The following is a 57,671-nucleotide window of genomic DNA, read 5'->3' as shown; positions in this document are numbered from 1 at the left end:
CTGTAAAAAATTGGGTTTGATTATGAAGCTTTTGTTTGGTTTTTTAGGTAAGCTTATGAATATTTCTCTAAAAAATAAAGAGAGAGAGCCGCGTTAGCAACTCCCCCTACCATCTGGGTGCATCTATTAATATAATGTCTCAATCTCTATTATCAAGTCAAGGTTTTACTTTAAAGATTCTGTAAAAAAATGAGGTTTGATTATGAAGCTTTGATTTGGTTTTTTAGGGGATTTTATGAATATTGCTCTAAAAAATAAAGAGAGAGAGCCGCTTGAGCAACTCCCCCTACCATCTGGGTGCATCTATTAATATAATGTCTCAATCTCTATTATCAAGTCAAGGTTTTACTTTAAAGATTCTGTAAAAAATGGGGTTTGATTATGAAGCTTTTGTTTAGGTTTTTAATTGATGATTTGAATTGATATTTATACAAAAAAGAAATAGAGAGAGTCACTTGAGCAACTCCCCCTACCATCTGGGTGCATCTATTAATATAATGTCTCAACATCTGTTATATAGTCAAGGTTTTACTTTAAAGATTCTGTAAAAAAATATGCCTTTTCTTGTAAAGGCTCTGTAAAGTAGAATAAATACAATTGAATCAGTTTCTCATCACTATCACGCTCTCAATGATGACGATCTGATAATTTTTTCTGTCACAAGTTTTTCACACAACTGTACAAAAGAAAAGAGAGAGTCGCTTTGGCAACTCTCCCTACCATCAGGGTGCATCTACTATCATAATATAGCCTTTTTGGGGTGTGGGGTCAAGCCCCTCATTTAAAGCTTTGGTAAAGAGTGACGGGTTATTTATAAAGCTTTAGTAAAGGTCGGTGAAGTCAGAGAGCAAAATTGAAATACTCAGAGGAAAGGAATCAACGCCTGAAACCCTTCAGTTAAGGGAAATTCCTCACCTATTCCTCGGTTTTGAAGTCGGGTTCATCTCCAAAAAAAGACCTGTTATTTTAGGTAAATCTACTTCTCTATCCAACTTTAGAAGCGTCTGAGTTGAAATTCTTGTTGATTTTTGTTGTGGGTGTTGTGGTTTCATTTTCCCAACTGTGAGAATGTCCTATCAACAGTGAAGATCAGTCTCAAGACTACCTTAATATCTGTGAACTGGAGTAAAATCCATTAGTCTGAACAAGAGAGGCAATAAAAGCGCTCAAGATGTGTGACCTTAAACTTGTGATCCTGTTCATTATACACAGTAATATATGCTATGTCTAGGTTGAGAACTCTAGAAAACACTAACAAAAAATAGCCCTCCTGATGTTAGAGAAGGGCTAAAAACTCAAAATTAGAGGTTAAATCTTGTTAGGCGTTTAACTTTTTCTCTAACAACTGATTGGTTAATTTAGGGTCGGCACGTCCTTGAGTCTTCTTCATAATTTGACCTACAAAAAAGCCTTTCAACTTGGTTTTCCCCGCTTTATATTTTTCAACTTCACTGGGATGATCTGCTAACACTTCATCAATGATGCTTTCCAACTCTCCGGTGTCAGAAATTTGAATCAAGCCTTTTTTCTCAACTAACTTTTTCGGTGAATCGCCTTTGACTAACAACTCAGGGAGAATATCTTTAGCAATTTTACCGCTAATGGTTCCGGCATCAATCAAACCAATTAATTCCGCTAAACCATCAGGCTTGAGGGCAATTTCACTAATCGCAAGTTTTTCATTTTTGAGATAGGCGGTAATATCACCCATCACCCAATTAACAGCTTGTTTGGTATCAGCACCCGCTTGAACTGCGGTTTCAAAATATTCAGAAATAGAACAATCATCCGTTAATACACGAGTGTCGTAGGGGGATAATCCTAACTCCGTTTCATAGCGATGACGTTTTTGGGCAGGAAGTTCAGGAAGTTCTGTTTTCCAGGCTTCTAATTGATCGGGTGAAACTTCAATCGGAGGCAGATCCGGTTCAGGAAAATAACGATAGTCACTTGAACCTTCTTTGCTTCGCATACTAATAGTGCGTTGCGATCCTTCTTCCCATAAGCGGGTTTCTTGACTAATTTTTTCTCCCGTTTCAAGTGCTTCGATTTGACGTTCGATTTCATAATCTATCGCCCGTTGAATAGCACTAAAAGAGTTCATATTTTTAATTTCGACTTTCGTGCCAAATTCTTTTTGTCCAACGGGACGAACAGAAATATTAACATCACACCGCAGCGAACCTTCTTGCATATTGCCATCACTAACCCCCAGATAACGCACAATACGACGCAATTCTTGGGCGTATTCAGCAGCTTCTATTCCCGAACGAATATCGGGTTCGGAGACAATTTCAATCAGGGCAATTCCGGCGCGATTGTAATCCACCATTGAGTGGGTTGAACCGGAAATACCACTACTTCCGGCGTGAACCAGTTTCCCGGCATCTTCTTCCATGTGTAGGCGAGTGATGCCTATTTTTTTGCGAGTAGCGTTTCCATCCTCATCGACGATCTCGATTTCTAACCAACCGTTTTCAGCAATTGGGAGATCAAATTGAGAAATTTGATAATTTTTAGGTAGATCAGGATAGAAATATTGCTTACGATCAAATTTACTATAGGGAGCAATTTTGCAGTTGAGGGCTAATCCGGCTTTAACGGCGTACTCTAAGACTTTTTGGTTGAGGACAGGCAGAACTCCAGGTAAGCCCAGACAGATCGGATCGATGTTGGTGTTGGGATCGGCACCAAAGGCAGTCGAGGAACTCGAAAAGATTTTGGTTTCGGTACTGAGTTGACAATGGGTTTCTAGCCCAATAATGACTTCGTATTCGGTTTTTACCGATGCGGCACTGGTCATAGACGGCATTACGTTGAGCGACGACTGGTTTTATTGTATCGCTCTATTGACTGTGGGTGTTGAGGGAAACCGATGTTGAGGTGGCGGAAATTCCGGTTGTTAAGATATTTAAGTGGTTATAACATTTGATAGCAGTTTGGTGAACGGTACAAGTTAAACTAAGGGTGAGCTGATGAGTGCGCTGATCTTGGTGCCGACTCTCTTGAAAACCCTTGTCCAACTATAGTTATAGGAAAACTGATGGCTGATATATCTAAAGAAGAAATGCGGGAACGGTTGGGAAATATTGACCAAATCCGTGATATCCTATTCGGAGGACAATCCCGAGAATATAATAATCGCTTTGAACAATTGGAGTCAAATTTATCTTTAGTTCAGCAAAATCTTCAGGATCGGATGGAGCAAATGCGGACGGCTTTGTTAAGTGAACTTCAGACTTCTGTAGATGTAGTTGAGAAAAAAATTAAAACTTTAACACTTAGCACTCAAGAAGAAACGGCTGATCTTAGACACCAACTTGAGGGAACCAATCGAAAATTTGCTCATAATATTGATGCGATTCGAGAGAATTTAGATGGTCAGACGAATACCATGAAGTCAGAAATTTCTCAATCTAGAGATAAGCTACATGAGGAAATTCAAACTCTGAGAAATCAAGTTTTTGAGGAGTTAGAACGTCGTTTTTCTCATCTGAGTGAAGGTAAAGTGGCTCGGGGTGAGATGGCTGAAATTTTGTTTGAAGTGGGCATGAGATTGAAAAAAACGGAGTTTGTGCCTGCGTTAAAGGGAGCGACTGAAAAAGAGGTGAATGGCGATTATTTACTTCCTGAAGGACAGCATCAATAATTAGGGAAAAGTGATGGCAGTCTCCAAAAAAAAATCTGATTCTTTTGCATTTGATTCAGGGGCATCTCAGGTTGAAAAATCGAACGTTTCAGAAGTAAAAGCCTTAGAGCCTTTACTAGAACTATTGCTCGATTTACAGATGTCTCAGGGGCAAACTTCAACTTCTACTCAATCAGAGAATTTATCTCAGTCAAGTTCATCTGAAAAACAGAAGAAAGCTACATCCAATCAATCTTTAGAATCTTCACAAAAGACTGAAAATAATGAATCAAAAGTTTTGGATTTTTTGTTTGAGGCTGTCAATTCATCGGCTGCTGAACCGTCCGAAAAAGATCTAGATAAATCAGCTCAAAATCAGAAATCAGAACATTTTTACGACTCCAAAGAAAAGGACTGTGTTTTACCCAATACTCACAAATCAACAGAGAATTATCAGCCCCAAAAACAAACCCATAAACAAGATAAAAGTTCATCGGATTCTGTGGATCTTGATTTAACTTCTCTACAAACTTTATTAGAAGTTCCGACAGATGCTGTTGATGTCAGTTATTCGGTGACGCCGATTGAATCTCGTCAAGCGGAGACAGAACTAGACTTAACAATAGAAGAATCTTCTCCTGCTGAATCTCCATCTAATCCCGAAGAAGTAGAGCAGGTAATAGAAGCTTTAGAAAGTTTGATGGTTGGCTCTACAGGGTCTAATTCTGATGATTCATTAGAACAGTTACAAGATTTAATTTTTGGATCTACACGTTCAGATTTTGAACAGTTAAAACAACAGATTTTTGAATCGGATTTGCCGGAAGTGCGTCAGTTACTAGAGACAATTTCTTCTCAGTTAAAATCTCTTGAAAATCAGATTTATGAGCCAGAACAACTGATTCAGTTAATTCGTCCCTGGATTGCTGATATTTTAAATCATAAAGTTAATGATTCTAAAGAAGATATTATTCAAGCTTTAAAGCCGATTATTGATCAGGTTATTCTAGCGAGAACGAAGGATAATCGTGAACAAATGAGTGCAGCAATTGCCGATTTAATCCCCGAAGCCATTAAACATCAAATTCGCAATTCTCCTCAAGAAATAGCATTGGCAATTGGGCCGGAAATTGGATCAGCAATTCGAGAACAAATTCGTTTAGATCAAGATGAAATTGTAGATGCTTTAGCTCCAACAATGGGTAAAGTGATCAAAGAACAGGTGATTTTAGAGCGAGATTCAATGATTGATGCGCTTTATCCTGTGATTGGAAGTACGATTACTCGCTATTTAGGGGAAGCAATTCAAGAGATTAATGATAAAGTTTCTAATGCTTTTAGTATCGAGGGAATTAACCGGAAAATTCGCGCAAAACTACAGGGAATTTCTGAGGCTGAACTGATTTGGCAAGAGGTGATGAAATGTACTGTACAAGCGGTATTTTTGATTCACAAAGGTTCGGGTTTAATTATTTCAGAAGTTCAGCAGTCGGGTGAGGCGAGATTAGAATCAGAAATGTTGGCAGGAATGCTGACAGCGATTCGGAGTTTTGTGAATGATTGTATTGTACAAGCCGAGCAAGTTCAAGAACTTAATGAGATTGAATACGGGGATTCTCGGATTGTCATTGAAGTGGCGGGATATTGTTATTTGGCGGTGATAGTTAAAGGTGAAATTAAAAAGAAATTTCTGAAAAAAATTCGGAAAATGCTGATTGCAATTACTCAGAAGTATGGACGGGAAATAGAGACGTTTGAGGGTGATCCTGAAACGATTCCCTCGGAAATACAAGCTGAGTTAGAAAAGCTGATAGCAGTGGAAACGAAGCAACACAATGAGACATCTCCAAAAACATTATTGTTTCTAACGGGGATAATTTTGGGTTCGGTTTTGATTCCTCTGGCAACTGTTCAATATCGTAGTGGTGTGATTCATCGAGTTAAAACTGAAGTCACGACAGCGTTGGATTCTGAACCCGAATTAGCAATTTATCGGTTAACAGTGGATGCTCAGGGTAATACGGTAATGTTAAATGGAAAATTACCTAATCAACGCTTACGAGAAAAAGCAGAAACAATTGTGCAGCAAATTGTACCAAATTGGACGGTTGATAATGATATTATAGCAGTTAAGGTTCCGCCTGATCCGGTGTTAGTGGAGGCTGAAGTTAAACGGATGACTGAGACTCTCAATCAAATGAATGGAATTTCGATTTCAACTCAGTATGAACCGGATCAAGTCACTATTGAGGGGAAAGTTATTCACCAAAGTGATTGGGAAAATGTGACTCAAGCTTTTGAAAATATTGAGGGTGTAAACTCAGTTGTATCGACTCTTCAAGTTGAACCTGTACCGATTGCGACTCGAGTTTATTTTAACTTAAATTCAGATGAATTTAGATCGGAAGATATGATTATCAAAATTTATCCTGTGTCTCAATATTTGAAGCAATATCCCAATCTAAAGGTTCGCATTGTTGGATATAGTCATCCCGGAGAAAAAACGAAGAAAAATTCTAAGAATTCTAAGTTGGCTTTGAAGCGATCACAAGCCGTACAAATAGCTTTAGAAAGTTATGGGATTGATCGCAGACGAATGACAGCAATCGGAAAAAATGAACGTCCACCTGGAGTTGAAGAAAATCAGCCAGATTGGTTGAGTCGAGCGGTTATTTTTGAGATAATATTACCAGAAGATCAGGGGAAGTAGTCATGGCTTTAATTTCTAAAAAAATCTGTTTAATCGGTGACTTTGGTGTGGGGAAAACAAGTTTAATTCGACGGTTTGTTGATCGTCAGTTTAGCGATCAGTATCTTTCGACGGTTGGGGTGAAAATTTCTCGTAAACAAGTGGATTTAGTTGCTTCTGAGACTCAATCTCAGCAGTCAATTCAACTCTTAATTTGGGATTTGGAGGGTCATACAAAATTCAAAGGAATTACACCGAGTTATTTACAGGGGGCGAGTGGGGCTGTGATAGTGGGGGATGTTACCCGTCAAGAGACGTTGAGTCATGTTTCTGAACATATTGATTTGTTTTTATCTATTAATCCAAAAGCCAGGGTTATAGTCGCATTCAATAAAATTGATTTACTTGATCCTGAAAACCTAGAGGGATTAGTTCATCGATCTTCCAATAACAAAACAAATCAAGTTTTATCAACTTATCAAACTTCGGCTAAAACGGGGGCTTATGTTGACGAAATGTTTCATTTATTGTCACATCAGTTTATTTCTAAGATATGATCGTCAAAGAATTATATCTTGGAATTTATTGTTTTGATCTTTTTTAAAATAAGAGAGCTTTTTGATTAAGATTTTAATTAATTGATTGTTTTTCATGAAATTCTTTGTCTTCTTGATATTCTTCGTTAAAAGCATTGACCAATAAAATAATTATTAAGAGTCCGTTATGAATGAATTACTCAAAACATTTTTTTCTCCTCGACAAATTGACTATGAATATATCTCCCTAGATAGTGAGAGTATTATTGTAGAATTTTCTCTAAATGTGAATCTATTTTCAGACTGTCCTGAAAATGTTAAACATGGAAATGAGATTAGTTTGAGTTTTCCTGAATTAGTTGGACTTGAATCTATTTATGAGCAACTATTAGAAGATCAGATCAGTCATTTTGAGTTAAAAGGAATTGCGAGAAACATAGAAACAGAGTCTCCTGTGTATTTTGATATTTATTTTTTTAAAAATGAAGAAAATTTTACATACTTAGATGGAGAAATTATTATTTTATTTGATGATAAAACTGAATGGATGGTTAGAGAACAAAAATATAGCCAAATTTATAAAGAGTATGAACTCTCTGTTTCTCGACTTGAACAAGCAAATAATTATACAAATCAAATCATTCACGCCATGAATGATATATTATTAATTACCAATTCATCTGGGATTATCACTAAAATTAATCAAGCCACACAAAATATACTCGAGTATCAGGAAGATGAATTAATTGATGAATCTATTGCTTATATTTTTTCAGATCAACACTCTGAAAATACGATGGATTTGTCAGATTTTTTTTTAGAAAAAATGCACCATAATAGTTTTGAACTTTATTGTAAAACTAAAACGGGAAAAGAAATTATTATCTCTTTTTCTTGCTCTATATTTAGCCGCAGTCCCTTTGAACGTCAAGAATTACTTTGGATTGGTCGAGATATCACTAAACAAAAACAACTTGAACTACAATTTCATCATCAGTTAGAACAGAATCATCTTTTGACTGGAATGACTCAACGCATTCGCCAATCACTAAGTTTAGAAAAAATTCTCAAAACAACTGTTACTGAAGTGAGACAACTCTTGAAAGTTGATGGAGTATTATTTTATCAAATTACGTTTGACAATGAAGGAAATATTGTCGCCAGTTCTTTCAACTTAAATTTAGCAAAAAAATTTAATAACTTACCTAAACAAGCTTTAGTTCCTCCTTATTTTTTATCGGTCTTAGAAGAAGGAATTATTATTAGTATTGATGATCTCAATCAATCTTTTCTCTCAGCTAACCTACGAGACTGGTGGCTAGAACTCGGAATACATTCCGAATTGATTATACCCATTGTCACCAAAAGTTCATCAACTTCTTCTTTATCATCTTCTGAAAATAAATTATGGGGTATGTTGATTGCTTGTCAACTTACCCAGAGTCGGCGTTGGGAAAAATGGGAAGTTCACTTGCTTGAACAGTTAACAACACCGATAGCAGTTGCGATTCAACAAGCGGAACTTTATGAACAACTAAAAATAGCCAATCAAGAACTGGAAAAAATGGCAATGACTGATGGCTTAACGCTTGTCGCTAATCGTCGTTTCTTTGACAAAATTCTCTCCCAAGAATGGAATAGACTGCGGCGAGAAATAGGGACTTTATCGTTGATTATTTGTGATATTGATTATTTTAAACGCTATAACGATACTTATGGTCATTTAGCCGGAGATAGTTGTTTAAAAAAGGTGGCTCAGGTTTTGCAAGAAGAAGTTAAACGATCTGGGGATTTAGTCGCTCGTTATGGGGGAGAAGAATTTGCAATTCTCCTACCAAAAACCGATCTCGAAGGCGCTATTTTAGTCTCAGAAGTGATTTGCTCTAAAGTTCGAGCGCTACAAATTACCCATGAAAAATCTCTCGTTGCACCCTATGTCACGATTAGTGTTGGGGTCGCTAGTACCATTCCTGAACCGCCTCTCATTCCCAAAACCTTAATTCTCCGAGCCGATCAAGCTCTCTACGAAGCCAAAAAAAACGGACGTAATCGGGTATTTGTAGCCGCCAACTAGAGCCTAATCCTGTAAACGAGGTTAAACTAGAACTGAAAGCTCAAATAAGGTTCATCAACAGGAGGTTTCAAGCCAAGGCACTCGATCCAAGTCAAGGGTTAATTCACAGGTCAATTAGACCAAGATTAGTAATTTTCTACCTCACAATATTGAGGTTTAGATCATCACTAAAAATATTTTCAGCCTAGATCAACACTTTGAACCTTGTCGGTTTATTTAATCTCTAACCTCATCTAATCTAATATTATCTTATCACATCTGGGGTATGAATCAACAGACATCATGGGAAACTCAATGCTATCAGCTTCAAGAACATGAGTATGTACTGGGTAAAATTTCTTATGCAATTTATCGAAAGAAAAATCTTCAAGATATTCTCGATATTATTACAACAAATGTGCAAAAAATCATTCGAGCTGATCGCATTTTAATTTATCATAAACCCGTTGCAAATCTTGATATACTTCTCTCTGAATCTTTATCAGAGGGTGAAAGTTTGAGTCTGAAAAATATTTTATATAGTTCCTGGAACTTTGACAAAATCTTACATCAACTTGAGCAAGGAACAGTTTGTAATCCTTCTGAAATTGATGAATCAATTCAAGCTCAACAGTTTCAACTTGGAATTAAATCTGAACTCATTGTGCCAATTTTAGTTCACAATCATCACTTTGAAGAAACTTCTAAATCTCAACTTTGGGGAATGCTTGTTATTCATCAACGTGATCAGCGACATTGGCAGCCTTTTGAAGTGAATTTTCTGAATCAAATGGGAATGCAAGTGGCAATTGCTATTCAACAAGTTCAATTATCGACCCAATTAAAAGTGGTTAAAGAACAGCTAAAACAACAAAAAATCAAAGATGATTTAACTCAAATTTCTAATCGTCGATATTTTGATAAAATCATAGAAATAGAGTGGAAACGATTAGAACGAGAGTCTTGTTCTCTCTCTCTGATTCTTTGTCAAGTTGATGGGTTTGAACATTATCATCAAATTTATGGTAGTGCAGCCCGAGATTCTTGCTTACAATTGGTCGCGGCGGTTTTGCTGGAAACGGCTAAACGACCTGCGGATTTAGTCGCTCGCTATGATCAAGAAATCTTTGCAATTCTTCTACCCAATACTCATCTCGAAGGTGCTGTGAAAGTAGCAGAAGCGATTCGGACTCGGGTGAAATTATTACAAATTCCGCATCAAGATTCTCCGATGAGTTATTATGTGACAATGAGTTTGGGTGCTACAAGTGTTATACCCACTCCGATTCAAGAAGTCAAAACTTTAATTCAGCATTCAGAAAAATCTCTTGAACAAGCTAAAAAAGATGGCGATCGCGTTTTAGTTCGATCTGATTTTTAAGTAATTTACTTTAATTTAGCTTGGGTTCAGTTAGCTGTTGATGAGCGTTAGTTCTCAGTAAATTTTCTTGATGATGAATTGAGGAGATTGCAACTTTCCAAGTGAAGGTAAAAGAGTGAAAAGAGTCTGAGGAAATTCGATCTTTATCTAGATCAATAATGACTTCTTTGAAAATCGTAAATAATTGACGACGAAGGTGTTTTAACTCAGTAATACTTTCAGCCGAGTTGATTTGATCAATGACGCTAATCAGTTCTAAATTATATAAATCTGCCCGATTTTTTTGTCGTCCTTGAAACCAGAGTCGAAATTGCCAGAGGCTAGAAATTCCTAATACAGCCACCGAAAGTACAAATCCCATCGGTTCTGAATATTTTTCTAAAAAGGTCGGTTCATCTTGGTAATAATAATCTTTGGCTCCAGGATGAAAAGAAAAACCTAAATCCTGTAGAGATTCTGGTTTATGAATCATCGCAGCTTGGGGATTTTTAGTCATTAATTCATTACGAGATTCAAATAAAATTTTAGTAATTTCATAAATAACAGTGTTGTCTATATTTTTATGAGTAATTAAAACTGATCGGAGAGCCACAATCGGTAAATCTTCTGCTGGAATTGGAATCGAACCATTATAAGTCCCAACGGGAATTATACTAGCTTCTAAAGCTGGTTGAAAGAGTTGTAATGCAGCCGCTTGTTCGATAGGAACTAAACGATTTTCACCAGAATTAAGCAATTCATTAATCCCTGTATTTCCTAAAGCAATTACTCTAAATAAAGCATCAACTTTTTTCTGATTGAGTAAAGTATAAGCCTGTTCAGGCGGAACAGCAATGACTTCAAAATCATCGGCTTTCAAACCATAATGCTGACTCAATAACCAAAACAAATTATAAGAACCGCTTCCCTCTGGCATTAAAGCAATGCGTTTTCCTTTTAAATCACTAACTTTGTTTATTTTTGATTGATCTGTCGCGATCAAATGAAACATTTCCGGAAATAAAAAAGCAACCGCTTTAGCATTAGCTGGAATCGAGAGATCACTTTGAATTAGAGCTAAATCTGTCTGGTTATTTTTCAATAATTCTATATTCTGCTTTGCACCTTCCGTTTCTAAAATATTAATTTTTATTTTAGGATTTTGTTTATAGATAACTTCAGATAAAGCTTTTGAAAAAGCATAGTATTCACCATTTTTTCCTCCGGTAGCTATCGTTAAATCATAAACTTGACTTTGAGTATTCAGAGATAAAACTGTGAATATACTCACCATTATAATGCTGATGATGACTAAAGAAAAAGCAAGTTTTTTCAGCATAACAAAATCACAGAAGCTAGAAAGAACAACTTAAGTTTTAACGATAACAGAAAAATTAAAAAAATATCGACCAAAAAATCGAACTTCCTGATATTTTATAGATATTCTCTATTGTAAAACAGTTTTCAAACTCACAGCAGAGTTGTTTAAGTTTTCTGTTTGAGTCCGAGTTTGCCTAATTCTGCTTGCATTGTGCTTTGCTGCTGTATTAATATCCGTCATAGCGGTTAATATTTGCTCAATTGCAATGGCTTGTTGTTGAGTCACTTGAGAAATACTTTGATTATTCATAACAATCTCATTCACTGCTTGAGCAACCCCTGAAAAAGCTTCGGTTGTTGCTTGAGCGACTAATACTCCATTTCGAGCCGTTTTTGTTCCTTCTTTTGTTGCCTTTACAGTCGATTGTATTGATTGTTGGATATCATCAACTAACAAATTTATATTCTCAACAGATTGACTACTTTTATCCGCTAATATCCTAATTTCGCTGGCGACTAAACCAAAACCTTTTCCTTGTTCTCCGGCACGTACTGCCTCAACTGCGGCATTTAAAGCGAGCATATTGGTTTGATAGCTAATATCACGAATAATTTGAACAATCGTTGAAATTTGATAAGTATGTTGCTGAAGTTTGGCAATTTTTTGAGCAATTTCTATCACTTTTTCCTCCAACGTGGAGATTCCTAAATGAGTTTCTTTAACCGTTTCTACTCCGTCTTGAACCAACGCCAAAGCTTGTTGGGCAGCAACGCAAGCAGCCACAGCTTGTTCAGTAACTCGTCGGGATGTTGTATTCAACTCATCGAGGGCTACTGTCGTTTGATTAACTGCTGTCACTTGTTGATTGGTCATGTTCTCTTGATCACTAATATTCGAGACAACTTCTGTTGAAAAAAACGAAATATTTCTCACCAGTTCTTTAATCATATTAATCAATCGTTGTACAATCCAAAGCTGCACCGTTAACAGAATCACTAATCCCAGAAAAACAATTAATCCAGCCACCTGTTTAAAGCGAGTAACCGAAGCAAAAACAGTCTCATCCGGAGTTTTAGAAATAATAATAACTTCATTTTTTCTATTAGGAAAAAGGCGATAGTAACCAATCAAAGAATCAGTCTCTGTTAAAATATCATTTTGCTGCTCGGAGAGAATTTTATCAACAATTTCCGTCGGATAATCATTGAATACCGTTTCATTTTTATTCAACTCAAATCCCCAAGTTTTATCTGGGTTAGGATGCTGCAAATAATATCCGTCAGCATTAATCATAAAAACCTGACTACTCTCAAACGATTTGGCATCCTGAAGCATTGAAATAAAAGCATTAGCATTGACATTAATAATAATGATGCCTTGTTTATTATCAGCTTGATCATAAATCGGTGTCGCATACCGAATCACAGGTTTATAAGGAACTTCTATTTGACCTCGTTCTCGATTCAAATTCACCTCAGAAACATAAACTTCTCCTTTTTTCAGCTTTATTGTTTCCATAAAATAGTCCCGATCTGCTTTGTTTTGGAGTTGAGAGTCTGTAATAATATCAATCTTGTTTTGCTCAGAATCAACTCTAACGATTTCATTGCCTTGTTCGTCAAGATAGCGAATTTGTAGATAATTGGGTTTGATTTTTGCTAGATTAAAGAATAGAGTCTGAAGATTTTGCTGACCTTGATCAAAGGATAAATTATTCTGCTGATTAGCATTCTGATTATTTTCAGCCTGAACTAACTCAACTAAAGTCGGACTATTACTCAAAAACAAAACATCTCCACTCACATCTTCAAGAAAGTTTTCAATTTCTTTTCCGGTATAACTAATCGCAGAATAAACTCGGTTCAACGCAGAATCTGTTAAAGCCTCGGTCGAAGAAATCACACCATATCCAGCCAGAATCGAAACCGGAATAACTGTACTGATAATGAGCAAGGCTAAAAACTTATTCTGAAGTTTTTCAAAAAAGCCTGTTAGATCAAACATAGGATTTGTGATTAAAGGATTGTGAATGAAATCATTTCAATCGTGAATTGGAGCAAATGTTCTATTTTCCTGGAGCTGACTAGCAATTTAGATAACTTAGTGATATCGTAAACTACGATCATAAATTAATTCCTGTGCTGATGAGCGAACATATCCCCAATCTCGTTGTCATGCACGGCGACCAAACTGGAGAGGAGTTACTCGCAGAAGCCTTGCGTGTTCTCAACCCTTCGGTCATTCGCCAGCCTTTAAACTTCATCGATTTTGATTTAAGCTTAGAAAATCGCCGAGCTACAAATAATCGAGTGGTACATGAAGCCGCCCAAACGACTTGTGAAAGTAGACTCGCCCTCAAAGCCGCAACTATCACCCCCGAAATTCCTGGCGATGTTGGCAGTCCTAATGCGATTTTACGCGAAGCATTGGAAGCAAAAGTAATTTTACGCATCGGGCGACGAATTCCCAGTATTCGGCCAATTGGGGGAGTATATGCACCCATTGCGATTGTGCGAATGGCCGTTGATGATGCTTACGGGGCCAAAGAATGGCGGGAGTTAGGCGAAAATGGAGATGAAATTGCCTTCCGTACGTCCAAAGTATCCCGTCTCACCTGTCGGGCGGTGGCTGAATTTACCTTTCAATATGCCCAACGAACCCGGGCGCGAGTCTTTGGGGGGCCGAAATTTACGGTTAGTCCAGTCTATGAGGGGATGTTTAAGGAAGAATTGGATGCGGCTTCTCAGCGTTATGGGGATGTTGCTTATCAACCGTTGTTAATTGATGCTACTTTTGCTTTACTGTTGCAAACAACAGGTGAGGCGTTGGTGATTCCGGCGTTGAACCGAGATGGTGACTTGCTCTCAGATATGGTTTTGCAAATGTACGGAAGTATTGCAGGTTCTGAGAGTTTAGTTTTAGGGTTCGATGACACAGCAACTCAGGTAAAAACCGTGATGGCTGAAGCCCCCCACGGAACGGCTCCAGCTTTACAAGGGAAAAATATTGCTAATCCGATGGCGATGATTTTAGCAGGGGCGGCGTTGTTAGTTTATGTGGGAACATCGGAAGCAGAACGGGCTTCTCGCGCGATTTATGAAAGTGTGTTTGAAACCCTACAAGCAGGCAAAGCCACTCCCGATTTAGGGGGGCAGTTGATGATGAATGAGTTTACAAACGAAGTGATTCGCCGAGTGGAAAATAAATTAGAAGTTTGGTCAACTTTAAATTCTTAAAATTGAGTTTTTAACCCCAACGCATGGGTTTAGTTTCTGGCGATTTTTGCTCTGGTTGAGTGTTAGAAATTTGTTTGAGGATTTCTAATTCTCGATTACATTCTTCTTGTAAAATTTTTAGATAACGTTTTTGTTTTTCTTTTAGTTTGACCGGATTAAGTTGATAAGATGGAGCCATACTCAAAAGTTCAACTGCCATTTGAATCGTTGAAAGTGGAGCGCGTAAATCCTCAGAAAGTTGGGTAAGTTGTTTTTCTTTGGAATGACTGACTTGCTCTAAAGCTATAACTTGATCGTTGAGCTGTTGTACATAAGCCTGTTCTTGCTTATATTTAGATAAATAGTATTGCTGCTTTTTGAGTCGGGTTTTAACCGCTTCTAGCAGTTCAGTTGTCGTAAAAGGTTTAGTAATATAATCATCGGCACCGAGTTCCATTCCCATACGTTGATCATGCCGTTCGGTTTTTGCCGTCAGAAAAATAAAGGGAATATTGGCAGTACCGCTCTCTTGTTGTAACTCATTTAAAACAGCATAGCCATCAAAACCAGGCATCATAATATCACAGATGATTAAGTCCGGCTGCACCTCTTTTGCCAGTTCTAAGCCTTGATATCCATCTTCTGCGCCTATCCCTTGATATTGCTCGATCATGAGTAGTTCCAGGATACTCATTCTAATCGGTTCATCATCTTCAATAACCAGTATTTTTTTCATCGTCATAACCCCTTTAATTTTCTGCTGTGTAGTTTCGGCTTGGCTGAACTCCGAACTTCATCCATAAATACTCCCAAAGTTGATGAATTGAATCATTTGATCGATTCCGAAATTATACTTAGATTTTAACTCCTATTCGCCAATCTGTCCTCTTTATTTACGATTTATATCCGAGAAAATACAGAGTATTGTGAAAAACTTAGATCAATATAACTTCTGTGTAAACAGAAAAATTTTAATTTTTCCCGATCCGGAGTTAATAAAGTTGACATTGAAGCTTATCCCCAGTGATCGCAATCTTTAAAAATCTGACTATGAATAATTATTACCGCAGAATACGTTTTCTTTGGCCGTTTTTATCAATTCTCACCCTGACAAGTTGTGCTTCTGCGCCTTCAAGCATTTCGGGTGAACTTGCGAGTTCCCCCCAGTTACAAGAAGTCGCTCCTCCTAAAGCCGTAGCTCCCCCTGCTGCTCCTCCCCCTCAGCCTTCCTCTCAGCCTTCCCCTGACTCTATTCCCCAAAAACAACCCCAACTGATCAAACGGGCTGAACTGACTCTCGTTGTCCAATCCTTAGATGAAACTTTGTCATCGGTAACAGTTCTCGTTCAACGACAACAGGGCGATATCCTGCGATTTGCAGATTATCAACCCCAAAGTGGTTCGAGTCGTCATACTGCTAATCTAGAATTACGGGTTCCTCAAGCTAAACTCGAATCAACCCTTGATGCTTTAACTCAACTCGGAACGGTTGAAAATCGCTTAATTACGGCTGAGGATGTTTCGGATCAATTAGTTGATACTCAAGCACGACTCCGAAATCTTCGCAAGTCCGAAGAAATGATTTTAAAAATTATGGAACGTTCGGGTTCTGTCGGAGAAGTGTTGCAAGTCGCCAACGAACTCAGCAATATTCGAGAATCAATAGAACGACTCGACGCTCAACTTCGCAATCTTCAAAATCAAGTTGCTTATTCTACAATTACTTTAAATCTAGAAGTCGCTGTTTCTGCTTCTTCGCCCTCTCAATCTAACTTCGGATTACAAGTTGGAGAAACTTGGGGACAAGCCACTCACGCTGTCACAGAGTTGACTTTTGGTTTGTTTGGTGTAGTGGTTTGGTTACTCGCCTTTAGTCCCTATTTTCTCCTCGTTGGGGGTGCAGTTTATGGTTATCGACGTTGGCGAAAAAATATAAATAAAGATGTGAGCTAATTACTCATTTTTAACCAGAATATTTATTATGATGTTGCTTGTCATTCCGAGCAAAGCGAAGAATCTTTAGAGACTGCTATCGAAAACTGATATAACGCGGTATAACCCGTATTAATGTTCCGTTCCTGCTTCTTTCCAATAATCTGGTGTTTCATAGGGTGTCGGCACTTCCTATTCCACAGGCTCAAACCGAATAGCGTGATTGCGTAATGCTTTAAATTGAGGCTTGCATTTAAGTCACGGTCGATGACGATACCACAAGCCTCGCAGCTAAAAACTCTTTCTTTGAGGGACATTTCTTGAATATGTCCGCAACTTGAACAGGTCTTAGTTGACGGATAGAATCTATAGCGCAAAAACTACTCTTGAACCGTACCACGAGGACTTATACTCAATCTGACGGCGAATTTCATACAGAGCCGAATCAGCAATAGCACCCGCTAACTTATGATTTTTTAACATCCCAGAAACATTCAAGTCTTCTAACCCAATGACCGCGTGATTTTTGCATAGCCATGAGGTCAATTTATGAATTGACACTTTTCGGATGTTAGCCACTCTTTGATATGCTTTTGCCAGTTTCAGTCTAGCTTTGTTCCTGTTATTTGAAACCTTTTGTTTTCTAGAGAGTTCACGTTGAAGTCGCGCTAACTTTTTTGTAGCTTTTTTGTAGGCTCTAGGATTGTCAAACACAGTCCCATCTGAGCAGGTCGCCAATACCTTAACTCCAACATCAACCCCCAGATAAACTCTTGATTTTATAGTGTGTTCGGGTTCAAATTCATAAGCGAGTGAAATATACCAGGAATCCGCAACTCGACTAATCGTGACTCGCTTTGTGTTGATTTCAGGTAACGGCTCATAGGTACTAACCCATCCAATGAAGGGGATCTTTAACCGAGTCCCTGAAAACTGCATAACCTTACCGCAATTATCAAGAGTAAAGCTATCATTTCTGCCTTTCTTCTTGAACTTTGGATATTTAGCCAAACCTTTAAAAAACCGACTAAATGCTTCTCCCAAGTGCATGAAGGCAAACTGATAAACCCTTGAGGACAAGGTTTTCATCCAGGGATAAACAGGCTTCACATGATGGGTGTAGAACTTTTTGAGCTTATTAGCAGAGGGTTTTAAATCCGCAGCATAAGCCTCGTTCCAAAGGTTTAACGCCCAATTCCAAACCCATCTAGAATAGCCTGCGTGTTGAGCTATTAAAGTTTTCTGTTTATTATTCAGTTTTAACTTTGTTTTAAAAGCTCGTTGCATAGATGTATGATGTTATCTGACAGATAGTACCGTGTTGTACCATAAATCGTCAACTAAGTTACTGCTCTACATTTCATTCAGAGTGACAGTGACGACTGTAAATTTAAGGTGATAACAAAAAGTTTTTGAAAATTTAACCTCTAAAAATATTCGTCACACTGAGTAGATCAAGCAGTATCTCAATACCCTTCTTTGAACTCAGAATGACGACTGAAAATTGATAACTCTGACAACAGTTCTAAAGCTTTTGCTACCTCAGAAAATGTCCTTTAGTCGAGATATCCCATTAACGCATAGGGATCATCTATTTCGTTAGAAGCAACGGGGCGATTGACAAGCATTGATGTAATTTGTAGTTGGGTTGTTGCCACAGGACGGTTTGCCATCGCACCCACAGAGTCTTCAGAATGTACGAAACTAACTCCCGAAGCACTCTCGGTTTTAAAAATCGGACGGTTGCCCATAATGGTTCCGACGATTTCGAGATGACTTTCTTCAATCGGACGATTCGGCATGATCATCGCCGAATGAGATACCTGAATTTGAGTCGGGGCAGAGTGAACTGATGATTCCGCTTTTGTTGGTTTGCTTTCCATTTCTAAATCCTTACTCATATCTTTTTCCTGATTATTTTCTGTGTTTTCTGCTTTTACAGTTTCTTCTTGAGCCTTATTCATACGCTTTCCTGTAGTTCGACGGGTTCGCGCAGTCCTCCTTCCTGTCGTAGAAGAGCTAACAGCCATGTTTGAATACCTTTTATTTATTGACATACACCCGATGTTAATTGCTATGCAATATAACCCGAGAATTCTTAGACCGAAACTAAGTTCCGTGTTCGCAGTTTAAACAGAGGTGATGCCCTCCCCCTGCTCAACGGGTTTGACTAACACCAGATCAAGCGTTAAATATTTGATCTCTGCGGACTCAACCCCAAATTTCACCTCATTTTTCAAACTTGCCCCTCGGCCATTTCGGTAGAGGTTAAGATCTATTTTGTGATGAATACTAAACAAAGTATAAAATATTTTGGGGTTTAAGTAAATAGCGGACTAAGAAAAATAACATATTGTAACGATAAGTAAAAAAGATTAGCATCGCTTAGAACACTGAACTCTTAGCAAAAGTGTTACCATCCAAGTTGAACTCCATTCCCCTAAAAAATGGCGCTATTCCATCTACAGTCCCCCTTTCAACCTATGGGTGATCAACCACAAGCGATCGCCAAACTGGTGAAAAGCATTCAAGCTCACCACCAATTTACCACGTTGTTAGGCGCTACGGGAACCGGAAAAACCTTTACAATCGCGGCAGTGGTCGAAAAAATTGGTAGACCCACCCTGGTACTAGCCCATAATAAAACCCTCGCTGCTCAACTGTGCAATGAGTTACGAGAATTTTTCCCAAACAACGCAGTAGAATATTTTATCAGCTATTACGACTATTATCAACCCGAAGCCTATATTCCCGTTACCGATACCTACATCGAAAAAACCGCTTCTATTAACGACGAAATCGATATGCTGCGACACTCGGCTACCCGATCCTTATTTGAACGTCGGGATGTGATTGTTGTGGCCTCTATTAGCTGCATTTACGGGTTAGGAATTCCGACTGAATACCTCAAAGCCGCCATTCCTCTGCGAGTCGGAGAAGAACTCAATCAACGTCAACTCTTGCGGGATTTGGCTTCAGTTCAATATACTCGCAATGATACAGAATTAACTCGCGGGCGCTTCCGTCTTAAGGGAGATGTTTTAGAAATAGGGCCAGCTTACGAAGATCGGATTATTCGAGTCGAATTTTTTGGGGATGAAGTCGATGCGATTCGTTATATTGATCCGGTAACTGGAGAAGTTTTGCAAAGTGTAGAAGCTTTAAATGTCTATCCCGCCCGTCACTTTGTTACCCCACAAGATCGTTTAGAAGTTGCTTGTAATGATATCGAAGCCGAACTCAAACAGCAAGTTCAAGCCCTAGAAAATGCAGGCAAACTATTAGAAGCCCAACGCTTAAACCAACGGACTCGTTATGATTTAGAGATGTTGCGAGAAGTCGGATATTGTAACGGCGTTGAAAACTATTCTCGTCATTTAGCCGGACGCCAAGCCGGAGAATCACCAGAATGTTTGATTGATTATTTTCCCAAGGATTGGTTATTAGTGATTGATGAATCTCATGTGACTATTCCTCAAATTCGGGGAATGTACAACGGCGATCAATCCCGAAAACGAGTATTAGTTGAACATGGGTTTCGTCTTCCCAGTGCAGCCGATAACCGTCCGTTAAAGGCAGAAGAATTTTGGGGAAAAATGAATCAATGTATTTTTGTTTCAGCCACACCGGGAGATTGGGAAATTGAACAGTCTCAAGGTGAAGTGGTTGAACAAATTATTCGACCGACTGGTGTAGTTGACCCAGAAATTTTTGTACGTCCCACTGAAGGACAAATTGATGATTTGTTCGGAGAAATTCAGGAACGAGTTGAACGAGATGAACGAGTTTTAATTACGACATTGACGAAACGGATGGCAGAGGACTTAACCGAATATCTACAAGATCGAGGTGTAAAAGTCCGATATCTACACTCAGAAATTAAGTCTATTCAACGGATAGAAATTATCCGAGACTTACAACAAGGGGTGTTTGATGTGTTGATTGGAGTGAACCTATTGCGGGAAGGTTTAGATTTACCTCAAGTGTCGTTAGTGGTAATTTTGGATGCGGATAAAGAAGGGTTTTTGCGGGCGACACGTTCCTTAATTCAAACCATTGGTCGGGCGGCGCGAAATATCCGAGGTCAAGCCATTTTATATGCAGATAACCTCACCGATAGCATGATCAAAGCGATTGATGAAACTGAACGACGACGTACTATTCAGCTAGAATATAACGAAAAACATGGAATCATCCCCCAAACCATTGTGAAAAAGTTTAGCAATGCTATTTTAGACTTTTTGGATGTTTCTCGACGCTTAAATGCTCAACAGTTAGAAGAAGTTTATGAACAAGTTGACGAATTATCCTTAGAAGAAATTCCGAATTTTATTGGTCAGTTAGAACAACAAATGAAAGAAGCCGCGAAAAAGTTAGAGTTTGAAGAAGCTGCAAAATTACGAGATCGGATTAAACTGTTACGAGATAAGTTAGTTGGGCATTAGTCTCTCACCTCTAGCCCCTCACTTTCTAAAAGAGGGGAATCATTCATCGAGATTAAGTGTTTTGCATTGAATAAAAGTTCAATCTTGATCGGTAATTTGATCTATACAGGGGTCACATCTTGACAAAAGTTGTACCAATTTTGTACCAATGGAATAGTACACGGCACACAGCGCGGTATAAACCAACTCTAGAGCTTAGACAGTTAAAGAGTTTGGGGGTAATGGACACAACAGGATTCGAACCTGTGACCTCTACGATGTCAACGTAGCGCTCTAACCAACTGAGCTATGCGTCCGAACGAGTTATAACTTTAGCATAGACTGTCTTATCTCTGCAACCTCTAGAGTGAATTTTCTCCTGAGATTTCCTAGAGAAGCTGATTTGAGGGAACTGAGTCGAGAATTTATTCGTTGCGAATGGCTCAACTCTGACGCTAAGAGGGTAAACTTGGATGGAAGGATTTTAAATACTGAAGTGGCGTAGAATGTTTAAAAGTATGAACAATCGTCACTGAGCTACTCTACCATGATGTAATCTGAGGAAAACAGGATGACTAAACAACGAAGTCTAGGGGATATGGTCAAACAGGAAGCTCAAAAAGTCAGCGACTCAGATGTTCAAACCGTAGAAGCAGAAATCGTTAATTCTGCTGAGGTTCCAGAACAAGAAGATACTGAAACATCATCGACATCTGAAGCAACTGAGACTCCTACTATGCGACGTAAGAATCCTACTAAAGCAGACCTCGAAGTTCAAATCACTGAATTAACTTCCCAAATTACTGAATTAACATCAAGCTTAGAAACATCTCGGGAAAACGAACGTACTATCCAAGAGAAGGTGTTAAATTTACAATCTGAAGTTGAGGAAAAAAGTAAATTCATTGCTCAACTCCAAAAAGAACTTAAAGAGAATGATGTTAAAGAGGAACTTGAGAAGGCTCAAAAAGCAGCATTTCAATTATCAGAAACCAATTCTCAACTGATAGAAGAACTGGAAAAACTCAAAAACGAGAACCAAGAACTCAAAGAGAAAAAAGAGCAGAAGGTTAAACCGGATAAAAAAGCACACTTACCTCAGTTAATCCATCGTCCCGAACACGTTACAAATCAACCTAAAACTTCTTCTAACGATGACTTTTCTCAAAGTACCTGGTTGCTTTGATTTTTCCGCTAAAAGAGTACACCTCCTAGTTAATCTCTAAACTCTGGTTTTCTAGAATAAACATAAATCAATAGCTGTTTTTGCTATTTTCAAGTTACAAATAGTAAAGATTAACGCTCAATTTTCGCCAAAAATTTAACAATAATTTATCTAACAGAGTATCCCATCACTGATTTAGAACCGACTGTCATAGAGATCAAGAATGATTCTCAGCATTGATTGCATAACTTCTCACTGAACTAGAGATACATATTAGTAGAGACAAACCACTCATCTGACCTCACTCCATATCTATGCTATTTGACCTGGCGAACCTCCCCTACTGGATTTTCTTAGGAATGGGTATTTTACTTTTCCTACTGGTAATTCTTGGGGGCGCAGGTGATGAAGAAGTCGATTTAGACCCAGATGTTGACGTTGATGTAGAGGCAGACTTTGATGCAGATGTCGATGCTTCCGGTGATTTCAGTCCACTCAAACTGTTGGGATGGTTGGGGTTTGGTCAAGTTCCGTTACTGTTATTGCTAGCAACAGATTTCAGCCTGGTGGGACTATTGGGCTGGATGTTTAACGTCATCGTGGGTGAACTAACAGGAAGCCTTCCCGGTGCGGGGTTGAGTGGTGTGATCTCCATTACTGCCATTGTTGTAGGTTTGTCTGTGGGTAGCACAATTGCCCGGCCCATCGGTCAACTGTTTGCATCCTTTGGGGAAGATACCCGTGGCGAGCGCTTAATTGGTCGTCTGGCAATTGTAACTTCTGTCAATATTCCCAAGCAAAAAATCGGTCAGGTGGATGTTCTCGACGCCGATAGTAACCGGGTAACGATTACCGCCACTCTACCCGAATGGGCAACAGTGATTCCTCTGCGTGGAGAAGAAGTTCTCGTCATTGCTCGTCAACCTCAAGCTTATCTAGTGATTGCCCACAATAGTCCCGACAGTCAGCAGTGGCTATCTGATTTATCTCATTAACAATATTAATTTGATTGGAGTTCCTGCAATGTTATTTTGGCTAACTTTCTTACAATCATTACCCGCAATTAACACCTCCAAAACTGACTCAATCACCTCTAATATCGAAACCACTCCCGCTTATCTTCAGGCTCAAATTTCACCCTTAACTCCCAGAACAAATCAACCGATAATCGGACAACTCGGAGGTAGCCTAACTATCTTTGCCGGATTTTTTACCGGAATTGTTTTCTTAATCATTTTGGGAACCATTGCCTATTCTCGCCTTTATCAAGTCACTCCCGCCAACGAAGCCTTTGTTAAAACCGGAGGTGTTCTCCGCAAACGAAGAACTGTGATTAAGCATGGGGGATCTTTAGTATTACCTGTATTTGATCGCCTCACTCGTGTTCCCCTCAAAGAAATTTCTATTGATGTCGAACGCACTGGAAAACTCGCTGTTCGGACTCAAGACTATTTGCGTGCGGATATGCGAGTCACCTTTTTTGTTTGTATTAATGCCATTGATGAAGATATCAAAACGGCTACTGAACGTCTCTCTCAAAATGGTCAAATCACAACTGATGATATTAAAAACGCCATTGAAAAACGGGCAGATGATGCGATTCGAGCGGCAGCAAAAAGCAAAACACTTGCCTATCTTGACTCCGATAAGTTAGGCTTTGCTCAAGAGGTACTGAACTTAATTGAACCTGATCTTAAAAAAATTGGTTTAACCCTCAATAATATTGCGATTTCAGAAATCGAAGAAAGCGATACCTATGATACGAATAACTTCTTTGATGCTCAAGGGGTAAAATTGCGAACTGAAACGATTCAAAAATCAATTAAGCAAAAAGAAGAAGTCGAACTCACTACTGAACGAGAACGACAGGAATTTGCGCTCACAACTCAAGTGGAAATCGATCAGAAAAAACTTGTGGCTCGCAAACAGTCGTTGGAAATTGAAAAAGACAAAGAAAGTGCAGAATTGGCACAACAGCTAGAAGTTGAAACGTTGAGGGCGCAACAAACCCGGGAAATTCAAGAGGCAAAAGATAAAGAAGCGGCGAACCAAGAGCGTCATCAAATCCTACAAGCCAAAGCCGTTGAAGAAGAAGAAATCAGAAAAAAATTAGCCGTTCAGCAAAGTCAAATTATTGCCGATATTACTCTAGAAGAACAACAGAAAAAATTCAAAGTTGCTCAAGCTTTGCAAAAACAAGAAGCAGAAATGGCGGAAATTCAACGACAAAAAACCATCGACTCCAACCGTTTCTCCGCCCAAGTTGAAGTAGAAGAACAAGAGAAAAAACTCAAAGTTGCCCAAGCTTTGCAAAAACAAGAAGCAGAAATGGCGGAAATTCAACGACAGAAAATTATTGAGTCTAACCGTCTGACTGCCCAAGTTGAAGTTGCTGAAGCTGAACGCTTATCTCAACTTGCCAAACAAGAAGCGGCGATTGCAATTGCGGCAAAAGAACAGGAACGGTTAATTGCTGAAGCTGAACGGGCTAAAGCAGAATCCGGGGTAACAACAGCAACGGAAATTGAGAAAGCCGAACGTCAACAGCGCTTATCTGTGATTATCGCTGAACAAGAAGCTGAACGGCAACGTATCACGGAACAAAATGTGGTAGAAATTGATGTATTTCGTCGCAAACGACAAGCGGAAATTGCCCGCCAAGCGGCAGATTTGGAAGCGGAATCTATTCGTACTCTCGCCGACGCTAATCGCGATAAAGAAATAGCCGCAGCCGACGGACTCGAAGCAAAAGTGAAGGCTGAAAATGCAATTAGCGATGCTAACCGAATTGCTCAGGTGATTAGTGAACTTGGCCCTCAAATGATTGATAATCTGCCAGAAATTATGACGGCGTTAGCCCCACAACCCGGAGTTTTAGGGGATGCTAAAATCTATGCGTTTCCGGGGGCAAATGGTAATAGTAGCACGCAAGAAATTAGCAAATTGATGATGTCTACCAGTGGGATGACGTTGGTTAATTCTTTGTTGGAAGACGGGAAGTTGGTTTCACTACTGGCGGGTTTAACTCAATTGATGCGGGGTTCGGGCGGTACATTACCCCAGGAGTTAGAACAGTTTACAGAATCAGTCGTCTCAAAGGAGTCAGAACCCGCGAAAAACAAGACAAGCAACACTCAAAAATCCGATAATTCTGTTATTCCTCCCTCAGTTGGGTAGGTTTTTTACATTCCGATTCCATCAAGATTCCCATCGGCATCAAAATTCAGACTGTTGGTAATCATTGTGATGAGGTTGATGGGAATTTTCAGAACAAATTGTTGTTAATCTAAAGGTTAGTTGCTCAATTTCGACGAATCTATCAATGAATAATGGCCCTTCTCCCAATCAGCAATATCCGTTGCCGAATCAAACTCGCCTCGTTTATTTAAAGAATATCATCAAAAATCCTAACATTATTGTTGGGGATTATACTTATTATGATGATTTTGAGAATCCCGAAAATTTTGAACGCAACGTTCTTTATCACTTTGATTTTGGAGGAGATAAACTGATTATTGGTAAATTTTGTTCTATCGCCTCTGATGTCAAATTTATTATGAATGGAGGAAATCACCGCACAGATTGGTTTACAAATTATCCCTTCCCAGTTTTTGGTTTGGGTTGGGAAGTGGCAATGCCAGATTCTTGGCCGAATAAAGGCGATACAATGATTAGTAATGATGTTTGGATTGGTTATGGTGCGACAATTATGCCGGGTATTCAGGTGGGGGATGGTGCGATTATTGCCAGTCAATCGGTTGTTACTCGCTCTGTTGAACCTTATACAGTTGTTGGGGGAAATCCGGCTCAAGAAATTCGCAAACGGTTTGAAGAATCAATCATTCAAGAACTATTAGAAATTTGCTGGTGGGATTGGGAAATTGACAAAATAACCCGTAATCTTAAAGCGATTTGTGGTTCCGATCTTGATGCTTTGCGGAAAGCAACATAATCTACATCAATATTTTAGGACTAAAATATGCGAAAAATACGATTATTCATAGCCTCTATAAATTACCATAAATTAAAACGTATGAGTCTGGATTATTACAAGTATTTTATCAGGTTGAAAATAGTTAAAAAAAATAGAATAAAGTCAGAGTTGGAAACCCGATTCCTTAGAGAAACCAGGTTTCTATGATTGGCAGTCTTAAACTCTAATTATTCTGGTTTGATAGTTCAGAATCCTTTGTTTGCTTCTGATTAGATGAGCCATTTTTACCCTTTCCATTCTGATGATGACCATTACCATTCCCATTCCCATTCCCATTCCCATTACCATTCCCATTCCCATTACCATTACCATTCCCATTCCAGTTCTCAAAATGTCCGTTCATTTCGGGGGCGGGATTTAAGTCTGTTTCAGTCGATGATTTTCCAATCAAATTGAGTTGTAGAGTTTGAGCAATCACATAAAAGACTGGCACAATATACAAACTCAAAATAGTAGAAATCAGCATTCCTCCTAATACACACAAGCCAATAGAAACCCGACTTGCTGCACCTGCACCCGTCGCTAAAGCCAGAGGAAGTACCCCAAAAATTGTCGAAAAAGCGGTCATTAAAATGGGTCGAAATCGAACTTCTCCGGCTTCTAAAGCGGCTTCTGTAATCGATAATCCTTGGAGTCGTAATTGGTTGGCAAACTCGACAATCAAAATAGAGTTTTTCGTCGCTAAACCAATCAACATAATTAACCCAATACGGCTGTAAATATTCAACTCCAATTCAGCTATCCACAACGCCGCAAAAGCACCTAAAAGCGACAACGGAACAGCCAACAAAATAATCAACGGATCAACATAACTTTCAAATTGGGCGGCTAAAGTCAGGAAAATAAACGTCATCGCCAAACCAAAAATTAACAGCGTCGCATCACCCGCATCTCGAAACTCTCGCGACTCTCCTGATAAATCAGTTCGCATTCCTTCCGGTAACACTTCCGAAGCTAAGTTTTCTAAAGCCGTAATAGCATCTCCTAAACTCACACCTGCGGCTGGACTTCCTTCAATTTCTGCGGCACGAAAGCGGTTAAAGTGATTGATTTGCGGAGGCGTTGTTGAGGTTTTTACAGTGACCAAACTACTCAAGGGAATCATTTGTCCCTGTTCAGTTCTCACATATAATTCTTGAATATCATCTGGCGTTGAACGATATTCTTTTTCACCCCGAACGATGACTTCATAACGCTGATTTCCCTGGTTGAAATTGGTGATATCTTCACCCCCCAACATAATTTGTAGCGTGCGGGCAATATCCTGAACTGACACCCCTAAATTACCCGCTAAAGCCCGATCAACTTCTAAGATCAACTCCGGTTTATTAATCTTTAAATCCGTATCAACGTTGACCACTTCTGGTAATGCTTGCGCTCGTTTTGTAAACTCATCAGACACCGCAGCCAGTTCTTCTAAATCTGTTCCTTGAATGACAAATTTAATCGGTTGACCTCGACTACTTCCGGGTAAAGAACTCGGGTTAATCGCAAACACCATTGCATCAGTAATTTGGGAAAACTTGCCAATTAATCGCTTAACAATTTCCTGCTGAGATTGACCCGGTTCTGTGCGTTCTGACCAGGGAATTAAACGAGTAAAAGCAAATCCTCGGTTTCCTTGAGAGGCACCTCGACCAAATCCTGATAACGTGAAATAAGCCCTCATTTCGGGAACGTCTGCGAGGATATCTTCGACTTGTTGAACCACATTACTGGTATATTCTACACTGGCACCTTGAGGAGCATTAATCGGAATAAAAACTCGCCCTCGATCTTCAGTCGGTAAAAAACCTTGAGGGATTTGTACAAATAGCCATGCAGTTACGGCTAAAGACATCAAAAATACTAATAATACAACAGGTTTAAGCTGCATTACTATCTTTAAAGACCGACCATACATCATCTGAATCAGGTCAATTCCCCATTCTAAAAAATCGAGAGGAACAGACAATACTTTCATCAAAACATTGCGTTTTTCTGTACTTTTCGGTTTGAGAATTCGAGCCGAAACCGCAGGTGCAAGAGTTAATGCTACGAAGGAAGAAACAATCACTGAACCCGCTAAGGTAATTGCAAATTCATTAAATAATCTTCCCGTTGTTCCTCCCGAAAATCCCACCGGAACAAACACCGCCACCAATACAACTGTTGTCGCAATCACCGCAAATACAACCTCTCCCACCGCTTCTAAAGCAGCCGGCAGGGGTTTCATGCCTTTTTCATCGATATAGCGAACAATATTTTCTAACACAACAATGGTGTCATCTACAACCAAACCTGTCGCCAGAGTCAGGGCAAATAGGGTTAATGTATTAACCGAAAATCCTAGCACAAACATCACCGCTAACGCCCCAATTAAAGAAACGGGAATCGTAATAGCCGGAATCAAAGTTGCTCGCCAATTTCGCAAGAAAACAAAGATAACGAGGACAACCAAAGCAATAGATAATAATAAACTATGCCAAACTTCATCAATGGCAATTTCCACAAATTCTGAGTAGTCAACCGCAATGGTATAACTCATTCCTTCGGGGAAAATTTTGGCAAGTTCAGCCATCTGTGCTTTGATACCACTCGCCACTTCTAACAGGTTTGAACCCGAAAGTTTACTCACCCCCAAAGAAACCGCAGGTAAGCCTCGAAATCGAGCAATGGTGCGATCATCTTGAGCGCCGATTTCCGCTCGTCCAATATCTCTTAAACTGATTTGAGAACCATCAGCGTTGTTTTTAATAATCAGGTCTTCGTATTCTTCGGGTTGTTGTAAACGTCCTAAAGTTCTGACTGGATATTCAGTCATTTCTCCTTCAATACGACCACTCGGAATCTCTACATTTTGTCGTCTTAATGCCTGTTCAACATCTAATGCAGTGATATTTCGAGCCGCCATTTTTTGCGAATCTAGCCACAGTCGCATCGCATAACGACGTTCTCCTCCGATAATAATACTCCCGACTCCATCGACGGTTTCCAGAGCATTTTTAATAAACAAATCTGCGTAGTTACTCAGTTCTAGGGTGGTGAAATTTTCCCCATAAACCGCAATCCACATAATTTGTTCATCGTCGCTGCTTTCTTTAGAAACAACGGGGGGATCAATATCATCGGGAAGTCTCCCAACCACTTGTGAAACCCGGTTACGAACGTCTTGAGTTGCCGCTTCTAAATCTCGTTCTAGGTTGAATTGAACTCGAATGGTACTGACGCCTTCCCGCGTTGATGAACTGAGGGTTTTAATCCCATCGACACTATTAACTTCAGCTTCAATAATTTCTGTAACTTCTGTTTCTACAACCTCTGGATTTGCACCGGGATAAGTGGTGCGAATGGTCACCAGAGGCGGGTCAATACTGGGAAATTCTTGAACGGGAAGCCGACTAAAACTAATTAATCCAATTAAGATAATGAATAGGGAACAAACGGAAGCAAAGACGGGTCTTTTGATAAAGAAATGGGTGAACATGATGAGTGAAGACGATTGAGTATTTTAGCATTGAGATGTTGAGATGTGTTGCCCCATTCTCAAACCTAGAGTTGGAAGTCATATTTTCTAGGTTTTTGGTAAATCAAACCCTAATTTGATAAAATTTTATTCCTCAGATTCAGCAACATTTTTTTTGAATAGATTACTTTATTCAACGACTTTAATCGCCGCCCCATCAGATAATTTTTGAGTCCCAGATACAATTAATTTTTGTCCTGGTCGTAATCCTGACAACACTTCTGCATTATCCCCTTGAACTAAACCTAATTCTACCTGTTGTTTTTTTGCTGTTAATGTCTCGACCCCTTCACTAATATAAACAAAGCGTTGCTCCCCTTGAAAAGTAATCGCATTGACAGGCACAATTACTGTACCTGACCGTTCATTCCAAATTACCATTGAACGGACAAACTGATTATCTCGTAGCCGTCCTGATTGATTATCAAATGTCGCTTTGGCTAACAAAGTTTGAGAGTTTTGATTAACGGTTGGTGAAATAAAACTAATTTTTCCGGTAGCGAGAACTTCACCTTGAGGATCACTAATTGTGACAGGTAATCCGATTTTTAAATCCGCTTTTCGTTCAATTGGAATCGGTAAACGTAAATCTAAGCGTTGATTTTCAGTTAAGGTTGTAATCGCATCACCCTGACTGAGAAAATCACCAATTTTACCCGAAACATCTCCCACAATACCCGTAAACGGAGCCACAATTGCCGTTTCTTCGAGTTGAACTTCTAAACCACTCACCTCAGCAATTGCTTCTGCAACTTCGGCTTCGGCTTGAGCAATTTCTTCAGGACGAGTTCCATTTAATAATTGATTCAATTCACTTTGGACTTCAGCAACTTCGGCCTCAACGAGAGCAATTTCTTCCGGACGCGCCCCATTTTCCAATTGTCGCAACGCTTGACGTTCTTCTTCAACCGTTGATTGGAGTTGCTCAATTTGAGTTCTTTGACTTTGTTGGAGTTGTTGTAAACGTCTTTGAGATTCCTCGACAGTAGCACTCAATCGCCGTTCATTTTGGCGAAATTCTTCCAGTTCATCTTGAGAAACTGCACCCTGTTCTCGCAACTGATTATAACGATTCGTTCGTTCCCTTGCGAGTTCTAAATCAGCTTGATTGGCTTCAATTCTGGATCGCGCTTGAGCAATTTCGTCTTCAAGACTTCCCGATCGCGCATCAGTTAAACGGGCTTGAGCTTGGTTTAATCTGGCTCTGGCTTGAGCGACTTCTTCAGAACGAGTTCCGGCTTTTAATTCATCTAGACGAGCTTGGGCTTGATTTAAGCGGGCTTCGGCTTGATCAATTTCTTCGGGACGAGTTCCCGCCCTCAGTTGCGCTAAATTCGCCTGAGCGCGAGTTACATTAGCCTGGGCGCGTCGGAGTTCGGCTTCGATATTATCACTTTTCAACCGGGCGATCGCTTGTCCCTCTGTGACTGTATCCCCCGACTCGACAAAGATCCGAGTGATCCGTCCTGCGGTTTCGGAACGAATATCGACTGAACGTATCGCTTCTAACGTCCCCACAAACTCCGATTTTTCTTGTAGGGTGGTTCCCTCGACGGTGGCTAATTTAACGGGAATGGTTCGCGGACTAGAGGCTGCTTGACTTGCGGTTTGGGGTTTGTTGGCTTGTTGGTTTTCCCACCATTTCCCCCCAACGAACCCTGCACCCAAAGCCATCACGATCACAATTAGCACTTGTAACCATCCGATCCCTTGTTTGGCGGGTTGAGGTTGAGGTGGAGACGATATAGAGGAAACTTGAGGTTGATCGACTGTATTATCCCGTATTGGGTTCAACACAGTTGATGAATCTTGTGCCTCTTTTTCTGTAGATTTGGACAATGGAGCGTTTGACATAGATTTACTCAATCAGTCATCGTGGATTTAGACGGGCTTTGTCTTTACAAAGTTTAATAAATTTTGAGAAATTTGTTCATCTTTCCGGAGCATGAGATTAAAAGTTCGTTAGAAGGCACAAGTCAGAAGTGATCACAGGTAACTTTCACTCTTTCCCCGCTACCTCCCCTTAAATTGGATGTTGGGTTCAAAACCAAATGATCAAAATTTGACGAGAAAGCGTGAATGACTGTTCAACTCACTATTTTGAGACGATTTGAGCTATTTTGTACCGTCATTGAACGCACCCGGATCAGGTCATCTCATCAAATCTGGCGACTAGATCCAGCATTTCCGACGTTCTCAGACACCTCTTTGACAGGAGTTGGCGGTAAAACTCCGAGGGCTGATCACTCTAACACGACGCTGAATATATACTAAGATGATACGCTATTGAATGCTAAAAATTATAACGTATTTTTTCAGTTCGCTGTCTTTTCAGTTCTCGTCGGAATCTTTCATCAATTAGTCCGACTCGCCAATCCTAAACTTCTCAATTTTATTTCTCAATGATGTTTTTTAGTGTTATTATTCCCACTTACAATCGTTTACCGATTCTCAAAAAGTGTTTAACTGCACTTGAACACCAATCTAATCACACCAGCATTGAAAATTATGAAGTTATTTTAGTGGATGATGGTTCAACAGATGGCACTTTAAAATGGTTACAAGACCATCAGCTAGAGTTTCCTCATGTTCGTTGGTTTTGTCAAGCTCATCAAGGGCCTGCTGCCGCGCGAAATTTAGGCGTTAAACAGGCTCAAGGTGATACAATTATTTTTATTGATAGTGATTTAGTTGTTACTGAAAACTTTCTCAAAGCTCATGCGAGTGCATTGATTCAGGGTTATCAAACTAGCGATCGCGTTTTTACTTATGGTCGGGTAATTAATACCTGTAATTTTGAATATCCAACCTCTGAACCCTACAAAATTACTGATTTTTCTGCGGCTTATTTTGCAACGGGAAATGTTGCAATTGCTCGTCATTGGTTAATGGAAGCCGGATTATTTGACACGCAATTTCATCTCTATGGTTGGGAAGATTTAGAACTGGGTGTTCGCCTGAAAACATTAGGATTGACGTTAATTAAATGTCCCGAGGCTGTGGGTTATCATTGGCATCCTCCTTTTGCCCTAGAACAACTTCCTAATTTGATTGATCGGGAAATTCAACGCGGTAGAATGGGTGTTTTGTTTTATCAAAAACATCCTAGTTTTGAAGTTAAAATGATGATTCAAATGACAATATTACATCAAGTTCTTTGGGGGTTTTTAAGTGTTGGAGGTCGATTAAATGAACGTACCATGTCGGGCGTTTTACAATGGCTGATTAATCAGGGAAAACCTCAACTGGCTTTAGAAATTGCCCGGATTTTTTTGAATTGGTACAATGTTCGAGCGGTGTATGCCGCGTATCGAGAACTCTAAAGTCAGAACAAGAAAAAGGATCAGGTTAAACCTTTATTCTGTCTTAAATTATCTTAAATTAATCTAAAATCTGGAATTGAGAACCGCACTTACTGAAATTAATTTGAATAAATTTAGGAAAATCAATCGACTTCCGCAGTCTAGCTGTAAAATGAGGTTAATCAGGCTGTTAGATCTGCGATCGCAGGTTTAAACTTGGCAGTATTTGTTCTAAAATCATTTTCTACTCAATCCTACAGGGTGATTAACTTGATCAAATTCAGCATTAAAGTAGAAGTTAATTAGTCAACTTTATACAGAATGGCAGCTATCATTAATAAAGAACCAAAACCATCAGGTTTAGCGACTGTGTTAATTTTTTTCTCAAGCGGGCTAACCAGACTTGTACAACGGATAGGGTTTATGAAATTCTGGACAAAAAGCTTGATGTCCAAACTGATCATCTCCTTTTTGCTGCTGTTATTCGTGAGTTTGTCCAGTATGGGGACAATAGCTTATCTTGATGCGAAATCTTCAATGATAGAGTTAGCCTTAGAACAACTCCAGATGAGTGCAACCCTCAAAGAAGACAGCTTAAACCGTTGGCTAGAAACACATCGCAAAGCAACTGTTTCTCTGGGGCTACTTCCCGAAGTCAAAACTCAAGCTGAAGTTCTATTAACCCGTGATCGCTCAAGTGAAGAATTTGCCCGAGCCTATCGTCAAATGCAATCATTAATGAGTATAGCATTTGCCACTCAATCTGATGTGCGAGATATTTTTATTTTAACAGCGAGTACAGGAAAAATTATATTTTCTACCAATCCTAGCACTGAAGGTCAATCTCGAAATGCTGATGAATATTTTATTGAAGGACTTAAACAAACTTATGTTCAAAGTATTTATCTTTTTCCGGCAACTAATCAACCGACTTTAACGATTTCTACACCCATCTCTGGAGAAAACAATCAAACATTAGGTGTATTAGCCGTCAACTTGAATCTAGAAACAGTTGCAGAAATCATTACTCAAACCGACCCTGATCTTCACGAAGAAATCTACTGGGTAACTCGATTTAAAGTTCCGATATATACCAATATACCCAATCCTAAAAAATTACCTCGTCGCTTACAAAATCAAGGATTAGAAGCAGCATTAAAGCAAAAAAATGGTACACATCAAGACTTGAACTATGCAGGTGAAACCATCATTGGGGTGCATCGTTGGTTAGAACAATGGAATTCTGTTTTGCTCGTAGAAAAATCACGTTTTCATGTTCTTAAACCCGTTTACAAATTAGCAACAAATATTTTATTTGCAGGATTGTTTTTGACTATTATTTTTGGCTTTTTTATCTATAAACTTGTTCAAAACTTAACCCAACCTATTTTAACACTAACAACGGCTGCCAGGCATATTGCAGATGGAAATTTAAAGCTTGTTCCTGTCACCACAACGGATGAAGTTGGAATACTGACCACCGCATTAAACCAAATCACTCAACAACTCCATTATTTATATAGTAGCTTAGAAGACCGTATTAATCAACCTCAAAATACAGACTTTAAATTACAAGAAGCATCTACACAAATACAAGAAAAAGAAAAAGAAAAAGAAACTTTATTAAATCAAAATATTTCAACTAAAAAGCAAAATTTAACAACACCTGAAAAACTAAATAGTCAACAATTCAGTCAATTTCTGGAAGCAATACCTGTCGGAGTTGTGGTACTTGATGCTCAAGGCAATATTTATTATTCTAATCATGTTGCTCAAAGTTTATTCGGGCCAGGTGCAGTTCCCGAAGCCGATCAAGATGCAGAAATTTATCCGAGTTATATAGCCGGAACAGAACAGATTTATGCAGAAAAAGATTTACCTTTGGTGCGAGCTTTAAACGGAGAAACAGTCACCATTAATAATATTGAAGTTCATCAAGGAGATCAGATTATTCCCTTAGAATCTTGGGGAACACCAATCTATGACGAAGCTGGAAATATTGCCTTTGCAATTGCTGCTTTTCAAGATACTTCTGAACGCAAAAATTCTGAAACTGAACGACAAATATTCATTGAAGATCTGTTTAAAATTAACTGTGATTTACAACTGGCTTTAGATCAAGAAGAACAACTGAATTCTACCGCAGAACGCTTTGTTCCTCATCAATTTTTAACATTCTTAGGTTATGAGAGTATTGTGGATGTCAAAGTTGGGGATGCTGTGCAGCAAGAAATGTCAATTTTATTCTCTGATATTCGCAGCTTTACTCAGCTTTCTGAACAAATGAGTCCGTCTGATAATTTTAAGTTTATTAATGCTTATCTCGCCCAAATGGAACCTGCTATCGTAAAAAATTATGGGTTAATTGATAAGTATATTGGAGATGCAATTATGGCATTATTTGGCTGTAGTGCTGATCATGCGGTGCAGGCGGGAATTGATATGTTAAAATATTTAAGTGAATTTAATCTAACTCGTTGCCGTCCTGATCGTTCTCCTGTTCAGATTGGAATTGGTATTAATACGGGAGATTTAATGTTAGGAATTGTTGGGGGAAAGGATCGGATAGATACCACTGTGATTAGTGACGCGGTTAATTTAGCAGCCCGTCTAGAAAAACTAACCAAAAGATATAGTGTTCCTTTATTAATTAGTGAAAACACCTTTTTAGCCTTACCTGATCCGACAGCTTATTCACTCCGGTTAATCGATCAAGTCGTGGTGACTGGAAAATCAAAAAAAGTTTCTGTGTTTGAAGTTTTTGAAGCAGATTCACCTCAAGTTCGACAAAAAAAGTTAGAGACTAAAACACAATTTGAACTGGCTATTACTTATTACTATCAAGAAGAATATCAGCAAGCAATTCAATTATTTTCTGAATGTCTGACTGAAAATCCCACAGATACCGTAGCCCTGATGTATTGGCAAAGGTTACAAAGTCAAGTATGATCAAATAGAATTGGTGTATTATAGATCAGATTAAACACTTAGCTTGTCACTCGCTCTATCTTAAGTCTAACAATGTCACCTTCTATCAACCTTTAAAGTCAACCTATTTCCTTATGAGTCAAATCTTTGGAAATTTTGTAGAGATTTCCTCAACCGACAATCAAGAATTTTTAGCCATCGGATTTTCGCCGAGTTCAATTCCCCTTCAACTTCGCTGGCGGAATAATGGCTTATCCGCTAACTTTATGGCTGATTATGTCACCACATTTTTTCCTAAAAGTGAAGATGATCCGACCACTCAACATCGACAAGCAGAAATCCAAAGTGCGGTTAGTTTTATCTCCAATGAACTCCTCGAAAATGCGATGAAGTTTAGTGATAATCGTTGTGTTTATCCGATTCAAATTAAAATTAATTTAAGTCGTGAGTGGCTATCTTTTTTAGTCATTAATAGTATTGATCCCAGTACAATTTCATCATTTCAGGATTACATTCAAACCTTATTAAATAGTGATCCACAAGAAATGTATATTAATCAAATTGAACAAAATCTAGAAAATGGTCAAAGTTCGCGGTTAGGTTATCTCACGATGATCAATGACTATCAAGCCCATCTGGGGTGGAAATTTGAGACTGTTAAAATGGACTCAGAGATGTTCATCGTTAGCACCGTTGTACAACTCGCTATCTAAATAACTAACCCGAACACTGATCAACAAGGATGTGACTAGCATGGACATTCAAGAGTTTAAAACCGAAGAATACCAAGTTAAATATGATAGCGAGACAACGACAATTATCTTGGTTGGTTCTTTACGATTGAGTAACTTAGATGAGTCTAACCCCATTATTCATTTACTCAATGATGTCCTCGCTTTACAACCTGAGACAATTACCCTCAACCTACGAGAATTAAAATACCTCAATAGTTCTGGAATTAATATGCTGTCAAAATTTGTAATACAAGTTCGACGCATCAAAACCATTAACCTCATTGTTCTCGCCTCGAATGCAATTCCTTGGCAAAGTAAATCCTTAAAAAACTTACAGCGATTGATGCCAAGTTTACAACTTGAAGTCGAATAAACTTCGTCATTATCCCTTAAAGCTGACTCCGAGTATAGCGAGTACGTCTCAGTAAATCTTGAGCCTCTGCATTAACCGTTGTTCCGGGCTGTACTTCTTCCAAGGTATAAATAATATTAGCCAGTTGTCGATTCATTACTCTATAATCGAGATCATTAGAACGAGTTAACTCTCGCCATTCTGTAATCAGTTTTTGAGCCTTTTTCATTGCCTCAATTGAATCTTTTTCGTCTTGAAGTCGCCGCTTAATTTTTTTTAAATTAGAGTTATATTCTGATAACTTTTCTTGAGCTTCTTGATAGGAAGAATTATCCTGAGAAATCTTTTCGAGTTGGCGAATGGCTTGTTCCCAAAAATTAATGGCTTGTTCCCATTTTTCCACTGGATGTGGAGGATTTTGAACCACATTCACCGCTTGAACAGCATATTGTTGAGCCGTTGCAATTAAAGTTGTTCCCCTCTTTTCACGAGTCGCTTGATCGACTTCTTTCTCAAAATCTTTTTGTGCCGTTAAAGAACGATTTTCCGAGAGACGTCCCGCCAGAGTATCTGAAGGAATTTGATCAAATAAATCAATGGCTGTTTGCCATGCCGCAATCACTTGTCTTTCCCCAGATTTTAAGTTCTGATATTCTTTGCGAGCCGAATTAAGAGCAGATTCCGCTTCATTAAATCGTTCTTGAGCATACTGTTCTTGAATTATTTTTCCTTCAATTTTTTGAATATAATCACGAGTTTCCTCATATTCTTCAGTTGTAAATTGCCAACTACATTTAAACAAAGAACAATAAAATTTAGGATTAAAATCTAAAAACCAAGCGGGTAATCGATCTAGATGTTGATAAGCTTTTTGAATCTCCTGCTCACTCAGATCAATCTCAGCATTAGTCGTTGCTTCCTGAAGTAATTTTTCAGTTTGTTCAGCATTAGCAATGGCTTGTTTATAGTGATAATTCATATTCATATAACTCGGAAACAGCAAAACTGGGATTGTTTTACTAACTGGCCAACGAATTAACGGAACAGGTAAATTAACAAACCAAACAAAAGCCATTATTCCAACAACAATCAGACTTCCACGCATGATTTGGTTGTAAGTTTGAGGGGTACGGTTAACCGAAGCCGCCTCCTGAAGAACTTTCTCATCAAAATCAGGAAATTGATCACTAACAATTTGACGCAATTCATCACAAGAAAGGGGTTCACCCATCTGCAATCGCAACTTGTCGAGTCGTTGCAAGACAATTTTGCGCCCCAATTCACTGGTGAGATTATCCTGGGAACCACCGTTGATTTCTCCAGTGAGAATCTCAAAAGCGCGATTACCAAGCCGTTGCATTAACATATCCTCCGGGACTGGTGCTAAAAAACATACTTCTCTTTCGAGCATAGCGTATCTTATTAACTAGAGTATCGCTAAATTTTTATTGAACTTTTGTAGAATGGCTTAATATAAGTTCATCTTTGCTGAAAAATAATCTTTGATTCAATTGAGGACAAGGTTGTTGAATCCTCGATAAAATAGAAGATGACTCCCTCCTAATCTCTAGCGATTGGCCCACCCTCATCGCTGTAACTTGCCATCGTCGCATTTCCAGCTTTTTCTAGGTTCACTTGTCGTTAATTGGGTAAACCCTGCATTTTTTAGTAATCAATTATGGCTACAATTCTAATTATTGATGAGGATGTTCAAACTCTAGGGACACTTCAAACCATTTTGCAAGCACAAGGCTATGAAGTTGTAACGGCTAACCCCGAAAAATTGACTTTTGCTGGTGTGGAAAATCTTCATCCTCACCTGATTCTTTACACTTGGATGTCTGACAAGGTGGATGTGTTATCTGCGATCAAACACCTAAAAACTCAGAGCGATCTCACTTCTGCTTTTTATCTATTACTGACTCAACCTGAACTTCTCAACTCCCAATTTTCCCTTTTAGAACCTCAGATCGATGATTGGATCTTTGCGCCAATAGATCCCGATGAATTAAACCGACGAGTCAGCCGAGGATTGAAAAAACATCAGAGTTATTCCCAACAATCCTATTCCAGTTTTCCTCAACTACAACAAGCTTTAAGTGATCTAAATCTAGCTCGTGAACGATTAATTCAAAGTGAAAAGTTTTCTACTTTGGGTCAAATGCTCTCAGGCATTACTCACGAAATTAATAATCCTGTTTCTGTCGTTAAAGGCAATGTTTCTCATGCCGCAGATTATACTCAAGACTTAATTGATTTAATCGCACTCTATGGCGAAGAATACTCTGATCCCTCCCCAGTGATTCAAGAAAGAATTGAGGAAATAGATCTAGAATTCTTATTTGAAGATCTGCCTCAAGTGATCGAATCAATGAAAAGTGGTGCTGAACGGATTCGTCAGTTAGTTGAGTCATTGAGGAATATTTATCGGGTTGATGATTCTGAAGAAAAAGTTGTTGATCTTCATCTGGTTCTAGATGATATTATCTTGATTTTACAATCTCAACTCAAAGGTAAAAAAGGTCGGGCGATTACTTTAGTTAAAGATTATGGTAAACTTCCAGAGGTTAAATGTTATCCCGGACAGCTTAATCAAGTGTTTATGAACTTGCTGAATAATGCGATTGATGCACTTGAAGATAGACGAGTCGAAACTTCTTCAGAGGAACCGACGATTTGGATTACAACAGAAGTTGCTTCTAGTGATCATTCTAATCACCCGACTACTCCCCAAGTGACAATCCGAATTAAAGATAATGGAACTGGAATTCCTGAGAACATTAAAAATAAAATCTTTGAACCGTTTTTTAGCACTAAACCACTCGGAACCGCAACAGGTTTTGGGCTGAATATTTGTCATCAGGTTGTCGTTGAAACCCATCAGGGACAACTTCAATGTGTCTCTCAACCCGGAGAAGGAACAGAAATAATTGTTTTCCTTCCTTTGACTCAATAACTGTTATTAACGGTTCAATTCATTACTGATTATCGGTTGGGTTTTTGGTCGCCCAAATCCAACCTTTTTACTATTACTGAGAAAAAAAGCTCGAATTGTAAAGAAATGTTAAGCGTTTTTTATTAAAAAATGTTGCAAACTATTGATTAAACTGTTACGTTGTGAATGTGGAGTTAACAATTCAACCCCCGCTCGTTATAAGGAGACAAATGAGCCATGCTCTACTCTATTCTAGGGTCGTGAGTACAAGACTCGCTTGAGGGAAACCGCAAGAGAAGTCTGATACCCTGTCCCATTCAAATCAGCTTCAAAAGATAGGACGTCAGACAAACCAAAGGAGCAGTGTGTCGAAAAGTAAACACAAACTGCGATTCTCTGATTAACCCCATTCCCTCACCCATAAATTTTTCCACTCAATTGAACTTTTTGTCTCAATAGAACAAGGTTATTGCTGAGTCCTGAACATCGTTCAAGATCTGAAGAACCTCTTAGAGGCTTCATTTCACTTGGCATAATCTTTCAAGACCTTATTGAAACGTTCTATTGAACTCAATTTGACCACACAAAGCTGCAATGATCATGGCTTTTTCCCGCCTTGATATTTGAACAAATGCAGCATTCTTGAACCTTGGAGGTTTGTATGAAAATTCAAGGAATTACAGCACTGATTACCGGAGCATCAAGAGGAATTGGACGGGCAATTGCATTAGAACTTGCGAAAGCCGGAGTTAAACGTCTACTTCTCGTCGCTCGGGATCGCCAAAAACTAGCAGAATTATCCCAAGAATTAGCACAATTTCAGGTCGAAGTTGTCACCTTAGCAATTGACTTAACTCACCCTGTCGAAGTCAACATTGCGATCACTCAAGCATTGCGTTCCCACGGGCCAGTTGATTTACTGGTAAACTGTGCCGGAGTCGCCCACCAAACCCCCTTCTTACAGTCAAAAATACCCGACTTACAAGAAGAAGTTTCCCTCAATTTAATGGGAATGTACACCATTACCCGTTCAGTCGCGCGACGGATGGCAAACCGCAAACAAGGTACCATTGTTAACGTCTCTAGTTTAATGGGAAAAATTGCCGCACCCACAATGGCAACCTATTCCGCGACAAAGTTTGCCATCTTAGGGTTTACCCAAGCCCTACGCGCCGAACTCGCCGAACACAATATTCGAGTCATGGCATTGTTACCCACATTGACAGATACGGATATGACACGCCGACTTCAATTATTCCGTTGGGTGGTACCGATGACCGCCCAAGAAGTCGCCGAAGTGTTAATTGATGGACTTCGTAAAGACTCACCCGAAATATTAGTCGGATGGCAAAGTCATTTAGCCGTTTGGTGTAACCGAATTGCACCAGGACTGTTGGAGAAGGTTTTATTACTCGCTTCTCCCCTCTCGACTCATCCATCCCCTTCTTACTCAAAAATGAGAGCCTAATCTCACCTGTTTCTTTGTTGAATAAATAGCATTGTTGAATAACCATTCACTCGATTTCTCAAAGAAGTCGGGTTTTTTTCTGTTCAATTTCCGATCAGAAGTTAGAAGTCGTGAGGTCAGAAGTTGTTTTTTCTCTCCTATCTCCCCCTGCACCCGACCTCCTGCTCACTGTTCACGGGTCTAGGGAGTTGAACCGCTCAAATGTCAGGAAACTTGTAAATCTGATCACCTCCGAACCCTTAAATTTTTCTGAATTGCGATCGCGATCAAGTTGAGCAATATTTTTCCGCAAATGAACTCAAGCTCAAAATCCTCTATTCTCCGGCTATCAGTGGTTTTTGCGATTTCAGATGGATGCTCAAACCCAGAACTAATCTAGCTTTACAGTCAGTATCATCAGGTAAAATTTTAGGCGATCGCAGGGGTTCAGCAAGCCCCATTCATTTAACTTTTGTGTCAAAATCCTTCTACTAACAGGCAAACAATAGGATAAACTTGCCTATTACAGAGCAGTTTATGCTAGAACAGCCATCAGTTCTGCTGTTTGAGAACATAGGCAATAGCTTCAGGAGGTACACTTAGCATGAACAAAGAACAGCTCGTCCAAGAAACTGCATTCAAAGCAGGAGTCACCAAGAAACAAGCTGACGCGATTGTATCAGCGATCTGTGAATCGATCATGGATGCCGTTGCAGAAGGGGAAAAGGTCACACTCGTTGGATTTGGCTCATTTGAAGCCAGACATCGTAAAGCGCGTGAAGGCCGTAACCCTAGCACAGGCCAGCCCATGACAATTCCCGAAACCACTGTTCCAGCGTTTTCAGCCGGAAAAGCGTTTAAAGAGATGGTGGCTGAGGAGTCCGACGAAATCGTAGCCTAAACCCAGTTTATGGGTTGACAAGACCCTGTATGCTTTAATGCAGTCCCATGTCAGGTTTGTTGATCAATCTTCAGCTTGGCGTGGGATTAGTTTTTTCCCATCTGAGGCAACACTCAGAAATCGTGAGGTCAGAAGTCAAAATCTCCCGATCTCCCGATCTCCCGATTACTGTTTACTGTTTTAATACCACTCGTTCACCGTAACGAAGCAACATTTCTACAGTTGCTAACCGATTTTCCCAACTTTCGACTTGATAGCCTCGTTCTAAGGCTTGTAGGCGCATAGACCGTTGAAACTGACCTTCAAACGCACTCAAGAGACCTTGAGCAGTCTTTAGATTTGCAGGCGTCGGATTACTCGCTAATTGGTTCAACGCTTCAGCTAACTCCTCAGCTTGCTGACTTAGCGCTTGCAACTCATTATCTCGAATCCATAAACGGTCATTGGCTAACAGAAAACTCCATTCCCGTTTCAAAGCCGTATACCGATCAGCGGCCGCCACAAACGGTTGACGGTAGGGAATAGCAATAGAACGACAACTTTGATCAATACATCCCTGAGTACGGTTAAAAAAGGCTTGTAAATGATTACCAATGCTTTCAACCGCAAAAATAGAATACCCACCCGTTGGTAAGTCTCGTAACGCCTGAATTTGATCAATTGCCACAATTTCCGGAATATCCAGAAGCTTCACCGAAGGCACAATTAAAGTCGCACCGAGACGATCAGAATGGGTGAGCGGCTGAGTAATTCGCTGTAAACGATTAGTATCGAGTGAATAGGTCATGGGTACAACCAAATCGACATAATTCTGTTGCGCCCAAGTTTCCCAATGTTGTTGAATTTTGCGAATACGATCCTGTTCAGGATGGGGAAAGACTGCCACGGAGAAAATCACATCTGGATATTGCTTGCGTAGCAACTGAGACACTTCCCGCACCATCGTACTTACCTGTTCAACTCGGAAGTTCACCCACTGTTGCCACAACTGACTATCTTTCGGACTCACCGAGATCGGATCAACTCCCGTTAACTGACGAAACTGTTCTCGTCCGGCGGTACCATAACCAAAGTTAAAATTGCGATTGGGATCTTGGAACGGATAGCGAATATAGTCAAGCTGTATCCCATCAACATCGTAGTTGTGGACAATCTCTCCGACGAGCCGGAGAATATAACTGCGAACTTCACGATTAGCGGGATCAAGATAAGCTTTACCATCGCGTTCATGCCAAACTCGACCTCGACTATCACGATTCGCCCAGTCAGGATGAGCTGTCAGAACAGGCCCTAAATAGCTAGTCGGCTGATTCACTAAAGTATTATGGCGCTGGTTCGCGGTGGCAAATGTCCACAACCAAGCGTGTAGTTCCATCCCCCGTTCGTGAGCAAGTTTAACCCCACTGGCTAACGGGTCCCAACCTTGAGTGAGGGGGTTTTGCTGCGGTGCAACTCGGGTGGGATAAATGGGATAGCCTGCGTTAACGGTTTCAAAGAAAACGGTATTAATTCCGGCTTGGGCGAGTTGATCAAAGATTTTCGCGAGTCCGGCTTCTCCCCGAGCTTGCACAATCGTACCGCGATCGAGCCAAACTGCGCGAATTTCTGCCCCTGCTCGTTCCCCATCGATGGGATAATTTTCCCAAAGTTTTTGTCGAGCCTCTAACCACTGTTGTCGGGCGGCTGCCCAATTTTGTTGATTGACTAATTGGGGAAAGTCTTTGAGAACTTGTTGGACATAGGCGATCACTTCTGTTGCGGCTCGATTATCAATCGGATTGGTTTGAGCGACTTCGTTGAGTTGAGTCGATGCCACTGTCAAACTGACTGGGGTACTGCCAGAATTGGCTGCAACTAAGGCATTTTCAAACCGTCCTAACAGGTTCATCAACTCTTGACGCATGACGTTTGCCATGTATTCATCGATCGGTTCATTTCCCTGGGTGACGCTTAACCCCGCAGGTGCGATCTGATCGGAGGGATCTGCAAAATCATCGAGTGCGCTTTGATTATTGGGGGTACGAGTCGCCCTCCAATTAGAATTGGTTGCAGGTGTCCCGGATTGAGAGGTTGAACCGGATGATAAAGTTGACGCTAAAGACGAATTTCTACCTGATGTCGCAGGCGTTTGTTCAACTGATTGGTTTCTGGGGGTCAGTCGATTATTATTGACTGGTGAACGGGAGTTGTCTCTGTTTGAACTTCCTCGATTAGCGGCTCGATTGCCAGAGGTTCGATCTGTATTATTAGAGTCTGAGTTCCGATTGGCTTCTGTATTCCGTCCCCGATTTCTCCCAGTCGGTTGAACCGCAGTTTCTCTTGTCGTATTATTTGGTTCTGTGCGGCGATCGCGATTTCTCCCAGTCGGTTGAACTCCAGGCTCTCTGATCGTGTTATTCGATTCGACAGAACGGCTTGGACTGGTCAATGTCGGTTGTACCGGAGTCGGAGTATTATTAACCGCTAAACCCGGATTAACCCCGCCATCATAGCGATTCACGGCTGCTTGTAACCAAACCGCATCAATATCTGCGCCTTCACCACTTCCCCAGCGCCAACCGATATAAGTTGCACTCCGAGTCGTAATTACAGATGGAGATCCGCCGCTTCCTTGCCAAACGCCTGCGGTGTAGCTTTCTAAGCTAGACGGAATTAACACACCCCCATTCACACTTCCTTGACTTTCAAAAGAGGGCGACCATTCAGTTAAATCACGACAAATTTGTTCTCGACAACGATTTCTTTTGGCTTCTGGTTGAGCCGCACCACTTAATGGAAAAGCCCAATAAGAACCCAATAAAGTCCTCAAAAGTTGACGGGCTAAAGGAGTTGATTTCTGACCAATCGGCCCACTGGCGATCAGTTTTCCCCCTTGATTAACCCATTGTTGTATTATCTTAATCTGATCTGTTTTTAAGTCTTCTACATTCGGCAAAAACAAAACTTGAATACCTGCTAAATCGTTAATACTCCGAATATTATCGAGATCAACAGTTGTATAATTAACTTGGCTTGATTTCAGCCGTCCTTCAATCTGGCTCCAATCGGTTGCACTGTCAGAGCGAACTACTCCCAACACTGCACCCGCCATTGCGGTTGATGAACGTAACACCCAGCAACTGATTAATGTACCCGCCAGAGTTCCGACTAAAGCTTGTGTGAAAAAAGATAGCGAGCGCTTCTGAATCATATCTATTAATTTAATGCGTTAACGACGTTCCCTGCCTCACAGTTGCACGTTTGTCATGCCCAATTTTCAGGGATGACAGTTCAAATTTGATGAGAATTAACCTGATGCGGTTAACTACATCATAAAAAACACCCCAATCACAGAAATCCTAGATAAATCTTCACTATTCTACTCTACAAGAATTTGAATCACTGGGGAAGACACCGTATTCTAGCTTGCTCTTTTTACTCAAAATGTTAAATCAGATAGTTTTTGAGAAATTGAGAGAATAATCCGATTCAAGAGAGAACACTGGTATTCAAGACTACAGTTTAACCTAGATTTCAAGATTCAGGAAAAAACAATAATTAGACAATAGGAACTGATGGGTGACAAAAAAGCTCTCCACTAGACTCAATCAGTTTAACTATTTTCAGCCCCCGATGCCTATCATTAACTTGTGCAGGGTATCACTTCAGCACTGCACGAGTAGACCTCATTTTAATAGAGTAGAATTGATCTAATAATATCGCTATGGGTTTTTCGCGTTATGAGTTATTGCTTCAATCTTCAATGTCCTAATCCCACAGATCCAGCGAATAAAAATCAACTGGTTTGCTGTAACTGTGGTTTTGATCTTTTGCTACAAAACCGATATCGGATCTTGAGGCAGCTTGGTAGATGTGAATTTGATAATTGTGAAATTGGTAAAACGTTTGAAATTGTTGATAACCACACAGGTACAAACAAAGTTTTAAGAGTTTTACTCAAACCACATCCCAAACTTGCTTTTTTACAACAAAAACCGATTGCTTTTTTTGAACATGAAGTGAAGGTTTTATGTCAACTCAAACACCCCGGCATTCCTCGGGTTGAACAGGATGGCTATTTTACCTTTATGCCGAAGGAATCGAAAGAACCTGTTCACTGTCTGGTCATGGAAAAAATTGAAGGTTTACTTTTAGAAGATTGGATGACCCGACGAAACAACAAACCCATTAGCGAAAAACTGGCGCTAAAATGGTTAAAACAAATGGTAAAAATTTTGGATGAATTTCATTGTAAAAATTATTATTTTCGCGACATTAATTCCAAAGCTATTACACTGAAACCCGATGGAAATTTAGCATTAACTGATTATCAAATGTTGCGCCAAAGAAACTTACTACAGGGGTTGTTACAGGTATTGGCTAAGTGTCGTCCCACAGGTATTGTCAGTCCGGGTTGCTTAGTGCCGGAGAATATAACGAGCAGAAACATTGCAACAGATGACTTTTTCTGGTTGGGTCGGATGTGGGTATTTCTATTAACAGGAAAACCCGAAAAAGCTTTTCCCGAAAATCCTAGAACAGGTAAGTTACTCTGGCGGAAATATGCTCCCCATATTTCTCAACATTTTGCTGATCTACTTGATTACTTAATGGCTACTTTTCCCGGCAATCGCCCTCAAAATTGTCAAGTCATTTTAAAATGTATTAGAGACATCAAGCAAGAACAAGCAAAAATAACCAGTAATTATCAAGAAACATCCCAGACAAAAACTCAGGAAAACAAGAATAAAAAGAAGAATACTATTATTTCTGATTTAATAAACAAGCTAAATCAATGTTGGACTTTTACTTGGAATCTCCTTCGTAAAATGAGTTCATACTTAGGGTTATTAGCAAAGTGAGCCGATCAGTAATTAGGGTGATTAATCAATTTATTGCCCTTGAAAGTCCGGTTAACAGTTTACTGAAAAAGCAGAAATCACCCTCTCGAAATAGACGCTTAATCTTCCAAAGTCAAACAACCCGTTGCTATAATCACATTTCCCCCAGACAATATTTGAGTATTGAATATTGTCAGGAAAGGTTCAACTTCTATCAGAATTGAATTGAACTATACCGGGTTCAGATAATCCACTCAGTTCGATATTACTCTCTGAAGAAATCGCCACTCCGTTGTCAAAAATTTTGTTACTGTCAAACCTCAAGATCATTTATTTTAAAAAGATACTATTCTTCAAAAGAATTAAGGCTTTACAATTACAGGTGTTCCGATCATAACTTTCTCAAATAATAATTGTACATCTTGGTTCAACATTCGGATACAGCCATGAGAAGCGGCTTGTCCTACAGTGTCTTCGTTGGGGGTACCGTGAAAGCCGATGTAGTTGGTGCCATCCGTCCAAAACCCGATCCAACGCATCCCCAAGGGATTATCGGGGCCAGGGGGAATAATTTCTCCGGTAAAGGGATGTTCCCAGGCGGGTTCTTGAATTTTCTGAATGACTTGATATTGACCTGTGGGAGTTTCCCAACCGTCTCGACCTACTGCAATTGGATAACTGGTCAGCAGTTGATCTTGACGATAAACATAAACTCGGCGATCGCTTAGTCGTATAATTAACTGTAACTTCGGATCAGAAGGTTTAGAGATCTGGTGAAGAAGGGAAGATTTAGGAGTTGAGAATTTGGTAACAGATAGTTTTGCTGCCACAACTCCATCATTTACAGGAGAGGAAATAACAGGCTGAGGAGTAGCGAGTAATAGAAAAACAACGAGGGAACTCAGGGATCTCAGACGGTATATAAAAAATTTTCCTCTCACCATATACTGTTTGTACTGCACGAACCCGCAAACAAATTTTACACAATTTGACGTTCTCTATCCGGAATTTAACATAACACAGGCGAATCCTAGCAAAAGAGTCAGATCCGGTTGAGGGGTATCCATCTGCCCCGTATTGAAGTTCTTGTTCTTTCGACAAAACAGAGATCAAAAAGGACATAAACTTGTTAAACTAGGAATGATAGAGTATGTAAAAGTTATAAAAACTTGGGTAAACTTTAGGTATCTACTAGACTTGCACCACTCCAAATTTTCACAGAAATTTCACCGTTTATGATTGTTGAATAATGTTGATTTAGGAAAGTGATTTCCGGCAATGAGCTTCTAGGATTGGAGTGGATGTTGAGAAATCCACTATTACTTTTTGATCAGCAAATGTTAGCTCAAACTCCCACCAATGAGGCGACTTCTATGGATGCTGAACAGATTTTTCCTTTGATTGACAGCATTCTTCCGTTTGAAGTGTGTTTACACTATCAAGTTTTACCATTATCGTTAACTGATGATTGTTTGCATTTAGGGGTGGTTGATCCTGATGATCATTCGGCTTTAGATTATGTCAATAAAATTTTAGCCTATCGCAACTGCTCTATTGTCACGCAGAAGATTTCTTTTCCAGATCAAGAGGTGATTTTATCTGCATATTTGTATCGTACTCAGCATCCTAATTCAGAAGTCAAGACACCCAAAAAACACTCAGAAAATGGTGTCGAAGTTGATCATAGTTATGTTTTAAATCGCCATAAAAATCCTAATAAAAATCCTAAAATTTGTTCTTGTACTGAGTCCAAATCTACACAGGGTAAGGTAAACGCATCTTTAAATTCTTCAACTCCAGTTGCTCAATCTACTTCAGAGACTTCTGAAATTGACAAGTCTGTAGATAAAAACTTGCTCAATTTAGAAATCTATACGAATCACTTAAATGATCCCCTGGAAATTTTAGCGACATTAACGCCCGACCACTTATTACATGAACTCTTAGGTCGAATTCTCGCAGGTGGAATTGGTCGCTTGTATTTTGAATGTCAAGCTTCTACTGGTCGAATTTTGTGGAGTCAAGATGGTGTCTTAAAATCAGTCTTAGAAGATTTAGAAGTGAATCAATTTCAAGGTGTAATTAATGAATTAAAGCGGTTGCTAGAACTTCCGTTGATTCCAGTTGATCAGCCTAAACAAGCTGAAGTTGAGCGTATTTATCGGGGAAGTCATATTTTGTTGCGTCTGCGAGTTACACCCGGAGAATATGGGGAAGAAGCAAACTTACAAGTGTTGCGAGGTGCGGCGTTAAAATTTCACCAACAACATAAAATGACTATTTTGAGTCGAGATGCTTTACGGTTAGCCCAACAACTAGAGAAAAAATTAGCAGAAATTGAAGAACGTGCAAATTCAACTGCTCTACCGTCTGATAATTTACCGTTGTTAACGCAGTTGCTTAAAACAATTCTCCACCAAGTCGAAGAATTGCTTCACAAGAATGAACTTTGATCAAATTAACAATCCCCTAGCTCCCTATTTGCCCATTTCCTTTTGTCAGGAGTGAGTCAATTACATTATCAGTCGTGATTGTCTGCTTCTCATCTATTATCGGTTGTTTGTTTTAGGCACGGGTATAACAATACCCAGTCTGTGCTTATTTTTATGGGAATTTTTAAATGATCTCCAGTGCTACTCAACTCGCTCGCAATCAACCCAGAAGTGATTTAGATATATAGAATGACTCCTTAAAGTTGATCCTAGACTTGATTGCACACTTGAAATTATGCTTCAGTCCAAGGCATTTTACTCCGGGGTCTCTGAACATTGACTAAATCCGAATTCTCGTTGTAGAGGATTAGTCATATCTTCCGGAGAGAATATTAATTATAATTGAGTTGATTTTAGAAATTGTAGTAGTTTAACTTGAATCTATGACTTCCAAATCTGGCTAGAATGTGAAAATCTTGTGAAAAAAATCCCCAGGAGGGGGATATTTGAGCCGGGTTGCCCATTGTGTTGGCATTCTTTAATTTGCCTAAAAACGGATTTTTGAATTTGTACAAAACTTGTCTAGACATTTAACTTGTTTTTGACCGATGAGTGTATTTTTTGTAACTTAGTCTGTGAAAAACTTGTATTGAATTCATAGATCAACCCAAAAAAGAGAGTATATCTTGTTCAAAAATGGCATAATATATCTATACTAAAAATAGTGATTAAGTCTCTGCGGTTGGAAAACAACTAATTTAGCAGGTATAACTCTATAGACAGTCAGGAGATTGCCTCTTAAGCAAACTCGGTCTGCTGTCTTTTTCCTCGGCTGTAGTCTCAAACTTCAGCTTTGGAATAGCTCTTGACGTTAACAGAAAAAAAAATTGATGGTCACAACTTCTCTAACTTCACCCTTTGAGGTTGCATCAGGCTTCCATGCCCTATCTGACCCTTTGCGAGTTCGAGTCTTAGAATTGCTGCAACAGCAAGAATACTGCGTCTGTGAACTGTGTGAACAGCTTCATGTCAGCCAGTCTAAGCTCTCGTTTCACCTGAAAGCGTTAAGAGAGGCTTCTCTTGTGCGGGCCCGTCAAGAGGGTCGATGGGTCTACTACAGCGTTAACCGCCGTCAGGTTAATCTGCTTGAACAATATCTCTCCGAGTACAGTCGCCGTGCAGCGGGGCTATTGTCGGGTCGTTATTCGTCATGTCAGTGAAGCCGACTGACAAAAATAGACACAAATAAAACTCGTCTCCCCCACTGATCTCTAATGGAGATCACCAAGTGGGGGAGTTGATCCTATAGGAGACTATTATAACTGAGTCAGTATTAATACTTGCTAATCTGCTGTAGAGTCGGTACACTTGAATTTACCATGACAGCATACTTCTAACCAAAACTTTAGAATAAGTTATAGACGCTTGACAAAGGTGACAAACTTCTCTAAGGCCTCTTCTGGGAGAAGTGATCAGCTTATACCGATGTACAAGCTTATCTAACTGCCCATCGTAGCCACTGTATATATATAAATGATGCCTCGGATATTAGTTATCGATGATGATCCTGCGATCGCAGAACTTGTAGCCATCAACTTAGAAATGGCAGGTTATGAAGTCAGTCAAGCTGAAGATGGCATAAAAGGGCAAGCCTTAGCCCTACAGTTATTACCTGACCTGATAATTTTAGACTTGATGCTACCCAAGGTCGATGGGTTTACCGTCTGTCAACGTTTACGACGAGATGAACGCACGTCAGATATCCCCATTGTCATGTTGACAGCATTGGGACAAACTCAAAATAAAGTCGAAGGCTTCAACTCCGGTGCAGATGATTATCTGACTAAACCCTTTGAACTCGAAGAAATGCTAGCGCGAGTTCGTGCTTTACTCCGTCGAACTGATCGGATTCCGCAAGCCGCTAAACACAGCGAAATTCTCAACTATGGGGTTTTGACCTTAGTTCCAGAACGGTTTGAAGCCATTTGGTTTGACAAAACCGTTAAACTGACTCACCTAGAATTTGAACTGCTACACTGTCTGCTTCAGCGTCATGGTCAAACTGTCGCTCCCAGTGAAATTCTCAAAGAAGTCTGGGGTTATGATCCTGATGATGATATCGAAACCATTCGAGTCCATATTCGACATCTGAGAACGAAAATGGAACCCGATCCTCGGCATCCCCGCTATATTAAAACCGTATACGGGGCAGGTTATTGTTTGGAGTTACCGAGTAACGGTTCTGTTCAAAACGAAAAGGAGGAGGAACCAACAGAGGAGTCTGTTAGTAGCAATGGAGGTTCTAAGGTCACAAAAGCAGACTAGAGAGAGTCACCAGTCACTATCGGGACTATTGATGAATGATCTACTCAATTATCAGTTTTCACAGTAGACAATTTTGACTCTCAATCCCTCACACTCAACTCACTCACTTCTGACTTCTATAGTTTCCTTCACCGACTCCTCTTACTTGAGAAGATCATGATCAGCGAGTAATTTCTCAACTCGGGCTTCATCGACTCTCGAGACTAATTTATAAGCCTCGTGATTATCTCGAACGGTTTTAGCCAGGGTGAAAGAAGAACCGATTGAGAATGTCATTCCCATACCCATAAAGCCTTTAACCCAGTTATCAACAGGTAGATAGATAATTCCCAAAGTAGTTGCAGAAACAGCAAGGATAAAAGACAGCCAAACTTGAAAGATCCATGCTGGTGTATCTTTTAGAGGTGGGGCTTTTTGGCTCATTATTCAAGACTCCTGAAGTGAATTGCGCTTTGCTGCTATCATACAATTGGAGAATTAGTAACTCAGTGAAGTGATGGACAGTTTAAATAAGTGTACACTACTAGAATTGTTGTCAGAGCGATCGCAGGCAAGTTTTACCTGTGTTTGTTAGCCAGGAGATTATCCACTTGAAAAACTGTCTGTTCCTAAGAACATATTGAAACTTAAATCTCGATAAACTGGTTGTGAGTCACCCGCAGAGAAATAAGCAAATGGACTCAGACCAGCCTCAGTTACTCTATACAACTCAAGTTTAGATTTGACTGGACAAATAAATGCCCAAATTTTTAGACGGGTAATGGCGAAAGGCTGAAACTGCTTCACAACCAGTTTAATGCCAGTCAACTAAAATGAAGATGTCATTATTCTAGAACTCTATATCGATGAATGATCCGTCCTCAAAACCTGTATCTTCGCCTACTCAGCAATCAACCTTTGCAACTCGCCTGAGAAATCTGTTAATTACGCTGGTTGCTGTTATTTTAAGTGCAGCTATTCTTGTGGGTTTGAGAACTGAAGCGACTTCAACTTCTCTTCCCGAACTAGCAGAAGAATCAACTTCGTTTGAGGTTGCTTTGAGTAATGGAAAGCCAACTTTAATTGAGTTTTATGCCAATTGGTGTACCACTTGTCAAGCGATGGCACCGCAGCTTAAAGAGATTAAGCATAACTATGAAAATCAACTCAATTTTGTCATGCTCAATGTTGATAATAGTAAATGGTTGCCGGAGATTTTAAATTATCGAGTTGATGGGATTCCCCATTTTGTCTTTTTGAATGAGCAAGCTACTGCGATCGCCCAAAGTATTGGAGAAATTCCCTCAACAGTGATGGAAGCAAATCTCGATGCTTTAATTGCAGGTAATTCTCTACCTTATGCTGAAGCAACCGGACAAGTTTCTGCTTTTAAACCCTCTGTTACAACTCCAGAAAGCAATAGCGATCCTCGCGCTCATGGAAGTATGATTGTTAATTAAAATCATCTAATTTTCAAGAGCAAGTTTGATTTTTTCGAGGATAAAATCAGGGAATTAGAATAATCTGAATTCCCTGAATATTCAACACAAAGCTTGGATTGAGTTGTTGATGCCCCTGATAGAACGCCTAGTCTAGTCCAAAGTATTTGCTTAGTTGTTAAGCAATACCTCATTGATTAATAATCCTACAATATTTTTTGTTAGTTAAATAGTGAGTCGTGTAAATTTTACCGTTAGAGGATGTAAAGCTTTTGTAAAGATCCTCTCATTAAAATCTCAGATCTGTTTTAGTCACCGATCTCAAATCAGACTTAAAAAATTGTTAAATCAAATTTGATATAGCATTGAGTAGGGGAGAATATCCCTAAAAACGATTGCTCTTGAGCAAATTTAAGTGATCGCACTAGCTCTCCGATTAATTTATTGATCTTAAAAGGTTGAAAACAATGGAAACAGCAACATTTGGGGCGGGCTGCTTTTGGGGAGTAGAAGCCGCATTTCGTCGAGTCCAAGGCATCTCCTCTACCTCTGTCGGCTATATGGGCGGACATTTTCCCAACCCATCCTATCTTGATGTCTGCGCCCGCATAACAGGTCACGCCGAAGTCGTTCAACTCCAGTATGACCCCGATCTTATTTCCTATGAGAAGTTATTAGAAATATTTTGGAAAATTCATGATCCAACCTCCTATAATCGTCAAGGGGCAGATCGAGGAGAACAATATCGTTCAGTGATTTTTTATCATACACCCGAACAAGAACAGATGGCTAGACGATCTAAACACAAGCTTCAGATGTCTGGACAGTACGAAAAAGAAATTGCGACTCAAATTCAAGCCAGTTCTGAATATTATCTTGCCGAAGCGTACCATCAACAATATTATGAAAAGCAGGGAATTAGCAATAGTCGCTAACGAAAAAAAGGCAGAAGACTATTTTCAGATCAACTAATATTGGGTGAGTGAGGTAACTTAATGGGATATAGCAGAGAAGTCAACAGTGGCGACTTTGAAGTTGAAGTTTTGCAAAAGTCAAACGAACAGATCATTCTCGTAGACTTTTTCGCCACCTGGTGTGGGCCTTGTCAACTGATGAAGCCCTTACTCGAAAAGCTAGTCAAAGAATACGACTTTATTTTAGCCAAAGTTGATATTGACAAAAATCCCGATCTCGCCAATACTTACAACATTGAGGGTGTTCCCGATGTGCGAATTGTACATCAGGGAGAGGTCAAGAGCGGATTTGTGGGTGCATTGAACGAAGTACAACTGCGACAAGTATTAGCGCAGCTTAACTTAAAGTCTGAACTAGAAAAGGGATTAGCTAATATTGAAATGGCAATTGCCAATCAAGATTTAGACTCCGCCCAACATCTATTTCAACAGTTACTCGAAAACCATCCTAATCGGCCGGATTTGAGCTTACAAGCCGCGCAATTTTTTCAGGACGTGCATCAAAACGATAAAGCCAGTAAGCTGTTAGCAACGATTTCTGAAGATCAACGAGAATATTATCCCAAAGCCCAAGCGTTAAAACAGTTAATTGAGTTTCAAACCGTCGTTCAGCAGCCAGGGACAAGTGAACTTGATAGGCGTTATGCTCAAGCCTGTAGTCTCACCCTAGAAAAAGACTATGAACCCGCTCTGATTCTCTTTTTAGAGCTTGTGAGTACCAGTCGGAGCTACAAAGATGATGCGGCTCGTAAAGCCATGTTGACCTTGTTTGAATTACTGGGTGAGGATCATTCGTTAACCCAGAAATACCGAAAACAGCTTATGTTACAGTTGTACTAAAAATTTAGTGATTTTCCCTTCAAACCACTTGTTTTACAGGTTCTAATGAACAAAGCTTTAGTAATTTTAAGCGAGTTAAATGATCGCGATATCGACTGGATGGTGAACCATGGAAACCGAGAAAAGGTTACGGCTCACACGATTCTCATCCACGAGGGTCAACCCATCTCAGCACTTTATATTGTTTTGGAGGGAACTCTTAGCGTTTCAGTTGCCGCAGTCGGAAATCAAGAAATTGGCAAAATTGGCTGTGGGGAAGTTCTGGGAGAAATGTCATTTATTGATGGACGTCTACCCTCCGCGACGGTAAAAGCGGTGGAAAATTCGGTGGTATTGGCAATTCCCCGACAATTATTGACTGAAAAACTGGATCGCGATGTCCTTTTTGCCCTACGGTTCTATCGAGCGGTGACCAAGTTTCTCTCGTCTCGACTGCGAAACACAGTTAACCGCTTTAGCGACGAATCCAAGACATCCGCTCCTACTCCTTCTTCTCAGACTAACTCGCCGTTAGAGAATCAGCTTGAACCCAATCTGTCTCGGTTTGATTTAATTATGAAGCGTCTACGAGGAGTTGATTTTTCTGATTCTTGAATAAAAAAATAAATCGGAGATTGGCGAGTGAGGGTGTAAGCTGATCTTGTTATTCCTCAAGGGTTGTAAGAGTTGAATCCGTAATTTCTCTGATACTCTTTTTAAAAAAGATACAAACGATCAAGCTAAAAGTTCAGTATCGTCACTGTTGAATATAAGGGGTGTTATATCTTAACGTTAAGATAGAGTTTAGGAAATAACAATGCCAGTGACTACTCCTGTTTCAGATATCCCCAATCTTGTTCGCACCCTTCGTGAACGCTTAGGCTTATCCCAAGAAAAACTAGCTGCCAGTCTGGGTGTTTCATTTCAAACTGTGAACCGATGGGAAAGAGGACGCGCCAAACCCTCCCAGCTTGCTTTAAATGCAATTGAACAAAAACTCGCAGAAATGGGTGTACAAGGGTCTGATCTGCTTTACAAATATTTTAAGCAACAGTAGGCCAGCAAGATTTGACCCCAAAAGGGGCGCTTATACTCATTTATTTCTTGGAGAAAAAATCTGAGTGCATCAATGCTAACCGCATTCTTCTATATTTTACCAATAGCTCTCATTCCATTACTTCCTTTTTGGTGCAAAGAGGAGATACGTGGAAAATTGAACATGGTGTAAAGATTTGTAACAGATGTGGCTAAAGAACCAGCATCCAAGGCTGTAAGGCAGATGGAATAGCCTCTATATCAATCAGATAATCCCTAAATCGCTTGATATGACGGGTGAGATAAGGACTTAAAGAGGCCACATCTTATCACCTTTAATAAAAGATTATATAGAAAAAATAAAATAAAGTAAGCAATACAAAACCTTTGTACTATCCTTATAAAGATACCCACGAACTTAGAGAATTAGTTACTGATAATGCAAGAAGAAAGAAATATTGCTGTTGGACAGTTAGAATTAATTCGCGACAAGATTCTCAATTCTTATTTAAACATTATAGAAAAGAGTTTTCAAGAAAACCATTCACAATTCAAGCTAATCAATTATGGTACGGGTTCAGGTAAGACTCACCAATTATTTGAAGCAATATGTCAAATGATCGAAAAGTATCCAGATATTCAAACTATTGGTATATACGTCGCTCCATTGAGAGAACATTTATCTGTTCCCAGTCAAGTTAAAGATAAATATCAAAATATCCCCGTCTATACTATAAATTCCTTAGAAATGAAGACGACGGACAAATACATTCTACTATATAAAAAATGGATACCTTTAATTCTTAAAAACACAAAACTGTGGAAACAAGCTTCAAAAGTCTCTTTCAAAGATAAAGTTGAAGAACATAAGCAAAAACTAAAAACAGCAAAAGATGTCATTAGCCGTCTTGATTACATTAAGACGATAGGTTTGGGGAATGAGGAATATAACAAATCGGAAATTACTAGAGCTAAAAGAGAATTAAATAATGCGTTGGAGAGCTTTTTAGAATTTTACATAAAATGCGAATTAGAAAAAGATAACTTATCGAATGAATGTTCGGAGCTAATTAAAATATTTTTTCCTTTATATCTTCTTCGAGATCAATCTGGTATCTTATTGCTTACTTACGACAAGTTTGAAACTAAAATACCCTATTTTATCCACAACGGCAAAAAATGGGTTAAGAGGAACGAACATTTAGATAAGTATGTAGATCAAAATACAAATAACTCTAGAAAGTTTATCTTAGCTTTTGACGAGCAAGAAGATGGCTATCAAATCATGCTCAAGAAAAAGATAGATATTATTTCTCCCGAAGATATGGCAATTAACAATGCACTGTCATCAATTTATCGGGAGTTTAGATTAATTTTTTTTAATAGAAATAATTCAAACAGAGAATTATTAAATTTTCTTGATCGCA

Annotated in this window: 41 protein-coding genes, 1 tRNA gene and 1 pseudogene; 30 read left to right on the top strand and 13 right to left on the bottom strand. The window is 39.5% G+C overall.

What is annotated here, in order from left to right; translation table 11 throughout:
* Window positions 1–1,318: 1,318 nt before the first annotated feature.
* Window positions 1,319–2,803: an Asp-tRNA(Asn)/Glu-tRNA(Gln) amidotransferase subunit GatB gene (gene gatB / locus L8106_RS15815; RefSeq protein ID WP_009785353.1), complete on the bottom strand. Its 1,485-nt coding sequence runs from the start codon at window positions 2,801–2,803 to the stop codon at window positions 1,319–1,321.
* 240 nt (window positions 2,804–3,043) lie between these two features.
* On the opposite strand from gatB, the gene L8106_RS15810 reads away from it, so the two are divergent.
* From L8106_RS15810 to L8106_RS15790, 5 genes are all read left to right on the top strand, one after another.
* Complete coding sequence (locus L8106_RS15810; RefSeq protein ID WP_009785352.1) at window positions 3,044–3,649, top strand: hypothetical protein; 606 nt, start codon at window positions 3,044–3,046, stop codon at window positions 3,647–3,649.
* A 13-nt stretch (window positions 3,650–3,662) separates the two neighbouring features.
* Window positions 3,663–6,338, top strand: a complete 2,676-nt coding sequence (locus L8106_RS15805) for a BON domain-containing protein (RefSeq protein WP_009785351.1) — start codon at window positions 3,663–3,665, stop codon at window positions 6,336–6,338.
* Between the two features lie 2 nt (window positions 6,339–6,340).
* Window positions 6,341–6,874, top strand: a complete 534-nt coding sequence (locus L8106_RS15800) for a Rab family GTPase (RefSeq protein ID WP_009785350.1) — start codon at window positions 6,341–6,343, stop codon at window positions 6,872–6,874.
* 166 nt (window positions 6,875–7,040) lie between these two features.
* The gene (locus L8106_RS29685; protein ID WP_009785348.1) at window positions 7,041–8,927 is read left to right on the top strand and encodes a diguanylate cyclase; all 1,887 of its coding nucleotides are present in this window, start codon (window positions 7,041–7,043) and stop codon (window positions 8,925–8,927) included.
* Window positions 8,928–9,192: 265 nt separating this feature from the next.
* Window positions 9,193–10,287 (top strand): diguanylate cyclase, encoded by a 1,095-nt coding sequence (locus L8106_RS15790; RefSeq protein WP_009785347.1) that lies wholly within the window; start codon window positions 9,193–9,195, stop codon window positions 10,285–10,287.
* Window positions 10,288–10,297: 10 nt separating this feature from the next.
* Here the strand turns inward: L8106_RS15790 and L8106_RS15785 are convergent, their stop codons facing one another.
* A complete protein-coding gene (locus L8106_RS15785) occupies window positions 10,298–11,605 on the bottom strand; it encodes a TAXI family TRAP transporter solute-binding subunit (protein ID WP_009785346.1) in 1,308 nt (435 codons plus the stop codon).
* 108 nt (window positions 11,606–11,713) lie between these two features.
* Window positions 11,714–13,591 carry a methyl-accepting chemotaxis protein gene (locus tag L8106_RS15780; protein WP_009785345.1) on the bottom strand — a complete coding sequence of 626 codons (1,878 nt, stop codon included), beginning with the start codon at window positions 13,589–13,591 and terminating at the stop codon, window positions 11,714–11,716.
* Window positions 13,592–13,731: 140 nt separating this feature from the next.
* On the opposite strand from L8106_RS15780, the gene L8106_RS15775 reads away from it, so the two are divergent.
* Window positions 13,732–14,823: an isocitrate/isopropylmalate family dehydrogenase gene (locus L8106_RS15775; protein WP_009785344.1), complete on the top strand. Its 1,092-nt coding sequence runs from the start codon at window positions 13,732–13,734 to the stop codon at window positions 14,821–14,823.
* A 10-nt stretch (window positions 14,824–14,833) separates the two neighbouring features.
* On the opposite strand, the gene L8106_RS15770 is transcribed toward L8106_RS15775, so the two are convergent.
* On the bottom strand, window positions 14,834–15,538 hold the full coding sequence (locus L8106_RS15770; protein ID WP_009785343.1) for a response regulator: 705 nt from the start codon (window positions 15,536–15,538) through the stop codon (window positions 14,834–14,836).
* Between the two features lie 314 nt (window positions 15,539–15,852).
* On the opposite strand from L8106_RS15770, the gene L8106_RS15765 reads away from it, so the two are divergent.
* Window positions 15,853–16,755: a DUF4349 domain-containing protein gene (locus tag L8106_RS15765; RefSeq protein WP_009785342.1), complete on the top strand. Its 903-nt coding sequence runs from the start codon at window positions 15,853–15,855 to the stop codon at window positions 16,753–16,755.
* A gap of 212 nt (window positions 16,756–16,967) precedes the next feature.
* Here L8106_RS15765 and L8106_RS15760 read toward each other — a convergent pair.
* Window positions 16,968–18,021: pseudogene (locus tag L8106_RS15760) on the bottom strand (RNA-guided endonuclease InsQ/TnpB family protein); the annotation flags it as partial.
* Window positions 18,022–18,290: 269 nt separating this feature from the next.
* Window positions 18,291–18,698: a hypothetical protein gene (locus L8106_RS15755; protein WP_009785340.1), complete on the bottom strand. Its 408-nt coding sequence runs from the start codon at window positions 18,696–18,698 to the stop codon at window positions 18,291–18,293.
* A 483-nt stretch (window positions 18,699–19,181) separates the two neighbouring features.
* Between L8106_RS15755 and uvrB the strand changes: the two genes are divergently transcribed.
* Entirely contained in the window at window positions 19,182–21,179 is a 1,998-nt protein-coding gene (gene uvrB, locus L8106_RS15750; RefSeq protein WP_039896468.1) for an excinuclease ABC subunit UvrB, read from the top strand.
* A 222-nt stretch (window positions 21,180–21,401) separates the two neighbouring features.
* Here the strand turns inward: uvrB and L8106_RS15745 are convergent.
* Window positions 21,402–21,475, bottom strand: a tRNA-Val gene (locus L8106_RS15745).
* A gap of 254 nt (window positions 21,476–21,729) precedes the next feature.
* Here L8106_RS15745 and L8106_RS15740 point away from each other — a divergent pair.
* From L8106_RS15740 to L8106_RS15725, 4 genes are all read left to right on the top strand, one after another.
* Window positions 21,730–22,344 (top strand): hypothetical protein, encoded by a 615-nt coding sequence (locus L8106_RS15740; RefSeq protein WP_009785338.1) that lies wholly within the window; start codon window positions 21,730–21,732, stop codon window positions 22,342–22,344.
* A gap of 293 nt (window positions 22,345–22,637) precedes the next feature.
* A complete protein-coding gene (locus tag L8106_RS15735; protein WP_009785337.1) occupies window positions 22,638–23,318 on the top strand; it encodes an OB-fold-containig protein in 681 nt (226 codons plus the stop codon).
* A 28-nt stretch (window positions 23,319–23,346) separates the two neighbouring features.
* On the top strand, window positions 23,347–25,500 hold the full coding sequence (locus tag L8106_RS29680; RefSeq protein WP_009785336.1) for an SPFH domain-containing protein: 2,154 nt from the start codon (window positions 23,347–23,349) through the stop codon (window positions 25,498–25,500).
* Between the two features lie 145 nt (window positions 25,501–25,645).
* Window positions 25,646–26,275, top strand: coding sequence for a CatB-related O-acetyltransferase (locus L8106_RS15725; RefSeq protein ID WP_009785335.1), 630 nt, complete (start codon window positions 25,646–25,648; stop codon window positions 26,273–26,275).
* 205 nt (window positions 26,276–26,480) lie between these two features.
* Here L8106_RS15725 and L8106_RS15720 read toward each other — a convergent pair whose 3' ends face one another.
* A complete protein-coding gene (locus L8106_RS15720) occupies window positions 26,481–29,783 on the bottom strand; it encodes an efflux RND transporter permease subunit (protein ID WP_009785334.1) in 3,303 nt (1,100 codons plus the stop codon).
* A gap of 168 nt (window positions 29,784–29,951) precedes the next feature.
* The gene (locus tag L8106_RS15715) at window positions 29,952–31,676 is read right to left on the bottom strand and encodes an efflux RND transporter periplasmic adaptor subunit (protein ID WP_009785333.1); all 1,725 of its coding nucleotides are present in this window, start codon (window positions 31,674–31,676) and stop codon (window positions 29,952–29,954) included.
* Window positions 31,677–31,901: 225 nt separating this feature from the next.
* Between L8106_RS15715 and L8106_RS32255 the strand changes: the two genes are divergently transcribed.
* The 5 genes from L8106_RS32255 (at window position 31,902) to L8106_RS15695 (ending at window position 37,159) form a co-directional block, all read left to right on the top strand.
* Window positions 31,902–32,096, top strand: a complete 195-nt coding sequence (locus tag L8106_RS32255; protein WP_156803701.1) for a hypothetical protein — start codon at window positions 31,902–31,904, stop codon at window positions 32,094–32,096.
* A gap of 131 nt (window positions 32,097–32,227) precedes the next feature.
* Complete coding sequence (locus tag L8106_RS15710; RefSeq protein ID WP_009785332.1) at window positions 32,228–33,145, top strand: glycosyltransferase family 2 protein; 918 nt, start codon at window positions 32,228–32,230, stop codon at window positions 33,143–33,145.
* Between the two features lie 426 nt (window positions 33,146–33,571).
* Complete coding sequence (locus L8106_RS30600) at window positions 33,572–36,073, top strand: adenylate/guanylate cyclase domain-containing protein (RefSeq protein ID WP_198012954.1); 2,502 nt, start codon at window positions 33,572–33,574, stop codon at window positions 36,071–36,073.
* 113 nt (window positions 36,074–36,186) lie between these two features.
* Window positions 36,187–36,765 carry a hypothetical protein gene (locus L8106_RS15700; protein WP_009785329.1) on the top strand — a complete coding sequence of 193 codons (579 nt, stop codon included), beginning with the start codon at window positions 36,187–36,189 and terminating at the stop codon, window positions 36,763–36,765.
* 40 nt (window positions 36,766–36,805) lie between these two features.
* Complete coding sequence (locus tag L8106_RS15695) at window positions 36,806–37,159, top strand: hypothetical protein (protein WP_009785328.1); 354 nt, start codon at window positions 36,806–36,808, stop codon at window positions 37,157–37,159.
* 16 nt (window positions 37,160–37,175) lie between these two features.
* On the opposite strand, the gene L8106_RS15690 is transcribed toward L8106_RS15695, so the two are convergent.
* Entirely contained in the window at window positions 37,176–38,498 is a 1,323-nt protein-coding gene (locus L8106_RS15690; protein WP_009785327.1) for a hypothetical protein, read from the bottom strand.
* 318 nt (window positions 38,499–38,816) lie between these two features.
* Here L8106_RS15690 and L8106_RS15685 point away from each other — a divergent pair, with 318 nt between their 5' ends.
* The 3 genes from L8106_RS15685 to L8106_RS15675 all read left to right on the top strand — a co-directional run bounded on the left by L8106_RS15685 (window position 38,817) and on the right by L8106_RS15675 (window position 42,421).
* A complete protein-coding gene (locus L8106_RS15685; RefSeq protein ID WP_009785326.1) occupies window positions 38,817–40,094 on the top strand; it encodes an ATP-binding protein in 1,278 nt (425 codons plus the stop codon).
* A 640-nt stretch (window positions 40,095–40,734) separates the two neighbouring features.
* Window positions 40,735–41,541 (top strand): SDR family oxidoreductase, encoded by an 807-nt coding sequence (locus L8106_RS15680; protein ID WP_009785325.1) that lies wholly within the window; start codon window positions 40,735–40,737, stop codon window positions 41,539–41,541.
* A gap of 583 nt (window positions 41,542–42,124) precedes the next feature.
* Entirely contained in the window at window positions 42,125–42,421 is a 297-nt protein-coding gene (locus L8106_RS15675) for an HU family DNA-binding protein (RefSeq protein WP_009785324.1), read from the top strand.
* Between the two features lie 172 nt (window positions 42,422–42,593).
* Here L8106_RS15675 and L8106_RS33725 read toward each other — a convergent pair whose 3' ends face one another.
* Window positions 42,594–45,611 carry a glycoside hydrolase family 10 protein gene (locus L8106_RS33725; RefSeq protein ID WP_009785323.1) on the bottom strand — a complete coding sequence of 1,006 codons (3,018 nt, stop codon included), beginning with the start codon at window positions 45,609–45,611 and terminating at the stop codon, window positions 42,594–42,596.
* Between the two features lie 529 nt (window positions 45,612–46,140).
* On the opposite strand from L8106_RS33725, the gene L8106_RS15665 reads away from it, so the two are divergent.
* On the top strand, window positions 46,141–47,262 hold the full coding sequence (locus L8106_RS15665; RefSeq protein ID WP_009785322.1) for a protein kinase: 1,122 nt from the start codon (window positions 46,141–46,143) through the stop codon (window positions 47,260–47,262).
* Between the two features lie 341 nt (window positions 47,263–47,603).
* Here L8106_RS15665 and L8106_RS15660 read toward each other — a convergent pair whose 3' ends face one another.
* Complete coding sequence (locus L8106_RS15660; RefSeq protein ID WP_009785321.1) at window positions 47,604–48,185, bottom strand: L,D-transpeptidase; 582 nt, start codon at window positions 48,183–48,185, stop codon at window positions 47,604–47,606.
* Window positions 48,186–48,542: 357 nt separating this feature from the next.
* Between L8106_RS15660 and L8106_RS15655 the strand changes: the two genes are divergently transcribed.
* The 3 genes from L8106_RS15655 to L8106_RS15650 all read left to right on the top strand — a co-directional run bounded on the left by L8106_RS15655 (window position 48,543) and on the right by L8106_RS15650 (window position 51,998).
* A complete protein-coding gene (locus L8106_RS15655; RefSeq protein WP_009785320.1) occupies window positions 48,543–49,694 on the top strand; it encodes a hypothetical protein in 1,152 nt (383 codons plus the stop codon).
* A gap of 869 nt (window positions 49,695–50,563) precedes the next feature.
* Window positions 50,564–50,893 carry a helix-turn-helix transcriptional regulator gene (locus tag L8106_RS30595; RefSeq protein WP_071941397.1) on the top strand — a complete coding sequence of 110 codons (330 nt, stop codon included), beginning with the start codon at window positions 50,564–50,566 and terminating at the stop codon, window positions 50,891–50,893.
* A gap of 316 nt (window positions 50,894–51,209) precedes the next feature.
* On the top strand, window positions 51,210–51,998 hold the full coding sequence (locus L8106_RS15650) for a response regulator transcription factor (RefSeq protein ID WP_009785318.1): 789 nt from the start codon (window positions 51,210–51,212) through the stop codon (window positions 51,996–51,998).
* A 141-nt stretch (window positions 51,999–52,139) separates the two neighbouring features.
* On the opposite strand, the gene L8106_RS15645 is transcribed toward L8106_RS15650, so the two are convergent.
* Window positions 52,140–52,421, bottom strand: coding sequence for a YiaA/YiaB family inner membrane protein (locus tag L8106_RS15645; RefSeq protein WP_009785317.1), 282 nt, complete (start codon window positions 52,419–52,421; stop codon window positions 52,140–52,142).
* 422 nt (window positions 52,422–52,843) lie between these two features.
* On the opposite strand from L8106_RS15645, the gene L8106_RS15640 reads away from it, so the two are divergent.
* The 6 genes from L8106_RS15640 to L8106_RS15615 all read left to right on the top strand — a co-directional run.
* Window positions 52,844–53,437, top strand: a complete 594-nt coding sequence (locus L8106_RS15640) for a thioredoxin family protein (RefSeq protein ID WP_009785316.1) — start codon at window positions 52,844–52,846, stop codon at window positions 53,435–53,437.
* Window positions 53,438–53,883: 446 nt separating this feature from the next.
* The gene (gene msrA / locus L8106_RS15635) at window positions 53,884–54,351 is read left to right on the top strand and encodes a peptide-methionine (S)-S-oxide reductase MsrA (RefSeq protein ID WP_009785315.1); all 468 of its coding nucleotides are present in this window, start codon (window positions 53,884–53,886) and stop codon (window positions 54,349–54,351) included.
* Between the two features lie 60 nt (window positions 54,352–54,411).
* Window positions 54,412–55,230: a tetratricopeptide repeat protein gene (locus L8106_RS15630; protein ID WP_009785314.1), complete on the top strand. Its 819-nt coding sequence runs from the start codon at window positions 54,412–54,414 to the stop codon at window positions 55,228–55,230.
* Window positions 55,231–55,275: 45 nt separating this feature from the next.
* Window positions 55,276–55,824, top strand: a complete 549-nt coding sequence (locus L8106_RS15625) for a cyclic nucleotide-binding domain-containing protein (RefSeq protein WP_009785313.1) — start codon at window positions 55,276–55,278, stop codon at window positions 55,822–55,824.
* A gap of 202 nt (window positions 55,825–56,026) precedes the next feature.
* Complete coding sequence (locus L8106_RS15620; protein WP_009785312.1) at window positions 56,027–56,266, top strand: DNA-binding transcriptional regulator; 240 nt, start codon at window positions 56,027–56,029, stop codon at window positions 56,264–56,266.
* Between the two features lie 417 nt (window positions 56,267–56,683).
* Window positions 56,684–57,671 (top strand): hypothetical protein (locus L8106_RS15615; protein ID WP_009785311.1); only part of this gene is annotated, 988 nt, incomplete at its 3' end.

The sequence above is a fragment of the Lyngbya sp. PCC 8106 genome, from assembly GCF_000169095.1.
Classification (GTDB): Bacteria; Cyanobacteriota; Cyanobacteriia; order Cyanobacteriales; family Microcoleaceae; genus Capilliphycus.
This window is presented reverse-complemented; position numbering and strand designations above follow the sequence as displayed.

Bases quoted from the DNA above. Each gene is read 5' to 3' on its own strand.
- L8106_RS33725 (WP_009785323.1), bottom strand. From the start codon at position 45,611: ATGATTCAGAAGCGCTCGCTATCTTTTTTCACACAAGCTTTAGTCGGA.
- L8106_RS15810 (WP_009785352.1), top strand. From the start codon at position 3,044: ATGGCTGATATATCTAAAGAAGAAATGCGGGAACGGTTGGGAAATATT.
- L8106_RS29685 (WP_009785348.1), top strand. From the start codon at position 7,041: ATGAATGAATTACTCAAAACATTTTTTTCTCCTCGACAAATTGACTAT.
- L8106_RS30595 (WP_071941397.1), top strand. From the start codon at position 50,564: ATGGTCACAACTTCTCTAACTTCACCCTTTGAGGTTGCATCAGGCTTC.
- L8106_RS15650 (WP_009785318.1), top strand. From the start codon at position 51,210: ATGCCTCGGATATTAGTTATCGATGATGATCCTGCGATCGCAGAACTT.
- L8106_RS15640 (WP_009785316.1), top strand. From the start codon at position 52,844: ATGAATGATCCGTCCTCAAAACCTGTATCTTCGCCTACTCAGCAATCA.
- gatB (WP_009785353.1), bottom strand. From the start codon at position 2,803: ATGACCAGTGCCGCATCGGTAAAAACCGAATACGAAGTCATTATTGGG.
- L8106_RS15655 (WP_009785320.1), top strand. From the start codon at position 48,543: ATGTTGAGAAATCCACTATTACTTTTTGATCAGCAAATGTTAGCTCAA.
- L8106_RS15710 (WP_009785332.1), top strand. From the start codon at position 32,228: ATGTTTTTTAGTGTTATTATTCCCACTTACAATCGTTTACCGATTCTC.
- L8106_RS15675 (WP_009785324.1), top strand. From the start codon at position 42,125: ATGAACAAAGAACAGCTCGTCCAAGAAACTGCATTCAAAGCAGGAGTC.
- L8106_RS15685 (WP_009785326.1), top strand. From the start codon at position 38,817: ATGGCTACAATTCTAATTATTGATGAGGATGTTCAAACTCTAGGGACA.
- L8106_RS15690 (WP_009785327.1), bottom strand. From the start codon at position 38,498: ATGCAACGGCTTGGTAATCGCGCTTTTGAGATTCTCACTGGAGAAATC.
- L8106_RS15805 (WP_009785351.1), top strand. From the start codon at position 3,663: ATGGCAGTCTCCAAAAAAAAATCTGATTCTTTTGCATTTGATTCAGGG.
- L8106_RS15740 (WP_009785338.1), top strand. From the start codon at position 21,730: ATGACTAAACAACGAAGTCTAGGGGATATGGTCAAACAGGAAGCTCAA.
- msrA (WP_009785315.1), top strand. From the start codon at position 53,884: ATGGAAACAGCAACATTTGGGGCGGGCTGCTTTTGGGGAGTAGAAGCC.
- L8106_RS15645 (WP_009785317.1), bottom strand. From the start codon at position 52,421: ATGAGCCAAAAAGCCCCACCTCTAAAAGATACACCAGCATGGATCTTT.
- L8106_RS15765 (WP_009785342.1), top strand. From the start codon at position 15,853: ATGAATAATTATTACCGCAGAATACGTTTTCTTTGGCCGTTTTTATCA.
- L8106_RS15665 (WP_009785322.1), top strand. From the start codon at position 46,141: ATGAGTTATTGCTTCAATCTTCAATGTCCTAATCCCACAGATCCAGCG.
- L8106_RS15780 (WP_009785345.1), bottom strand. From the start codon at position 13,591: ATGTTTGATCTAACAGGCTTTTTTGAAAAACTTCAGAATAAGTTTTTA.
- L8106_RS15755 (WP_009785340.1), bottom strand. From the start codon at position 18,698: ATGAATAAGGCTCAAGAAGAAACTGTAAAAGCAGAAAACACAGAAAAT.
- L8106_RS15775 (WP_009785344.1), top strand. From the start codon at position 13,732: ATGAGCGAACATATCCCCAATCTCGTTGTCATGCACGGCGACCAAACT.
- L8106_RS15790 (WP_009785347.1), top strand. From the start codon at position 9,193: ATGAATCAACAGACATCATGGGAAACTCAATGCTATCAGCTTCAAGAA.
- uvrB (WP_039896468.1), top strand. From the start codon at position 19,182: ATGGCGCTATTCCATCTACAGTCCCCCTTTCAACCTATGGGTGATCAA.
- L8106_RS15630 (WP_009785314.1), top strand. From the start codon at position 54,412: ATGGGATATAGCAGAGAAGTCAACAGTGGCGACTTTGAAGTTGAAGTT.
- L8106_RS15620 (WP_009785312.1), top strand. From the start codon at position 56,027: ATGCCAGTGACTACTCCTGTTTCAGATATCCCCAATCTTGTTCGCACC.
- L8106_RS15725 (WP_009785335.1), top strand. From the start codon at position 25,646: ATGAATAATGGCCCTTCTCCCAATCAGCAATATCCGTTGCCGAATCAA.
- L8106_RS15785 (WP_009785346.1), bottom strand. From the start codon at position 11,605: ATGCTGAAAAAACTTGCTTTTTCTTTAGTCATCATCAGCATTATAATG.
- L8106_RS15715 (WP_009785333.1), bottom strand. From the start codon at position 31,676: ATGTCAAACGCTCCATTGTCCAAATCTACAGAAAAAGAGGCACAAGAT.
- L8106_RS15680 (WP_009785325.1), top strand. From the start codon at position 40,735: ATGAAAATTCAAGGAATTACAGCACTGATTACCGGAGCATCAAGAGGA.
- L8106_RS15660 (WP_009785321.1), bottom strand. From the start codon at position 48,185: ATGGTGAGAGGAAAATTTTTTATATACCGTCTGAGATCCCTGAGTTCC.
- L8106_RS15720 (WP_009785334.1), bottom strand. From the start codon at position 29,783: ATGTTCACCCATTTCTTTATCAAAAGACCCGTCTTTGCTTCCGTTTGT.
- L8106_RS30600 (WP_198012954.1), top strand. From the start codon at position 33,572: ATGTCCAAACTGATCATCTCCTTTTTGCTGCTGTTATTCGTGAGTTTG.
- L8106_RS29680 (WP_009785336.1), top strand. From the start codon at position 23,347: ATGTTATTTTGGCTAACTTTCTTACAATCATTACCCGCAATTAACACC.
- L8106_RS15625 (WP_009785313.1), top strand. From the start codon at position 55,276: ATGAACAAAGCTTTAGTAATTTTAAGCGAGTTAAATGATCGCGATATC.
- L8106_RS15735 (WP_009785337.1), top strand. From the start codon at position 22,638: ATGCTATTTGACCTGGCGAACCTCCCCTACTGGATTTTCTTAGGAATG.
- L8106_RS15800 (WP_009785350.1), top strand. From the start codon at position 6,341: ATGGCTTTAATTTCTAAAAAAATCTGTTTAATCGGTGACTTTGGTGTG.
- L8106_RS32255 (WP_156803701.1), top strand. From the start codon at position 31,902: ATGACTGTTCAACTCACTATTTTGAGACGATTTGAGCTATTTTGTACC.
- L8106_RS15770 (WP_009785343.1), bottom strand. From the start codon at position 15,538: ATGAAAAAAATACTGGTTATTGAAGATGATGAACCGATTAGAATGAGT.
- L8106_RS15695 (WP_009785328.1), top strand. From the start codon at position 36,806: ATGGACATTCAAGAGTTTAAAACCGAAGAATACCAAGTTAAATATGAT.
- L8106_RS15700 (WP_009785329.1), top strand. From the start codon at position 36,187: ATGAGTCAAATCTTTGGAAATTTTGTAGAGATTTCCTCAACCGACAAT.